Raw genomic sequence first — 50,177 nt, forward strand, 5'->3', positions numbered from 1 at the left:
GCGCAGCTTTATTTCCTGGAGAAAAGATCAGCTACTGACTGAAGTTTCAATGTTGCTAAAGGGAGTAGGAAGTGAATTCCACATACGTTATACGTGATTGCTTACATGGCAATACTCACCTTTTTGTTCATTAAATATAGGGCATGGGTTTGTTAAAACGCTCAACCTTAACCATGCTTGGAGCAACTGAGTAGCCGATACTCATTGGGCAACGATTAAGATTTTTACAGGAGTAACAAGGATGGTTGAATCTAATGCTGTCATTACCGGCACCTTTCTCGTGTATCTGATTGGCATGATGGCCATTGGTTACTACGCCTACAAACGCACCGCCAACTCGGCCGACTACTTTTTGGGGGGCCGCTCGCTGGGGCCCTGGCCCGCAGCCATCTCTGCCGGAGCATCAGACATGAGTGGCTGGTTGCTGCTGGGACTGCCCGGTTTTGCCTATGCCGCCGGTCTTCAGTCACTCTGGCTGGCCGGCGGCCTGCTGCTGGGTACCTGGGCCAACTGGTTGTTCTGTGCCAAGCGGCTGCGCACCTATACCCTGGAAGTCAATGACGCCATCACTATTCCCGAGTACCTGTCGCGCCGTTTCGAAGACAACTCCAAGCTGCTGCAGATTATTTCCGCGCTGGTCATCTTGTTGTTCTTCTTATTCTACACCAGCTCCGGCCTGGTCGCCGGGGGCAAGCTGTTTGAAACCGTATTCGGTCTGGATTATCAGATTGCCGTGATACTTGGCACTTTGTGCATAGTGTCTTACACCATGTTTGGCGGATTTCTGGCGGTATCCTGGACCGACCTGGTACAGGGCTTGATGATGGCCGCCGCGCTGTTGATAGTGCCCATTGCGGCGATGCAAGGCGGTTTTGGCCAGCTGGAAAGCGACCTGAATAACCTGAACCCCGAGCTGCTGAGCCTGTGGCACGACATGGATGGCGAGCCGCTGTCTGTGATTGCCATTGTCTCGCTGGCCGCCTGGGGGCTGGGCTATTTTGGGCAACCTCATATACTCGCGCGCTTCAACGCGACCCGTAGTAACAAAGACATTACCACAGCCCGTCGTATCGCCGTCACCTGGAGCTTTCTGTCAATGGCTGGCGCCGTGATGGTTGGGTTGGTCGGGCTGCTCTATGTGCAGAACAACCTGGGGGGTGAGCTGGCCGATGCGGAAACCATCTTCATGGTGCTGGTCAACGCCGTGTTTCATCCCGTGATTGCAGGGATTCTGCTGGCCGCTATTCTGGCCGCCATCATGAGTACGGCCGATTCCCAGTTGCTGGTGTCATCTTCTGCGCTGGCCGAAGATTTCTACAAGCAGATGTTTCCCAACACCAGCGCCAGAAGCCTGGTCAACATAGGCCGTTTTGCGGTGGTAGCGCTGTCGTTGGTGGCGTTGATGCTGGCGATGAATCCGGACAGTACCGTGCTGGGGCTGGTGTCTTATGCCTGGGCCGGCTTTGGTGCCGCCTTTGGCCCCACTCTGTTGCTCAGCCTGTACTGGCGCAACATGAACCGCAACGGCGCCCTGGCCGGGGTACTGGTCGGCGGTATTACCGTGGTGGTCTGGAAACAACTGACCGGTGGCATCTTCGATCTTTATGAAATAGTACCCGGTTTTCTTTTCGCCACCCTCGCCATTGTTGTGCTGAGCAAGCTGACCGGCGGTGCCAAGCCCTCGGTCACCCAAACCTTCGATCACTATCGCAACAGTCTGGATACTCTGAAGTAATCGCAAAGCAGCCCGGTGCTTCCGGGCTGCTTGCTTCTCATCAACCACACTTTCGCCTGTTCATTCTACAAGAGCCGATGCCATGCCTCAGTCTTCTCTTTACCTTGGCAGTAATCATCAAGGCCAACCAATCACGCTTGCGCTATCCATGGCTAATCGGCACGGGCTGATTGCCGGCGCCACCGGCACCGGAAAAACCGTGACACTGCAGCGGATGGCCGAATGTTTTTCTCGTGCCGGAACGCCGGTTTTCATGGCCGATATCAAGGGCGATCTGTCGGGGCTCGCCGCAGCGGCAGCACCCGGTGGCAAAATCTCCCGGCGGTTGGAGCAACTCGCGCTAACAGACTATCGACCACAGCCAGTGCCCACCCTGTTTTGGGATCTGTTTGGCGAGCGGGGCCATCCGGTGCGCACCACCATCTCGGAACTGGGCCCCTTGCTGTTGGCCAACATACTGGATCTCAACGACACGCAAACCGGCATTCTCTACGCCTGTTTTCGTATTGCCGATGATGAAGGCCTGTTACTGCTCGATCTCAAGGATCTGCGCGCCCTGCTGAGCTGGGTGGCCGATAATGCCAAGACCCTGAGCAAGCAATACGGCAGCTTGCCCAGCAACAGCCTGGGAGCCATTCAGCGGCGACTGATGGTGCTGGAGCAGCAAGGCACAGCGCACTTTTTGGGTGAACCGGCGCTCAATTTACGCGATATGATGCAAAAAGACTTTTCCGGCCAGGGCGTGGTCAGCATTCTCGACGCCACCCGACTGATGCAGACGCCCAGATTGTATTCCACTTTTCTGCTGTGGCTACTGAGTGAGCTGTTCGAGACCTTACCGGAAGTTGGCGATCCAGCCCAACCGGTATTGGTGTTCTTTTTTGATGAAGCACATCTGCTGTTCGACTCTGCTCCCAGGGCCTTGCTGGAAAAAATAGAACAACTGGTACGGCTGATCCGCTCCAAGGGAGTAGGTATTTATTTTATCAGTCAGAATCCGCTGGATATTCCCGACAACGTACTGGGGCAACTCGGTAACCGGGTACAACACGCACTGCGTGCCTTTACTCCCCGTGATGAACAGGCCGTCAGGGCCGCGGCACGTACCTTTCGCGCCAACCCGAGCATTGATACCCAAGACGCCATCACTCAACTGGGCGTGGGCGAAGCCCTGGTATCGGTACTGGATGAGCAGGGCAGCCCCACTCAGGTGGAAATCACTCTGATCTGCCCTCCCGAGTCCCGTATAGGCCCACTAAGCACAGAGGAAAAAGCCGCCCGCCTGCACGCCTCGCCTCTGGCGGGGCGCTATGATGCCTTGCTGGACAGAGATTCGGCCTTCGAGATGCTGGCTCGTCGAGTGGCCGAGCCGGCTCCGGCGCCAGCCGCCACTGCTGCCCCCAAAACCAGCCGTCAACGAGACTCGCTGCTGGAAAGCGTGGCCAAAAGTACGCTGCGCAGCATCGGCAGTCAGCTGGGCAGACGACTCGCTCGCGGCCTACTCGGCTCACTGCTGGGTGGACGTTGAGTGTCTTGGGTTGAACTCGTGCGTCAGAACCTGCTGCGCAGGTTTTCGCGGCTAAAGCACGCGTCTACAGTGGTGCTGTATGTTGGTCGCGGTGCTACAGATATAAAAAAAAGCCGCGGTGGCGGCTTTTTTTGAACTTGGTGCTGGGCGCTTGGTGCTGCCTGTTCCTTACATCTGCGATTGCAGGTAGTTAGGTAGACCAATACGGTTGATAAGACCCAGCTGTTGCTCCAGCCAGTAGGTGTGATCGTTTTCGGTGTCGGCCAGCAACACTTGCAGGATCTCACGGGTTTGGTAATCGCGCACCTGCTCGCACAGAGCCATCACGTTACGCAGATCGTCAATCACCTTGTATTCCAGATCCAGGTCGCTTTTGAGCATGGATGGTACGTCTTTGCCGATGTTCAGCGGTACCCGGGTGACCATGTCGGGGGTGCCCCCCAGGAACAGAATGCGTTCAATCAGCTGGGAAGCATGACCCTTTTCATCTTCAAATTCGTGATCGATGCGCTCGAACAGCTTCTTGAATCCCCAATCGTCGTACATGCGAGAGTGGATAAAGTATTGATCCATGGCGCTCAGTTCACCGGCCAGCAGCTCGTTTAACGCCGCTATTACCTTTGCATTGCCTTTCATGTTTGGCTCCCCTTACATTTGCGACTGTTGATAATTCTCGAGACCGATGCTGGTGATCAGGTCTAATTGGGTATCAATCCAGTCGAGATGGGCTTCTTCATATTCTTCAATATCACTTAACAGCTCGCGAGAAACATATTCCTGCACCGATTCGCAGTAAGCGATAGCATCTTTTAATACCTGCAACTGCTCTTCTACCTGCAGCTTGTCACATTGCAGCATTTCTTCGGTGTTTTCACCGATGCGCAGGCGATTAAGGTGCTGCAGATTGGGCAGTCCTTCCAGAAACAGGACGCGTTCGATGATCTTGTCGGCCTGTTTCATGTCTTTTATGGATTTTTTGTATTCGCGCTCGTCCAACTGATTCAGCCCCCAGTTTTTAAACATGCGGGCGTGCAAAAAATACTGATTGATGGAGGTGAGCTCTATGCTCAGCACCTGATTCAGGTACTCAATGACTTTTTTATCGCCTTTCATAACGTCCTCCTCTGAATAATGGCCATAAGCATAGCCGCAAATCACTTTTTTTACAAACCGAAATCAAACATAAGTTATTGATTTTACTTGGTTAACGTAGTCGCAATGAGAATGAATTGAATTAGTAAGTGCAGCTATCTGCCATAAGCTTTCGGCGTTCAACTAAACAGAAACAAAACCGTGGCGCTGTGCACCACATAGTTGCTACAGCAACGCCGAGGCCAACATACAGCTCGAATGTAGTAGCTGCTTTAGCTGCTAAATCCGGCAACGCCGGATCTGATGCACAGGTACCCCCCGGCCACCAAATATTGTGCGCAGGTTCAGGTAATACGGTGAAATATGAAACATTGGAGCACAAATGCCGCTTTGCGGCATTGCGCAGCGGTCGCAGCGCCTACAGCAGGCCTCTACAGAAAAGCCGCGGAATCCGCGGCTTTGTTTCTATCATTTAATCCAGATGGGATTGGAGTAGGCTCGGTTGCCTTGCTTGTCTTCCACTACCCACTGCATCCAGGTGCGCTTGGGGGGAACGGGTACGCCGGTTCTGAACCACTTGGCGCCGTTGATTTTCCAACCTGCGACTTGTTTGCCGTCCAACCAGACTTCGGCTTTGGCCAAACCAATATCGGAGCGAAACTCTACTTCGGTTTTGTTATAGGGCGTGGCTTCACCACCAAAGTTGGTGGTAATGGGATAGACCTCGGGGCCAAAACTGACAAAGCTGTGACCAAGGGCAGCGGCACGCGCGAAGTCGGCGGTAATACGCCCCTTGGGGGTATAGGCGTATATTTTACCACTGTTTTGCCTGGCATCTTTCAACATGGGACCGGCGTTCAAGTAAACCCGCTCACCTCTGCTCCAGCGCTGACGCATCACCGACAGGTAATTTTCAAAGTTGCCGCTGACAGGTTTAAGATCAAACAACCCCAGTTCGGCCTGTGGGCTGGCGGTGGTATACAGCTGGGTGTCGGAATGCAGGCGCCCCAGTGACCCGGCGCTCAGCCAGGCGGTAAACTCGTTGTCTTTACCCGAATAGGAGCGGCGCAGATCGTCGGTTTCATATAACGTGCTGAGGTTGTTCTGCAACTGGCCCGAGGTCCAATGGCTGTGCACCATGCGGGTCATGTCATTATAGCTGGGCACGTCCTGATTAATGGGCTGGTTACGCTCCAGTCGATAACCGGCAAACAGGGTGTCTGTTACCGGATCCAACACCTTGGTCGTGAGCTTGATACCCGGATAATCTTTATTGACCTGATAACGGCTTAACAGACGGTGTCCGTTCCAGCTGCGGGTAAGCTCAATCACCAGTTCGTCGGCGGTTTGCGTAACAATCTCGATTTTCTCCAGAGTGACTTTTCCTTCACCAGGGACAAAATCCACCGACTTGATCAAATCTTTGCCAAATACGCCGTCTTCCATCATTGCCAGATCCACCAGCTCGCCTTGCGACAGGGCAAAGGCGAAATACGGTGTGGTGACGGTAATATCATCCGCCCCCTTGGCATTGCCGCCCGTGATATGGGTGGGACCATGCGCCACTTCAATTTTGGCGGGAATTTGTGCGGTGTTGGACGAACAAGCAGACAACACCACTGCGGCCAGCAAGCTAAGGCCCGTTTTATAAAAGCGCATGTTAAAAACCCTGATTAAAAAGACGACGTTGATACCAGAATTCTGACAGGTATTAACCAGAACTCAAGCTTAGCCGAAAACGGCAATGTTGAATTTTTAATGCTTAATGTTGGATGAAGGGCCGAAGGACCAAAGCAACGCCGCGCGGCCAACATACCGCACGAATGTAGAAGCTGCTTTAGCTGCTAAATCCGGCAACACCGGCTCTGACGACAAAAAAAGCATTACAAATTCCACACTGTGCTTTGCACGACGAATTGAGTCGTTAATGCTCAATTTTCAGTCAAATAAATGGCTATGACGCAACAATGTCTCTCGATTGCTATCCTATTAGCATCCGCTGTTAGCGCCGTTTACTGACAAGTATGCAAGGAGAAACAACTCATGCGTCACTGGTTTCAGTTTCCACTTCGCGAAGGCAAGACCTCTCGCCAGGCTCATTGCGATTTGCCCGAAGGCACAGTTGAACGAGAGATTGGCAAAGAAGGTTTTTTTGGCCCGGCTACCCATATGTATCACCGCCATGCTCCTACCGGCTGGAGCGACTGGGAAGGGCCGCTACGACCACGAGCATTCGATACCAACTTACTCAAGCCGCCAGGGAATAGCCCCTGGGATGCCAGCCCCCTGCTGCACAATGCCGATGTGAAAGTACGCATCTGGAAAGCGCAACAATCCATGGATCATCTGGTACGCAATGGCGATGGGGATGAATGCCTGTTTATTCACCAGGGCAGTGGTCACCTGTATTGCGATTATGGGCACATGAGTTTTCGCGATGGCGACTATATTATTCTGCCTCGCTCAACCAGCTGGCGGCTGGAGCTGGATGAGCCCGTGACCATATTGATGATTGAAGCCACCGATGGATCTTACATGAATGCAGAGCGTGGCTTGGTGGGCCCGCATGCGGTATTTGATCCGGCCATTATTGAATATCCGCACATCGATGACGCGTTCAAGAGTCAGCAGCAGCCTGGCAGCTGGCGGGTGATGCTCAAGGCACGCGAGCAAATGAACTGCATTACTTTCCCGTTTAATCCACTGGATGCTCAAGGCTGGACCGGTAACCTGACGGTCTTAAAGCTGAACTGGCGTGATATTCGGCCACTGATGAGTCATCGTTACCACTTGCCCCCTTCTGCCCATACCACCTTTGTGGCTAATGGCTTTGTGATCTGCAGCTTCGTGCCGCGGCCAATAGAGTCGGATCCCGGCGCACTCAAGGTGCCCTTCTATCACAATAACAACGACTTCGATGAAGTGATTTTTTATCACAAAGGCAACTTTTTCAGCCGCGATAACATAGAAGCCGGCATGATTACCCTGCACCCTTGTGGCTTTACCCATGGCCCTCACCCCAAGGCCTTTGCCGCCGGAGCCAGCAATAAACGACGTGAAACCGATGAAGTGGCAGTGATGATAGATAGCCGCCGCCCACTGGAAATAGCCGAGCTGCCGGAGGGGGTAGAAAACACCGATTATGTCCATTCCTGGCAGGTAAAAGACTAACGTAATGGCAACGAGTGTCAGTTTAGGGAGAATAAAATGAAATTAGCGTCTTTAAAGCAGGGTCGCGATGGACAGCTGCTGGTGGTGTCCCGGGATTTAAGCCGCGCGGTCAAGGCCTGGGATGTTGCCCCTACTCTGCAGGCGGCACTGGATAACTGGGCCGAAACCGAACCGGCATTACAAAGGTTATACCGGCAGCTTAACGACGGACATTGCGCCAACAGCCTTGCCTTTAATGCCGAAGACTGCGCCTCTCCGTTACCCCGAGCCTATCAATGGGCCGACGGCAGTGCCTATGTGAATCACGTCGAACTGGTCCGCAAGGCCAGAGGCGCTGACATGCCCGCCAGCTTTTGGACCGAACCTTTAATGTATCAGGGCATGTCAGACGGCTTTATTGGCCCCCGCGACGATATCCTTCTGGCGGATGAAAGCTGGGGCATCGACTTTGAAGGTGAGATTGCCATTATCACCGACGATGTGCCCATGGGCACCACGGCCGCTCAGGCCGAACCCCACATCAAACTGCTGATGCTGGTAAACGATGTCTCGCTGCGCAATTTGATTCCGGGCGAGCTGGGCAAGGGCTTCGGTTTTTTTCAGTCCAAGCCGGCGTCTGCTTTTTCGCCAGTGGCCATTACTCCCGACGAGCTGGGTGACGCCTGGCAAGACTGCAAGGTGCATCACCGCCTGCGGGTGCATTTGAATGATGCATTGTTTGGTGAGCCCGATGCCGGTACCGATATGACCTTTAACTTTGCCGAATTGCTGGCACATGTCAGCTTCAACCGCGCCCTGTGTGCGGGATCCATTATCGGCTCGGGAACCGTGTCCAACCTTGATCGCAGCACCGGCTCCTGCTGCCTGGCCGAGCGACGCATGCTGGAGATGCTTGCCGATGGCCAGGCCAGCACCCCTTTCATGAAGTTTGGCGATCGGGTGCGCATCGAGATGCTCAACACCGAGGGCGAGTCACTTTTTGGTGCCATCGATCAACGAGTGATGCGCTATACAGCAAAAAAGGAGGCATGATGAAACTGTATGATTATGCCCGCTCGAGTGCCGCGTATCGGGTGCGTATTGCCCTTAATTTGAAACAGCTGGCCTATAGGGTGATTCCCATCTCCTTGCTGGATGGCATGCAACAAAGCGCAGAATATCGGGCCCTGAATTCGACCGGCCTGGTGCCCAGCCTGGATATTGACGAACAAGGGAACGGCGAAGGTATTATTGGTCAGTCGCTGGCCATTATCGAGTATCTGGACGAACGCTATCCCGAACCGCCCCTGCTGCCTGATACTCCTTTCGCTCGTGCTCGCACTCGGGCATTGGCGCTGCAAATAGCCTGCGATATTCACCCACTCAATAACCTGAGAGTACTCAAGTATTTAACCGGCGAGCTGGGGGTGAGTGAAGAGCAAAAAACGATCTGGTATCATCACTGGCTAACACAGGGGCTGACCCCGTTGGAGCAACAGCTAAGCACTGGCGACACCCCGTTTTGCTGTGGCAACACACCGGGCCTGGCAGATATTTGTTTGATCCCGCAACTGTACAACGCCCACAGATTCACGCTGGATATGACGCCCTACCCCAGACTGATTGCCATCGAGAAAACCTGTAACCAACTTGACGCCTTTCGAATAGCCATGCCTTAATATTCAGCAGCGCCTGCAGCTACTGCCAAAACCATCTATGCAGGCACGGGGTTGGCTGTGCAATCGCCTTGCGGCAACACAAAAACGATCGACGCGTCATCACGGTCGATTAGATAAAAAATATGGCGATTGAATGGGCAGCGTTAGTTTTTGAGGAAGCGACCTTGAGCGAGTTCGCGTTCGCGTTGGCATTCGGCTAGATAAATGGCAGCAACAATGGCGGTGTCAGTGTGGTAGTCATCAATTACCTTGGAAACCATCAGCTCCAGTGTTTTGTCATTTTTGGCCATGCGAAATTTACGCAACCAATACAACTTGTCGGTTAATTCACCTTCAAGAGGTTGTTTGTCGATCATCAAAAGATAGAAATCCAAATAGGTAATTTAAAAAAGGAGCCGCTCGGCCCCTTAAGTATTAACGACTTCTTGGCACAAAGCCAATGACATCATATACATTTTTAAGTGTCTGCGCAGCTTTCTCCCGGGCCTTGTCGGCGCCCAGCGTCAGAATTCTTCCCAGCTCGGCTTCATCGGCTCGCAACTCGTGAAAACGGGCCTGGATAGGCTCGAGCATGGTGAGCACCGCATCCGCCGTTTCGGTTTTAAGATGTCCGTACATTTTGCCTTCAAAATGCTGCTCCAGCTCTTTGATGCTGCGGCCACTGGCACCAGACATCAGGGTAAGCAGATTGGATACACCCGGTTTGTTTTCAACATCAAAGCGCACGACCGGTGGATCTTCAGAATCGGTCATGGCACGCTTGAGCTTCTTGCCAATCACTTTAGGATCTTCCAGCAGGCCGATAAAGTTATTCACGTTATCGTCCGACTTGGACATTTTCTTGGTCGGCTCTTGCAGACTCATGATGCGCGCGCCGTCGGCCGGTATAAAGGGCTCGGGCACGGTAAACACCTCGCCGTACAGCTGGTTAAAGCGATACGCCACGTCTCGAGATAATTCCAGATGCTGTTTTTGATCGTTGCCCACAGGTACCTGGCTGGTTTGATACAGCAAAATATCGGCGGCCATCAATGCCGGGTAGGTAAAGAGACCGGCGTTGATGTTTTCGGCATAGCGGCTGGACTTGTCTTTGAACTGGGTCATGCGTGACAGTTCGCCAAACTGGGTATAACAGTTCAAAATCCAGGCCAGTTCGGCATGCTCTGGCACGTGAGACTGAATGAAAATAGTGCTGTCGGCCGGATTCAGGCCAATGGCCATATACAAGGCCGCGGCGTCTAGGCAGGCGGCACGCAACGCCTTGGGATCCTGGCGCACGGTAATGGCGTGCATGTCGACGATACAATACAGGCAGTCGTAATCCTGCTGCATTTTAACCCATTGGCGCAGCGCGCCCATGTAGTTGCCGATAGTCAGCTGCCCGGAAGGCTGGGCGCCGCTGAATACAATTGGTTTGGCCGATGCGTTGGCCTGTTGTTCAACCATTAAGGTGTTCCTTGTGTTCATTTGGTAGCAGTAGCTCAAGCAGGCTGCTTATATCACTCATTACCCAGTCTGGCTGGCTGTCGGCAATATCTTTACCATAGTTATAGCCATAGGTCAGGCCGACTGCGGCCATGCCGGCAGCCTTGGCGGATAGCACGTCATTTTCGGAATCGCCCACCATAATGCTGTGCTCGGGGCTAATATTGAGCGTTTCGCACACATGCAATAATGGAGCCGGGTGAGGTTTTTTCTCTGCCAGACTATCGCCACCCAATACCTGGGAAAAATACTCCTCCAGACCGGTTGCCGCCAAAATAGCCGGTACAAAACGAGACGGCTTGTTGGTCACCAGGGCCAGCGTCTTGCCTGCCTGGTGCAACCGGCGAAGCGTGTCCGAGACTCCCGGGTAGAGCAGAATTTCATGACTGGCGACGTCTTCGTAGGCGGCGTCGAACAGCAGGCGCGCGGCCTCTTGCTCGGCCGCAACGGGAGCTTGCCCCAGGGCATGGGTCAAGGCTCTTTGCACCAGCATGTCGGCACCGTTACCCACCCAGTGGCGCACCGATTGTTCTTCTACCGATGAATGGCCCGACTCAATCAGCATCTGGTTAACGGCCTGCCATAGTTGGGGCATACTGTCGATAAGGGTGCCGTCCAGATCAAACTGAACCAGTTCAATCTGACTCAGGTCGCCGTTATACATTGGCGTTGGCCAACTCGCTGCGCATTTGGTCGATCACCGCTTTGTAATCGGGCTGATTGAAGATGGCGGAGCCTGCCACAAACATATCGGCACCGGCTTCGGCAATGGCGCGAATATTGTCGACCTTGACGCCTCCATCAATTTCCAGACGGATATGACGGCCGCTGTTGTCTATACGGCGGCGGGCTTCACGCAACTTGTCGAGCGTACCATCAATGAAAGACTGACCACCAAAGCCCGGATTCACCGACATCAACAAGATGACATCAACCTTGTCCATCACATAATCGAGATAGCTCAGCGGCGTGGCGGGGTTGAATACCAGACCGGCCTGACAGCCTTGCTCTTTGATCAGGCTAAGGGTGCGATCCACATGGTCGGAGGCTTCCGGATGAAAGGTGATAATGGAAGCACCGGCGTCGGCAAACTGCGGTACCAGGCTGTCTACCGGTTTCACCATCAGGTGAACATCTATGGGCGCCTGAATGCCGTAGTCGCGCAGGGCCTTGCATACCATGGGGCCTATGGTCAGGTTGGGGACATAATGGTTATCCATTACGTCAAAGTGCACTACGTCGGCTCCCGCCTGTAGCACTCTGTCTACTTCTTCGCCCAGTCGGGCAAAGTCGGCAGACAAAATAGAGGGGGCAATCAGGTAGTCGGTCATGGGGGTTCCCTTAAGCGCAAAAAACCGTTCAATTCTACCTCAGCCCACGACGATTCTCTATAACGCAGTCACTTGGCATTGATAGTATTCATTGACTTAGCGCTTAACGCTGATCGCTTTGTTTCCCATTGTGCTTTACTTGGTTGAATTGAACTGGGCAATCTGGGGGCAATATGAACTGGAAACACAGGCTACAGGCGGTGGCGGCGGCCTTGTTCGGTGTACAGTCGCAAAAGAACCGGCAGTTACAGTTCAGCGGCAGCCCCTGGCCCTACTTGCTGATCGGCGTGGTGGCCATCGTATTGTTTGTGCTTATTTTACTGCAAGTGGTGCGACTGGCGCTGATGTAACCGGGCAAGGTTCATGAAGGCTGGCTTCGGTAAAGAGGGCCAGCAGCTCATCGACTTTCTTGCGATTGTGGGCATTGCGGCTAATGGTGCGCTTCACGGATACCACTTCCAGATCAGCACCGCGATACAGTTCGCGGGTGAGCGGAATATCATGATTGCTGACCAGCACCGGCACACCAGTGGCGGCGGTTTCGCGGGCCAGACGGGCGAGAATGGCCTGGTCGTCCAGGGTAAACCCGTTGGCGGCATAGGTGGTAAAGCTGGCGGTGGTCGACAGGGGCGCATAAGGCGGATCGCAGTAGAAAACCTGATCGGGCCTGGCCTGGGCAAAAACCTGATCGTAACCCTGACAGACAAAGGTGGCTTTTTGCGCTTTTTCGGCAAAAAACCACAGCTCGCGCTCAGGAAAATACGGTTTTTTATAGGCACCAAAGGGAACGTTGAAACCACCACTTTTGTTATAACGACACAGACCGTTATAGCCATGCCGGTTCAGATACAAAAACAGCAGGGCGCGCCGAAAGCGATCTCGCTCCTGATTAAACGCCACTCTGTGGTCGTAGTAGGCGGCTTTATCGTTATTGGCTGGAGTAAAAAAGCCAGCGGCCTCACGAATAAAGCGATCAGGCTTGGTTTTAAGTATCTGATAAAGATGGATCAGATCGGCATTAATGTCGGCAAGCAGGTAAGACTCGAAATTGGAATTCAAGAATACCGATCCCGCGCCCATAAAAGGTTCGACCAACTCACGACCTTCGGGCAAACGCTGATTAATACTCTCTACCAGGCCGTATTTACCACCGGCCCATTTTAAAAATGCTCGAGTTTTAGTCATTGTGGTCATTAAAGCCGAACCGATAAAGGGCGCGCATTGTAACCGTAAGCCGGTGTCATGGCTATGGTTTGGCTTCTTTTTGCACCTGAGAAAACGGCTTGGGCCAAGGCTTGGCGGCTTGCAAGTCCGACGCCAGCCCACTGATGGCACTGCGTGCCTGGCCTGCCGACAAGTAATCACCCTGCACCAGTACAAACCAGGGCTGCCCATTAATACTGCGCGGGTAAACCCAGGCTGGACTCAAATTATGCTCGGCGATCAGCGACTCCAGTACCGCCTTGTTGCGGCCGGCCATCAGCTGCAAGGTGTAACGCTGTGATGACTTTTGCATCAGACTGTCTAGCGTTCCCCCGCTCGCCTTGGCCGTGGTTGCCGGCTGAGCAGCAGCCGGTTTGGACGGCTCTACTTTGGCGGCAGGTGCTTGCGGCTGTGCTTGCTGGGATTGCAACTCGCGTTGCATCAGCTGAGTGACAACGTCATCTTCTATCACCACCCGCTCTTTATCACTGTCATCCGGCGTCTGGGTGTCGCTTGCGGTAATGACTGGCGTGTCGGGCAAGGTTTCCGACGGCCATGCCTGCACTACAGTATCAGTATCGCCCACGTCAGCCAAAACATCAGAGTTTACCCCTGACGTTGTTGCCTCCTGGGGTACCGGTGGCGGTAGCATGGTCAGCTCCTGATTAAGCGGCTGGGTCAACTCGGCATCTGATTCGTCGGGACCACCGACCAGACTGACGATGACAATGAGTAACAGCAACAGGATTAGCACAGTGACCAGTATTTTTACTGACTTTTGTTCTAACAGCTGGCGATAACCTTGTGTATTCATCTGTGGCTCCATTGTGTCGATCACCTCACCAGGATATTGAATCTTCTGGCTGGCATCCAAAGAGGGCTGAAATTTAAGCGCTTGCCATAAGTCCTGCTTGTCTGCCTGGGTTAACGGCGGCACTTCCACTTCCAGCAGCGCGGCCAGCATAACATCATCCAGTTGCTGGCGGACCTCCTCTGCCCATTCAGCGCTACCCAACAGCAGCATAAAAGGACGAATGGCAGCAGGCAAGGCGCTATACAACTGCACCAGCTCCTGCAGCAAAATATCGGTTAACCAGGCGCTATTGTCCACCACCAGCAAGCGTTTATGTAAACTGCCAGGCAGCAATCGAGCCATGGACTCGGCGAGGGAATCTTCGGCATCAAAAATGGCATTGGGAAACCAGTGACTCAACAAGGCATCCCGAAAGTCGGTATGGCTGTCGAGCGCCTTGGCATCGAGCACGACAGGCAGCATCAGTGTCGATTGCTCAACCAGTTGGTTGGCCAAATGAGATTTGCCAGCACCTTGCGGGCCGGTAAGAAGAATAAAATCGGTATCAAGGCGGGAAAGGTGCAGCAGCCGCGCCAGCAGCTGCTGCTGAGAAGAAAAAGGCAGGTTTACCGCTTGGGTCACGGGGTGGATTCCGACACCACCTGAGCCAGCTGTTGTTCGGTCACATTACTGACGACCTGAGCGCGGCCAATCCCCATGGGCAAGACCAGACGCAACTGACCCGCCAATACTTTTTTATCGCGCATCATGTGCGGCAAGTATTGACTCAACGCCATGGAACCCGGACCCTGCACCGGCAAATGCGCCTTGACCAGCAAGCTTTCGACGCGAGAAACATCGGCATCCGACATCTCGCCACGCAACCTGGCCATGTAGCAGGCTTGCACTGTGCCCACGGCAACGGCTTCACCGTGCAACCAGTTGCCGTAACCCATTTCAGCTTCTATGGCATGGCCAAAGGTGTGACCCAGATTAAGCAAGGCGCGCACGCCGTGTTCTCGCTCATCACTGGCCACCATGTCGGCTTTAATTTCGCAGCAACGACGAATGGCATAGCTCAGGGCGTCGGTGTCCAACTGTTGCAAGCGCGACAGGTTCTGTTCCAGCCAGCTGAAAAAGTCCGCGTCCCAGATGATGCCGTATTTAATGACTTCAGCCAGGCCGGCAGCAAACTCACGTTCGGGCAGGGTTTGCAAACACAGGGTGTCTATCAGCACCAGTTGTGGCTGATAAAACGCCCCTATCATGTTTTTACCCAGGGGATGGTTCACCGCGGTTTTACCGCCCACCGATGAGTCAACCTGCGCCAGCAAGGTGGTCGGCACCTGAATAAAAGGTACGCCACGCTGATAACAGGCCGCTGCAAAGCCGGTAAGATCACCAATAACGCCGCCACCCAAGGCAATGAGGGTGGTGTCGCGGCCATGATTACCCGCCAGCAAAGTACCCATGACCTGATTAAAGGTATCCAGGTTTTTAAACTGCTCGCCATCGGGTAGCACCAAAGACTCAACCTGCAGCGGCGCCAGAGCAGCCAGCAGCGTATTGAGATACAAAGGAGCGACCACCTCGTTGGTGACCACCAGAACCTTGCTGCCTTTCACCGCGTCACGTAGCAGTTCACCCTGCATCAGCAGTTGTTCGGCAATAATAATGGGGTAGCTGCGCTCACCCAGACTCACGGTTAACCTTTCCATGGATCTCCTGTCCGTTACAGGCCGATCAACTCGGCTATTTGATTAGCCACCAGCTTGGCGCCTTGCTCGTCGGTACGTACTACATAGTCGGCAATTTCCTGGTACAGCGCGTTACGCTCGGCTGCCAACCGTTGCAGCACATCTTCGGGTGCCTCTTCGGTTTGCAGCAGCGGGCGACGCTTGTCTTTCTGTACCCGGGCCAGTTGCTTCTCTACTGGCGTTTCCAAATACACGACGATACCGCGAGCAGACAGGCGGTTGCGGCTTTCTTTGCTCTTGATGGAACCACCGCCGGTAGCCAACACTATGCCCTGCAATTCGCTCAGGTCGTTGATTACCTTTTCTTCGCGTTGGCGGAAGCCTTCTTCGCCTTCGACATCAAATACCCAGCTGATATCGGCACCGGTACGGCGCTCGATCTCATGATCGGAGTCATAAAACTCCATATGCAGTTGCTGCGCTAGGTATTTACCAATGGTGCTCTTGCCCGCACCCATAGGCCCTACAAGGAAGATATTGCGTTTCTCAGCCATGTTACACGAAATTCTCACAAACAAATGCGCCCCACGAACACCGCAGGGTCGACGATGAACCTAACCTTAACTTTCTGAAATTGGACACCGGATTATCGCAACTGAGCAGGTCGCTGGCAAGGACAACCCCCGCAAAGGGGTCAAAGAAGCCTTGAGCGAGACTTTATCCGCTAGTTTGCTTCGCGTCCGCCTTCCCGTTTTCGGTCTGTTTGATGTCGACTTGGCCACCGTGATGACGGCACCAAGGATATTGGAAATTAAAATACTGTGGTGCACAATACGGGGGGCGGCGCAGATAATCAACTCGCGCTTGCTATTGTTGTTCCGCCGCAGGCCAAATCCTCCCCCGTAACGGAAAAACCTGCCGACGTAAAAAACGGACCTTTCCCCGGTTTTTATGACGGTTCTAGTACAGTTGCAGCGCGGCAGTATGGGTTTGTTCGCATCCCCGTTCATGCATCCACTGCTTTGTCAGCGTGACCTGTTGCGCAGTAATGGCACTCACGTTCAGTTTTTTTATTTTCTGCTCCAGTTCCAGTTCAAATTGCTGCCCAACCGTGACCAGCAGCGCCTCGCCGCCCGCAACCTGGAGTAGTGCCGACGCTTTGCCTGCGTGATGATGGCCCCCGATAAAGGTCGCACGCAACGATAATGCCGGCAACACAGCCCCCCAGAGCCGCGTGGATATATCCTGATCACAATCCGCTGCCAGCGACGATGGAGCCCGGGATATATCTGGCGAGACCAGAACGCCGTTTTCAACGGGGATGAACGGACTGCGCTGCAGACTGGCTTGATACGGCAACGGTCGATAGGGAACCCGCGGCGCTAACGACTCGGGCGCAGTGCCAGGCCTGGCCGTGACCTCGGCGATATAGTCTTCAATCGGCTCGCGCTTGTCACAAGCCATCATCAGATTCAACGCTATCAGTAGCGGCCCAAAACGAACAAGGAACAGCAAACGGCGTAAGCTCATGGCTCTGTGAATACCTCCTCTGTCTGATAGACGTAGGTTTTGGCTAACAACTCCATATTCAGCCCCTGTGATGTTGCCAAAGTATCGGGAAGAGCAAGCTCGACACTATCAATAATCACAATATCCGGCAGCGCCGAGAGCTGAGCGATAAAGTGGCCAAGTTGATGATAGGTTCCCTGCGCCTGGATACGCATCGGCAACTCGGTGGCAAAGGCTAACGGCTGCTCCGTCTGCCATTGAAAACCTGCCAGCTTCAATTGGTTACGCTCTGCCAATGCGCTGATGTCATTAAGTATTCGTGCCGTCTCTCGTTTGCTGGGCAAGTGCGTTAACAGTGTTTGCAGCTGCTGATGCAATTGCTCAGTCTGGTAATGATAGGCAGGGAGGTTGGCCGCCATTCGAGCTTTTTGCATGAGGGTACGTTTTAGTTCCCCCTCTTGCTGCTGGCTTTGCTGCCACCGAGACCAGTCATCGACCAGAAACACATATCCCCCGGCCAGACACAAGATTCCCGACACCAAAACAAACAGTATGCTTTTGGCCGCAGCAGGCCATTGCTCGACCTGTTCGAATTCCAGTTCATGAAAAGACCAGCTCATGGCTTCCCCTCTTCCCGTTGTAACCGAGCAGGCGTTAGCAGCCCTGCCCTCTCGCGCAAGGTTAATTGCAATGAAAACTGGCTTGTCGGCGGCAAGCTCGGATCAGTGACCGCCATTGCCTGCAGTTGCGGTTGCATCAGCCAGCCACTGTGCTCTATTTGTTGCACCATGAGCGCCAGTGATTCGTAGGCCGTCGCCTGCCCCTTGATATTCAGGTTTTGCTCTGCCAGATGAAGATGATGTAAATACACATCGGAGGGGACCCAGGCAGGTAGCTGATTGAATAACTTCACGATCAGGGGCCGTCTGTGCTGAACCTCTTCAATCAAGTTTATCCTGGCCTGCAGGTGACTCCGTTGTCGGCGAACACGTTCGATGCTGAGCAAGGTTTGGTCTAGCTGGGCGCTGGCCTGCTTTAACTGCAGGTTACGTTGTTGCTGGGTGTGATATTGCAGCTTGATAAAGCCATGTATGCCTGTGATGACCAACAGGGTGAGGCCGCAAATCAGGCCCACTTGACGAATAAACCGCTTCTTTTGTGTGGCCTGGAGGTGTTCGCGCCAAGGCAGCAGGTTTATATTGGACATGGTGAAAAACTCCGCAAGGCCAGCCCCAGCGCCGTACCGTAAACGGCTGCGTCTGGATAATCACCGGAATTGCCCCCGAATACTGCACTGAAATCAGGCTGAAGCACTGTCATGTTTAATGTGTCGCTCAAAATAGGCACCAACTCCGGCAGCTGGCTGCCGCCGCCACAAACACACAGCAGTGCCGGAGCCGGATGCCCGGAGCTGCTGCAAAAAAGCTGCAGATTGCTTTGTATATGACGAGCGATACGGTGAATATGCTCCGAGTGACCGGCCACCGTCGATAGCGGGTCAATAACCAGGTGCTGCAAACGGGTATGAATGACTTCGTTATCTGCCATCACCATAAAAGTGAGGCCCTGGGCACCGATGTCGACTACCGCCAACAGATGAGGAGCGTCCGGCGGTGACGCTATGGTCACAAGGTGAGGCTGGGCAACCAGCAAAGCGGATATCGCCCTCGCCAGGGCATGACTGCCGATATCAACCACCCGGGTTTGCCACCCCGCCTGCTGCAAGGCATCGACCCGTGAATTGATATTGTCGGTACGGGCGGCACTGAGCAGCACCTTGTTTCGTTCCGGGTGCTGCTCGCTGGGACCCAGCACTTCAAAATCCAGGCTGATTTCATCCAAAGGAAAAGGAAGGTGCTGTGCCGCCTCCTGATCGATATGAAGCGCTAATACATCTGCCGTCAACGAGGCGGGGACCTGGATGATTTTGCTGGTCACACTGCTACCGGTAACGGCAGTAGCTACATTGTGATAGCTGCAATCCAGCAAGCGACGCAGCTGTTTCAACGCCGAGACCACGGGCGGTATATCTTGCAACTGGTGATCAAGGATACTGCCTGCAGGGGTGGCAACGCTGGCCATGGCGGCCAGTCGACAAGCATGAGGAAGCCCGGTTAATGCCAGCGCCTTGATGCTGTGACTGCCAAAATCAACACCTATCATACAGTGGGCATGACTGCGCCTTTTAAAGCTCAACATACGCATCCGTGTTTATTGTGATGAGTCTTGATGAGAATAGACCCTTTACAACAAACTGGGGCCGAAGCCGTCGTTTAAAAATAAAGCGCTCGAATTACGGTCTGGACACAGGATATACTTGCCCTTCATTCAGTAAAAAATGATTTTGGGTTAACGCTTCATGCTTAAATGGCTAATTCGTCTATTTCTATTCGGTCTGTTTCTGGCCATCAGCGGCGTTGTAGCCGTGTTTGTGCTGTACCAGCAGGTAAAACCCGAGCTACCCGATGTGTCCGAACTTAAAGACATTCGTCTGGAAACACCGATGCGGGTATTTAGCCAGGATGGCGAACTGATCTCGCAATATGGCGAGCAACGCCGTACTCCGCTTGCGGTTTCACAAATGCCTCCCATGTTGATTGATGCTTTTCTGGCTACCGAAGATGCCCGGTTTTACGAGCATCCCGGCATAGATCCTATCGGCATTAGCCGCGCTGCCATTGTCTGGTTTACCACAGGCGAAAAACGCCAGGGGGCCAGTACCATTACTCAACAGGTAGCCAGAAATTTCTTCTTGACCCGCGAGAAAACCATTATCCGCAAGATCAAGGAAATATTCATTGCCCTGCATATTGAATCCTTGCTCACTAAAGATGAAATCTTGTCCCTGTATCTTAACAAGATCCCACTGGGCCACCGCTCCCATGGCGTAGGCGCGGCGGCACAGGTGTATTACGGCAAGGAAGTCAAAGACCTGACCCTGGCAGAAATGGCGATGATTGCCGGTCTGCCGCAAGGTCCTTCAGTGCTTAACCCCATCAGCAATCCAAAACGCGCCGCCGAACGCCGAGCCGTGGTATTGGGTCGTATGCTGGAGACCGGCAAAATCAGTCGCGATCAATACAAGCACGCCATGGCAGAGCCGGTGGCCGCCCGCTATCACGGGGCAGAAATCACCCTGAGCGCGCCCTACCTGGCAGAAATGGCGCACCAGTTTGCACTGACCATGTTTGGTGACGAGGCTTATACCAAAGGGTTGAAGGTCTACACCACGGTACAGTCTGACGAACAGCAAGCCGCCAATGCCGCTCTGGTTGATGGCTTGCTGGCCTATGACTTGCGCCATGGCTATCGTGGCCCGGCAGACCAGTTGTGGAAGGACGGCTCCCCCTGGGGCCAGCAACAAATTGAAGAACACCTGGCTCAGCAACCCAGCTATTGGCCGCTGGAGCCGGCCGTGGTGACGAGCGTGGCCGAGCGCAGTGCCTCCCTGATCATCAAAGGCGTGGGCGAAGTGCAGCTTGAATGGGACGGGCTCAAGTGGGCACGCCGTTATATTGCGGATAACCGTCAGGGTAATGCCCTGCGCAAGGCCTCCGAAGCCGTAAGTCCGGGCGACCAAATTTGGGTTCGCCCTCAGGGCGAGCAGTGGATGCTGGCACAAGTGCCCGAAATCAACGGCGCCCTGGTAGCCCTGGATCCCGACAATGGTGCCGTAACGGCTCTGGTGGGCGGCTTCAATTTCAGTCTTAACAAGTTCAACCGTGTGCAGCAGGCCCAGCGACAGATGGGATCCAACATCAAGCCCTTTATCTATTCTGCGGCACTGGACAATGGCTTTACGCTGGCCAGCATGGTGAATGATGCGCCCATCAATCACTGGGATGCCGGTAGCGGCAGTAGCTGGAAACCCCGCAACTCACCCAATGTGTATGATGGCCCGATTCGGGTACGCGAAGCGTTAGCGCGTTCCAAAAACGTGGTGTCTATTCGATTGCTGCGCGATACCGGCATTCCCATTGCCATGCAGCGACTCAATGACCTGGGATTTGATACCCATGATATTCCGGCAACCGACAGCCTGGCACTGGGCTCGCCTTCTGCCACCCCACTGCAGATGGCAACCGGCTATGCGGCCTTTGCCAATGGTGGCAAAAAAGTCACGCCTTTTGTGGTACAGCGCATAGAAGACAGCAACGGGATGATATTGTATGAAGCCAATCCCGAGATCACCCCTGTGCTCAGCGAAGAAACCTCTTTTTTAATCAGCCAGGCCTTGAACTCGGCGATCTGGGGCGGCACCAGCAATGGTCGCCGCTGGAATGGGACTGGCTGGCGAGCGGGCCGTGCGCTGAACCGGCGCGATATCGCCGGCAAGACCGGTACCACCAACGATTCTCGTGACGCCTGGTTTTCTGGTTTTAACCCGAACCGAGTGGCAACCGCCTGGGTAGGGTTTGATGATTTTGGCCGGCCTTTGGGTCGCACCGCGTACAACCCCAACCTGGGTCGCAATCAGGTGGCCGGCGGCGAGTTTGGTGGTAGCACGGCCCTGCCCATCTGGTCTGATTACATGAAAGTGGCGCTGCAGGATTTTCCCGAGCAAAGACGCCCCTTGCCCGAAAATTTAACCACTACCACTATTGATACCAGCAGCGGCCTGCTTAGCCGCGGCAAGGGCATGACGGAATACTTTGTTAAAGGCACCGAGCCCAAGCGCTATACCTCGCCCAGCACGCAACAACAATTTGGCGGCGTAAGTGTGACCGATGAGCTGTTTTAAAGAACGTGAGGCGTGAATTGTAAAGGGTGAAGCGTAACACACCAATATTTGCAGATGTGGTTGTTACTCTTCACGCTTTACTCCCACTGTTACAAATTACTAACCGTTTAACGCTGACCGCTCATGGTTATATTTTTGATCACCTTCGCCATTTCGTTGAAGCAAGGCCGGCGCACCGAATGTGTCCGGTGCAACAGCGTGATGGCGCGGCTGGGCTCGGGATCAACTACCTGGATATAACTCACACCCGCGTCTTTTTGATGCGGGGAGACGGCAAGCTTTGGCATCAAGGTTAATCCAGAGCCTGCCGCAACCATGTTACGCAGGGTTTCCAGACTGGTGGCCTTGAAATGCTGATCTTCACCAATTCCCGCGGCAAAACAAAATCCCATGGCCTGATCTCTCAGGCAATGGCCATCTTCCAGCATTAACAGCTTTTCTCCTTTTAACTCGCTCAAGGTCACCTGCTTGCGCCTTGCCCAGGCATGATCACTGGGCAGGGCCAGTATCATGGGCTCGTTGTAGAGCGGTAAAGAACCAAAACCCTCCATTTCATCCAGCTGGGCCAGGATCAGACAATCCAGCTCTCCATCTGCCAACTGTTTTAGCAGAGTATGGGTTTGTGCCTCGTATAAATAAAGCTGCAGCTCGGGAAAATGCTGCTTGAGCAGCGGAATAATGTGCGGCAACAGATAAGGGCCCACCGTTGGGATCAAGCCAATATGCAGCTCGCCCGACATGGGCTCGGTAAAGGTGCGGGCAATATCACGTAGTTCTTTGGTTTCGGCCAAGATACGTTTTGCCTGTGCGGTAATGGCATTGCCCGCGGGTGTAAACAAGACAGAGCGTGAAGTGCGCTCTATCAGCAACACCCCCAACTCTTCTTCCAGCTTTCGTACCTGACCACTGAGCGTGGGCTGACTGACAAAACATTTTTCTGCCGCCTTGCGAAAGTGCCGCTCTTGAGAAAGCGCCACCAAATACTCCAAATCCCGTAAATTCACATGAATTCCTTAATCAATACGATGGGACAAGAGATAAACCGTCAGGTGTTACATCCGAATCTACCGGTGTGGGCCACTTCACGTTCTCTCTTTCCCCTCACTGTCTGGCTGAATCAGTCCCCTACTCCGCATTCCATGCAGTGATCTTCAATGGCCGCGCCTAATTCTAACTGGGCGTTAAGATCACGCAATGCGGTTCTCAGGCCTTCTTCCACTACCGGGTGATAAAATGGCATGGTCAACATTTGGGCCACCGTCATTTCACTTTGATGGGCCCAGGCCAGCAAATGAGCTAGATGCTCCGCTTCTGGCGCTATCATTTCCGCTCCCAGAAAACGCCCGGTCACCGGCTCACCATAGACACGCAACAAGCCTTGATTACGGCGCATAACCCGGCTTCGGCCCTGATCTTCAAAGCTCACCTGGCCGATGGCAAAACATACTCTGAATTCAGGATCCTGCTTAGACCGCTGCTGTAACTCCCGATAGCTGTCACCCACCATGGCAATTTGCGGCCCGGTAAATACGATAGATAAGGTGCTGTGCATGAGTCCGGGTTTGATGTCGGGAAAGCGGGCAGCATTCTCACCGGCGATTCGCCCCTGATCGTGCGCTTCATGCAACAGAGGCAACTGGTTGCTGGCATCGCCGGCTACAAAGATATGCCCCAGACTACTTTGCAGGGTGGCCTCATCCACTAGCGGCACCCCCTTGTCATTGGTGTTGATGTTCAGCCTCTCCAGCCCGAGTTGGTCAACATTGGGCCGACGACCGGTCGCGGCAATCACGTAATCCACCAGAATACGCTGGGTCACCCCTTCGCCATCGAGAAAATCAATTTCTACCTGATCGGCATTTCGCTCCATGCGTTGTACGTTGGCGTCGGCATCCAAAAAGAATTCCTGCTCGAACAGCTGTCTGGCATAGACCATAACCTCAGGATCGCTAAAGGGTCCAAGCTTGCCTCCTCTGCCAAACATCCAGACCTTGACGCCCAGTCGATGCAAGGCCTGTCCCAGTTCCAACCCGATAACTCCGGGGCCAAACAAGGCTACCGACTTGGGCAGATCATCCCAGCTGAATACGTCATCATTGATCACCAGTCGGTCACCCAGCTTTTGCCAATCGTCAGGAACATTGGCTCGCGAGCCGGTGGCAATCACAATGGTATCGGCTTTAATTTCAGTATGATCATCAACCAGCAAGGTGTGTTCATCTTTAAAGCGCGCATAACCGGTGATCCTGCTCGCGTCGGGTATGGTGTCGATAGATTCTATAACCAGGCTGACAAAACGGTCGCGCTCGGCTTTAAGTCGTTTCATCACCGCCTTGCCATCTATGGTCAGTCCGGCTGGGGTTATACCAAAGCCGGGAGCCTGGCGCACCTGATGTGCACTGTCGGCGGCGGCAATCAATAACTTGGACGGCATGCACCCTACCCGGGCGCAGGTCGTCCCCAGGGGACCTACTTCAATCAGCACCACCTTCTTGTCTTGCTTGCTGGCGGTGTGCCACGCCGCCAATCCTGCGGTGCCACTGCCGATAATGGCCACATCGGTTTCTATTTGTTTGCGCATAGCTCCCCCATGAAGTTGTTTCTATCGCTCTACGGTAGACCAAAAAGACCCTTCCGACAGCAAGAACACATCACGAAACAGTTCAGACGCTGAAAAGCATATAAAAACACAACGCCGGCATGGGCCGGCGCTGTGTGATGAACAAGGGCAAAGACAGTGGTAATTATGCCAAATATTCGGCCAGCTCTTCGCTACCACCAATGTGACGACCATCGATGAAGATCTGAGGCACGGTACTGCGACCCGATACCGCTTTCAGGGTTTTGCTGGTTGCGCCCAAGCCTAATACCACCTCTTCGAAGCCCATGTTTTTATCCTGCAACATTTGCTTGGCGCGAACACAGAAAGGACAACCCGGCTTGCTGAACACGGTAATGGCCGATGGTTTGGCCGCTTGCGGATTGATATAGGCCAGCATGGTATCGGCGTCTGACACTTCAAAGGGGTCACCGGGCTTGTTGGGCTCGATAAACATCTTGTCGATAATGCCGTCTTTTACCAGCATGGAATAACGCCATGAGCGTTTGCCAAAGCCCAGGTCTTGTTTGTCGACCAGCATCCCCATGCCATCGGTGAATTCGCCATTACCGTCAGGCAGTACATGGATGTGTTCGGCTTCCTGATCGGCGAGCCAGGCGTTCATCACAAAAGTGTCGTTAACGCTTAAACACACGATATCGTCCACACCATTTTCGGCCAATACCGGGGCCAGTTCGTTATAACGTGGCAAGTGGGTAGAAGAACAGGTGGGGGTAAAGGCACCCGGCAGCGAAAAGACCACTACGGTTTTACCTTTAAAGATCTCGTCTGTGCCGATATCGACCCACTGCTCACCCTGACGGGTTCTGAAAGTAACCTGAGGAACAGCCTGGCCAGTTTTATCTTGTAACATAAAGTAATCCCTTGTTGAGTGCTCTGTTTTAATAGACTCAGTATGCCCCGACTCGTTCTGTTAGTTAAGCCGTTTACATCTATCATATTGATAGCTTTAACCTATCACAACCACCAAACAAAAATCACAGTTCCCATATTTTCCTGGCATATGAAATATCGGAGTAAAAATATCGCCCTGCGATATTGCACAGCGGTCGCAGTGCCTACAAATGGTGTTATTTGTAATTTTGCGCAATAAACCAAAACCGAGCTCCTGACGTTCGTCAGGAGCTCGGCAGAGGAACAGCATCTCAATATCAAACGATTGATTATGAGCTTTACGCTGGACGCTTGGCGCGATGCGCTAGATGTAACAAAACTCGGGAACCTTGGCCATGGCGGCTTCGACCACCTCCGGGCCCGCGCCGGCTTTATGGGCGTTTTCACTTAAATGACGACGCCAGGCACGGGCACCGGGCAGGCCCTGAAAAATACCCAGAGTATGACGAGTTACATTACCCAGATACGAGCCCTGACTGAGTTGCTGCTCGATATAAGGCAGCAGCAGACGGATCACATCATGTCGACTCGGTACCGGATGCTGATCACCAAACAGTTCTGCATCCACCGCGGCCAGCATATAGGGGTTTTGATAGGCCTCGCGCCCCACCATAACGCCATCGAGTTGGCTCAGATGCAGCCTGGCATCGTCCAGGGTTTTAATGCCGCCGTTTACGGCTATGGTCAACTGCGGATAATCACGCTTGAGCTGATAAACACGCTCATAATCCAGCGGCGGAATTTCGCGATTTTCTTTTGGGCTTAACCCCTTGAGCCAGGCCTTGCGGGCATGCACGATTAACGCGTCGACTCCCACCTCAACCAGACCGTTGATTAACGTGCAGAGAAACTCATAACTGTCTTGCTCATCAATTCCAATACGGGTTTTCACCGTTACCGGAATCGACACCGCCGCTTTCATGGCCGCGATGCTGTCCGCTACTCGCTGCGGTTCGGCCATCAAGCAGGCGCCAAACATGCCGTTTTGCACTCTGTCCGACGGACAACCGACGTTGAGATTGATTTCATTGTAACCGCGTTGCTCGGCCAGCACCGCGCAGGCAGCCAGCGCCTGAGGATCACTGCCCCCCAGCTGCAACACCAATGGCTGCTCTTGCTCGCTAAAGCCCAGATAATCACCCTTACCGTACAAAATAGCGCCCGTCGTCACCATTTCGGTATATAGCTGAGCATGACGGCTCATCAACCGATGAAAATAACGGCAATGGCGGTCAGTCCAATCGAGCATGGGGGCGACAGAAAAGCGGGCACTGGGGTAATGATTCATATAAACGAAGACTTTTTGAACACAAGGATGGGCATTATACCCAAGCAGGCTCACACACCCAAGCTTGTTTAGATGACGCTAAATACGGCTGTGATAAGATGCACCCAGTAACCACCAAGGGTCATCGTCGTTTATGTCTGTTCAACACCTGCTTGAGCGTGCCGATTTGCTGTGCAAACAGCGCGGTGTGCGTTTTACTCCTACTCGCCGTAATGTATTTACGCTGATTGCCGGATATCAGGGTGCGGTAAGCGCTTACGATCTGCTGGACAGGCTAAAGGAGCTGGAACCCAATGCCAAGCCACCGACGGTTTACCGGGCTTTGGATTTTTTGCTGGCTCAGGGTTTTATACACAAGGTAGAGTCGTTAAACGCCTTTTTATTTTGCGAGCATTTTGACGAGCATCATCCCATGCAGCTGTTGATCTGCAACCAATGTGGCCTGGTCATTGAACTGCATGATGAGGCCATCAACAATGCCTTTGAACGCCAGGCGCAGCAGAATGGGTTTGTGATCACCAATCAGTCGATTGAAGCCCATGGCCGCTGCCGACAGTGCGAAAGCGCTGCGCCTCGGTAACGGTATTGTATTGCACTACAACGCCGCTGCCGACATATGGCACGAATGCAGTCGCGTGCTTCAGCCGCGAAATCCTGCGCAGCAGGATCGGGGGCACAAAATAAAAGACACAGCCCCCTTATGCAACACTGCGCGCAGCGCTAGTCGACATATTCCAATCGTGGCCGTGCCGTTAAGCGGGTCACCAGCTCATAGGCGATGGTGCCCACGTGGCGAGCCACCTCTTCTGCCGCCAGGCCGTCTCCCCATAACACCACTTCATCGCCCACCTGCTCGGTGGCATCCGGCCCCAAATCCACGGTTGCCATGTCCATGGCGACCCGCCCCACCAAAGGCACGCGGCGGCCATTAACCAGCACGGGTGTGCCAGGCGGAGCCATACGCGGATAACCGTCACCATAGCCCACGGCAATCACGCCGATACGGGTATCTCTCGGGCTTATCCAGGAGCCTGCGTAACCCACGGGCTCGCCAGCTTTGTGCTCGCGCACCGCAATCAGGCTACTGGTAAAATTCATGGCCGGGCGAAGACCAAAGTCACTCCCTTGCTGATCGCCAAAGGGAGTAATGCCATACAACATGATACCGGGACGAATATAATCCCCATGGGCTTCGGGAAAGGCGATAACGCCGGCAGAATTACACAAGGCAGTATGTTTGACCTTGCCGGTGGTGGCCTGCTGAAAACGGCGAATGGCCGCCAGCGTAACGTCCCGTTGCTCGGGCTCGTCGGCGCGGGCAAAATGCGTCAGGGCATTCACCGGCTGTACCACCTGCGATATCTCGCTTAAGCGGGCAAAGACTTGCTCGGCCTGCTCCGGGCTAAAGCCGATACGATGCATGCCCGAGTCTATTTTCATCCAGATGGTCACCGGAGCCGGCAATGGTGTGTTCTCGAGCATCGCCAACTGAGCAAACTCGTGAATACAAAGATGGAAATTGTTTAATGCGGCAAATTCAAGCTGGGCGGCATTCAGAAAGCCCGAGAGCAGCAAAATGGGCTGACCAATACCGCCAGCACGCAGCTTTTGTGCTTCTTCAAAACGAGCTACGGCAAACATGTCTGCCGTGTCTTTAAGTGCTGCGGCCACCGCAAGATCACCGTGTCCGTATGCATTTGCTTTAACGACTGCGATGGCCCTGGCCGACGGTGCCAACCGTTTAGCCTGCTGCAAGTTATGCTGCACGGCGGCCAGACTGATGCGAGCAATTGCCCCATGTGCATCCATCTTTGCTCCTTAATATTCATCATCAAATGCGGGGCCGGCGTAGTTGTCGAAGCGGGAAAATTGCCCCTGAAACGTCAGCCGCACCCTGCCTATAGGTCCGTTTCGTTGCTTGCCTATGATGATTTCGGCGATGCCTTTTTCGGGGCTGTCGTCGTGATAAACCTCGTCTCGATAGATAAACATAATCAAGTCGGCATCTTGCTCGATAGAGCCTGATTCACGCAGATCCGAGTTAACAGGACGTTTGTCGGCTCGCTGCTCCAGACTTCGGTTAAGCTGAGACAATGCCACTACCGGCACTTCCAGCTCTTTGGCCAACGACTTGAGCGAGCGAGAAATTTCGGCAATTTCCAGCGTTCGGTTATCTGACAGGCTAGGCACCGTCATCAACTGCAGATAATCAATCATGATCATGCTGATGCCACCGTGCTCCCGTGCAATACGCCGCGCGCGGGCACGAACCTCGGTCGGCGTCAGGCCGGAGGAGTCATCAATATACAACTGACCTTTTTCCAGCAACATGCCCATGGTTGAAGACAATCGGGCCCAATCTTCATCATCCAGCTGCCCGGTACGAATGCGGGTTTGGTCGATTCGTCCCAGAGAAGCAAGCATCCGCATAATAATCTGCTCAGATGGCATTTCCAAGGAGAATATTAGCACTGGCTTGTCACTTGTTAGTGCAGCGTGCTCGCAAAGGTTCATTGCAAAAGTCGTTTTACCCATAGAAGGTCGTGCTGCCACTATAATCAGGTCCGAAGACTGGAAGCCCGCAGTTTTTTTATCCAGATCCGAGTAACCTGAAGAGACTCCGGTTATGCCTTGATGCGGATTTTTATATAAATCTTCTATGCGATCTATGGTCTTTTCGAGCAATACCCTCAGGGGTTGCGGGCCTTCATTGGCGTTGGTTCGGCTTTCGGCAATCTTGAAGACCTTGGTTTCTGCCAGGTCGATCAGATCACCGGCATTGCGCCCCTGGGGATCAAAACCCGACTCGGCGATGTCATTGGCTACCGCGATCATTTCCCTGACCAGGGCGCGCTCGCGAACGATGTCGGCATAGGCGCCAATGTTGGCGGCACTGGGGGTGTTTTTGGCAATTTCTACCAAATAGGAAAAACCGCCTACCGTGTCCAGTGCTTCATGACGCTCCAGCTCTTCTTGCACCGTAATCAGGTCGATCGGATTGTTGAGCTGTGCCAGTCGCTGCATAGCCTGAAAGATCAACCTATGTGGCCGGCTGTAAAAATCGGGTTCAGCCACTTTTTCCGCCACCCGGTCCCAGGCGTTGTTATCCAGCAGCAAACCACCCAACACAGATTGCTCCGCTTCAAAGGAATGAGGTGGCATTTTCAGCTGGGCCACAGCCTGATCAACCTTGGTAACGGTTTTTTCGCTCATCGGGGGTTCTCTCTGGTTTAGCAAACAACAATTGCCTGAAGGTACTCGGGGCTTATCAGTGTACCTTAAGCATAAGAGGGCATTGTACATGCGATAGCCCGCTCACACATCTGGATCTGAGATCTCCAAGCACTCTAAAAATCAGCCGAAGGCAGGACTCGGCACGGCAATACTGCCTATTTCTTCATCGTCTGTTGACATAAAATGTCCCTGCTTTAGGATGTGCTAGTCTGTCATCCAAGGAAGCTAACATGCGCAAACTTCTTACTCTGTTTACTCTTATTTTTGCGATTGGCGTTACCGCCACCGCTTTTGATGCCGAAGCTCGAAAAATGGGCGGCGGCCGCTCCATGGGCAAGTCTTATAAAACGGCTCCGGCTCAACCCGCCAAGCAGCAAACTGCAGGCCAAAACACTGCCGGCCAAACTCAAACACCGAAAAAATCCGGTGGCCTTATGGGTGGCTTGCTGGGCGGTCTGTTGGCCGGTGGCTTGATTGCCGCCCTGATGGGCTCAGGCGCGTTTGAAGGTTTCCAGATCATGGACTTTCTAATGATTGCCGGCCTTGCCTTTGTTGCCTTTAAAATTTTTGGCGCGCTGCGTAAAGGCAAGGCTCAGGCGCAACCCCCTTTGACTGCCTACAGTGGACCACAGCAGTTTGAAGCGCCCAAGGAGCAGCCGTTGACCTCGTCTTCTCCTACTGCGGTTGCCAGCGGTTTTGCTGCCAGCGACGTGCCTTTTAATCTGCCCCCCAATTTTGACATGCAGGCGTTTTTACAGGGCTCTCGCGAACATTATCGCACCCTGCAGGAAGCATGGAACAAAGACGATCTGGAAAAGATCCGCGAATATGTCACCCCTGAGCTGTTTGCCGACTTGAGCAAGGAGCGCGCCACCTTGAGCGGCGAGCAACATACAGAAGTGATGTTTGTTGATGCCGAACTGGTACGCGCCGATCACACCTCTTATCACGCTCAAGTCAGCCTGAAGTTCAGCGGTCGTTATCGCGACAGCCAGGAAGGTGTCGAGCAGGATATTAAAGAGGTATGGCACCTGGAGCGCGATTTGACCAAGGAAAATGCACCCTGGTTGATCGTTGGCTTGGAAGACGAAGCATCAGCTTAAGTTAGCTATATGATTCTACAAGGCGCCTGAGGGCGCCTTTTTTTGTGTCTGAATTTTATGGTGAATAGTGAATTAAACTTATCCTTACACCCAGCCTCACCACTACCAACATATTGCACAAATGTAGTCGCGTGCTTTAGCCGCAAAATCCTGCGCAGCAGGATCTGGCGCACAAGCAATATTGCACAGCTAAAGCAGTGCCTGCAAAGCCATAATTCCAATATTTGATATTCGCGTAGTTATTGATTTTTAGTTTTGTTACACAAAACCGGCCGGCTAAAGCGGCCTCTACAAGGAAAAACTATTCACGTATTCCAAACGCAAAAAAGCCTGCACAAGGCAGGCTTTTCAATATGGCGCATCCTGGAGGATTCGAACCTCCGACCGCTCGGTTCGTAGCCGAGTACTCTATCCAGCTGAGCTAAGGATGCATTATTAACTTGTTATATATTACTTAGTATACTTTAAATTCAGATGGCGCATCCGGGAGGATTCGAACCTCCGACCGCTCGGTTCGTAGCCGAGTACTCTATCCAGCTGAGCTACGGATGCTTTTCTGAACCTTTATTGCTCTTTTCACAGACGTTTGCTACTAACGCCGCCTTGCTTAAATGGCGCATCCTGGAGGATTCGAACCTCCGACCGCTCGGTTCGTAGCCGAGTACTCTATCCAGCTGAGCTAAGGATGCTTAATATGGCGGTGAAGGAGGGATTCGAACCCTCGATGCGGGTATAAGCCGCATACTCCCTTAGCAGGGGAGCGCCTTCAGCCTCTCGGCCACCTCACCGTGTTGTTGGGGCGTATATTACCGTCAGCCGAAAATAAGTCAAACCCTTTTCTTGCCTGATTTGTTCGTTTGCACAGTCTTTGAACAGTGTGCGATAAAAGCCATCAACACGAACAAAAAACACCCCAATATAACTTAAAACTGCTCGTCTTCTGCGTGGCCCTTTTCGGCCTGTATACGCATATAGATCTCTTCACGGTGCACTGATACTTCTTTTGGTGCATTTACACCAATGCGCACCTGATTACCCTTTACACCCAATACCGTTACGGTGACTTCGTCACCTATCATCAGGGTTTCCCCTACTCGTCTTGTCAAAATCAGCATCTTGCTGCTCCTGTATCCGCTATGTCATGGTCAATAATGTTATTTATTATCCGCTAAAGGCGTGTAAAAACCTAGCCTTTCCCCTGTTAACAAATGGGGGAGCCTGTCCCGAAAATCAAGAGGCCTGTCGATGACAGGCCTCTCTTATCACTTTAGCAGTCTATTTTGAATCCGGTGAATACTATAGACGCTCGGCCAGCCATGGCGTGACCGACGCCAGTGCCGCTGGCAGCTGTGCGGGCTCACTCCCGCCGGCCTGAGCCATGTCGGGGCGCCCACCGCCCTTGCCGCCAACCTGCTGGGCAACCAGATTAACCAATTCGCCCGCTTTCACCTTGGAGGTCAGATCCTTGGTCACGCCGGCAATCAGGCTTACCTTGCCATCATTGACCGTGGCCAGCACCACTATGCCCGACTGCAGCTTGCCTTTGAGGTCATCCAGGGAGCCGCGAAGCGATTTGCCGTCTACGCCATCCAGATCGGCAATCAGCACCTTGGTGCCATTAATGTCGGTCACCTGCTCCAGCAAGGCGGTACCGGCCTGTGCCGTCAGTTTGGCTTTCAGCTGCTCGATTTCTTTTTCCAGCTGGCGACTGCGGTCAAGTGTTTGCTTCACCTTGTCTGCCACCGAGAACAAATCGCCTTTTACCAGACCCGCGGTTTGTGCCAGTTCTTGATTCAACTGATGCAAATAAGCCAGCGCCGCATCACCGGTGACTGCCTCTATACGGCGAACACCGGCGGCAATGCCGCTTTCCGAGACTATCTTGAACAGGCCAATGTCACCGGTACGCTGCACGTGGGTACCGCCACACAATTCGGTAGACGCATCCCCCATGGAAACCACGCGAACTTCGTCATCGTACTTTTCACCGAACAAGGCCATGGCACCGGCACCCTTGGCGGCATCCAGATCCATTAATTGGGTAGAGACCGCATGGTTGGCACGAATATCCTTGTTGACCATGTCTTCGATTTCACGCAGCTCGGCCGCATTCATGGCCTCCAGGTGCGAAAAGTCGAAGCGCAGGCGATCCGGGCCCACCAGGGAACCTTTCTGCGTCACATGCTCACCCAGCAGTGTGCGCAGACTGGCATGCATCAAGTGCGTCACCGAGTGGTTGAGTGCAATCGCCTGGCGACGATAGCTGTCTACCGCAGCGGTAACCGACTCGCCCACTTCCAGGGTGCCCAGCTCCAGAGAGCCCAGGTGCAAGACACCATTACCGGCTTTCTGGGTGTCTTTGACGACAAACAGCCCTTCTTCCAGCTTGATCACACCGGTGTCACCCACCTGGCCGCCAGACTCACCGTAGAAAGGGGTTTTATCCAGTACGATGGCCCCTTCTTCACCGGCAATCAGCGCCGGTACCGATTCGCCATCTTTAAAGATGGCCGTCACTTTGGCAGGTTCGGCCAGATGCTCGTAACCGGTAAAATCGGTGCTGCCTTCTACTTTTATCGCCTTGGTGTAATCCACGCCAAAGTTGGAGGCTTCCTTGGCACGGGTACGCTGCTGCTGCATCAGGTCTTCAAAGCCGGCTTCATCTATGCTCAGTTCGCGATCTCGCAGCACGTCGGCGGTCAAGTCGGCAGGAAAACCATAGGTGTCGTACAGTTTGAATACCACTTCACCCGGCAATATCTTGGCATCACCCAGCTCGCTGATGGCGTCTTCCAACAGCTGCAAGCCACGACCCAGGGTGCGGGCAAACTGCTCTTCTTCCAGTCGCAGCACTTTTTCGATAATGGCGCGCTGGGTGTTCAATTCCGGGTACGCGTCCGACATCTGCTCGCACAGAGCACCGACCAGGGTGTAGAAGAAGGATTGCTCGGCCCCCAGCTTGCGACCGTGGCGCACCGCGCGACGAATGATACGGCGCAGTACATAGCCACGGCCTTCGTTGGACGGCATCACGCCATCGGCAATCAGAAAGGAGCAAGAGCGGATATGGTCGGCAATCACGCGCAGCGACTTGTTATCCAGATCGTCGGTGCCCACGGCCTGCGCCGCCGCTTTGATCAGAGCCTGAAACAGGTCGATTTCATAGTTGGAGTGTACGCCCTGTAAAATAGTAGCAATGCGCTCCAGGCCCATGCCGGTATCAACCGACGGCTTGGGCAGCGGCTCCATAGTACCGTCGGCCTGACGGTTGAACTGCATGAATACCAGATTCCAGATCTCGATATAGCGATCACCATCTTCTTCCGGGCTGCCGGGAGGGCCACCCCAGATGTGTTCGCCATGATCGTAGAAAATCTCGGTACAAGGGCCGCAAGGGCCGGTATCGCCCATGGTCCAGAAGTTATCGGACGCATATTGTGCGCCCTTGTTGTCGCCAATACGCACGATGCGATCTTCAGGCACACCCACTTCTTTGGACCAGATACCAAAGGCTTCATCGTCGGTGGCGTAAACCGTGACCCACAACTTGTCTTTGGGCAGCTTGACCACCTCGGTCAAAAACTCCCAGGCAAAGCGAATGGCGTCTTGCTTGAAGTAATCACCAAAGCTGAAGTTACCCAGCATTTCAAAAAAGGTGTGGTGGCGTGCGGTGTAGCCCACGTTTTCCAGATCGTTGTGCTTGCCGCCGGCGCGCACACAGCGCTGCGAGCTGGTGGCACGGTTATAGGCGCGCTGCTCAAGGCCCAAAAACAGATCCTTGAACTGGTTCATGCCGGCATTGGTAAACAGCAGGGTGGGATCATTGTGGGGCACCAACGAGCTGGAGCCCACTACCTGGTGGCCTTGCTGGCGAAAATACTCGAGAAACGCGTTGCGTAACTCAGATGTGGTCATCTGCATGGATAATCCTGTTCAATTACTGGGTTCATAGGCGTTAACCCAGCTAATTTAAAAGGTATCCGGGCTAATGTAAAACGCAGGCTGACTTTCGCGCACGCTTTATAGAGGTTATTCGGGGAAAATCTTAATCCTGTTCGGCTTCCAGCGCATAGCGGATCTGGTCGGAATTAAAGCCGCGGCTTTGCAAGTAGCGCATTCGCTTGGCTTTTTCTTTGATATCCGGGATGTCCCGGTTTCTGAATCGAGACTGATAACACACTAGAGCCAGCTCAAACCAGTCGGGGTCTTCTTCGGCCAGTGCCTGTTCTATGTAAGCCTCGTTTACGCCTTTGCGTTTTAACTCCATGCGAATGCGTAATGGGCCGTGCTTTTTAAAAATATGCTGGCGCACCTGCACTACGGCAAAACGATGGTCAGACAGCCATTGCTGCTGTTCCAGCTTATCAAGTGCCTGTTCAATCAGCTCAACATCAAACTGACGCTGCCTCAGCTTTTGCGAGAGTTCGAGCCGGCTGTGATCACGGCGCGACAACAGTCCTAATGCGCAGTGCCACAGGGCTTGGGGTGTGAGTTTGGGATCATTCATAACGCATGAAAACGGTCGTAGTCGTTAGTTTAATGTGGGTTTAAGACTCATAAAAAAGGCCGGTAAACCCGGCCTTTTTGTTAGAAGTCTTCTTTTTCGTCAACCGGCTCAACAGCACCCAGCGCACCCGGTGCATCGTCTGGCTTGACCTTTTCTTCACCAGGCTTCAGCAGCAACAAGTCGCGCAGCTTGCCTTCTATCTCATCAGAGATGTGTTTATTCTCTAACAGGTATTTAATGGAGTTGGCTTTGCCCTGGCCAATTTTCTCACCCTGGTAGCTGTACCAGGCACCGGCTTTATCAACAAACTTATGCTTCACACCAAGCTCAACCAGTTCGCCTTCTTTAGAGATACCGGCACCATAAATGATCTGGAACTCGGCCTGCTTGAACGGCGGTGCCACCTTGTTTTTTACCACCTTGACGCGGGTTTCGTTACCCACTACTTCGTCGCCTTCTTTAATGGCACCAATACGACGAATACCAGGCAATTGGCGGCCTTGATGTTACCGGTCAGCTTGCGCAGCGCCTGAGACATCAAGCGAGCCTGCAGACCTACGTGTGAATCCCCCATCTCGCCTTCAATTTCGGCGCGGGGCGTCAAGGCGGCCACCGAGTCAACAATGATCACGTCAACCGCACCTGAGCGGACCAGCATGTCGCAGATTTCCAGCGCCTGCTCACCGGTATCCGGCTGAGAAACCAGTAAATCGTCAACATTGACGCCCAACTTGCCCGCATATTGCGGATCCAGCGCATGTTCGGCATCCACAAAGGCGCAGACTTTGCCCGCTTTCTGCGCTTCGGCAATAACTAGGACCATAAATTTCAACAATACGACCGGTAGGCAAGCCGCCAATGCCCAATGCGATATCCAGTGATAAAGAGCCGGTGGAGATAGACTCGATATTCAACGCCTTGTTGTCACCCAGTCGCATGATAGAGCCTTTACCAAACTGTTTTTCAATTTGGCCAAGGGCCGCGGCCAAGGCTTTTTCTTTGTTTTGATCCATGAATGCTCCGCTGATTAAGCTAATGCGTCGAAAATATAGGGTTGAGTATACTGGTTATTCGTACAGTATCAAGTTCACATCACATAACTATGTTGTATCACTCGGGTCAGGATACCAAGAGCGACAAGCAATCTTCCAGTGCCGCCACTATGGTTTGCTGGCGCACCGCCAGACGATCGCCGGATAACTGCAATCGTCGAGTATGCATTTTATCTTCGGCGGCCAAATAACAGGCCAACCAGACAGTCCCCACGGGTTTCTCCGGGCTGCCACCGTCGGGGCCCGCCACACCGCTGACCGCCACCCCCAGGCTATCGCCATTTTGCGCACAGGCCCCCTTTGCCATGGCCATCACCACCGCCTCGCTGACCGCGCCGTCCCGGTCAATCACACCGGCATCCACGCCCAGCATCTCGCTTTTGGCGGCGTTGGAATAGGTCACAAAGCCCCGTTCAAACCAGGCCGAGCTGCCCGCAATGTCGGTAATGGCGCAGGCAATACCGCCACCGGTACAGGACTCGGCGGTGGTTACCGTCAACCCCCGACTCATCAAGGCATTTCCCAATTGCCGTGCCAATGGTTGTGTCTGTTCCACTTCAGACTCCTCTGCTTATGGATCCTCGCTATCAAGCGCGGATATTAACGCGCTATGCGGCTGCCAGGCCACCCGTTATGCCCTGCCACAATACCACCAGGGCCGAAATGGCAGAAATAAATAGAATGGCGGGCCGGGCGCTGTCTTTTTGAAATACCCGCTCCAGGCGACGCGACAGCCAGAAACCCACTATCACTCCGGGGATCATCTTCAGGATCAGCACACCATCCAGCAGCTCAGAGCCGCCATTCAACCACAACATGCTGATCGACAAGGGGGTGCCAATCAAAAAGAAAGCCGCGATTTCATTACGTGCCGTCAATCGGGACTCATGCTGATATAACAAGGCGATAGGCGGCCCCCCAACAGAGGTAGCTGTGCCCAGAATACCCGACAGAAAACCGGCCACCGTCAGGCTGTAACCATTGAGTGCCACCGAATAACGACGCACACTTAGCCACACCGCCAGTAACAGGGCGCCACCAAAAAACAAGCTCAGCTGCCAGGGCGCTATGCTCACCAGCAACAAGGCGCCACACCAGGATCCCGGTAGCCGCGCCACTATGGCGGGCAGCACACGGCGCCAGTTAAGGGTATGACGTTGTTTGAGCACCACCACTACCGACAGCATCCACCCCAGTACCAGCACGGGGCCCGGCATATAGGCGGGATCAATCAGATACAGCAAGGGTGCGGCCAGCAGACCAAAGCCGATGCCCACCCAGGCCTGCACCACTATGCTGCAGGTAACAATCAGCAGCGCCAGCAAATCGATCGGGGTATACAGCATGCCGTTATCCTGCGTAAAAAGCGGCTATTCTAGCACGTACTAACGGCACCAAACCGAAGACATGACTCACCGCCCGAAAGACGGTCAAAGGAGACGCCGAAATTTGTATATTGCACGAATATAGTCGCGCGCTTTAGCCGCGAAATCCTGCTTCAAATAAAAAGGCACCCATCAACAAAGAAAGGTGCCTGTCTTAAATATGAGTGCCTGGTGTTGCTATCTGCTTCCTGCCCCGCTGCGAGAGCGCTCGCTGTTTTCCACCAGAATACCGGCCCCCAGGCGATTGATGTCGCTCCAGAGTGCATCATCAATCTCGATGCCATTATCGATAATGTATTCCTTGTTGTCGGCCAGATCCTCCGGGCTCATGTAGCGCGCATTGCGGTTACCCTTGGAGTTCTGCAGCGACCCGGCCAGGTCTACCCGCGAGCTGCAGACGATAGTCAGCGCCTGGGGCTCATCAGGATTGGTCACCAGTGTGGTGGCCGCCTCGCTGAAACTGGGATAACGCTCCCCCGCCTTGATGGCCGCCGCATACTCTTTCACGGTGTTACTGCCATTTTGCCAATAGGCGGTGACGCTGATGCCCCGCCGCCCGCAGTCGGTCAGCGCCTTGAGCGCAAACATGCGGTTATGGCAGTTATGCACGGTAATGGTGGCGATACCGCTTTCCAGCGCCTTGGCATGGGCCAGATCAACCGACGAGGCGATGCAGTTCAGTGCGCTGCGGCCGTTACTGTCGATAATGGCCGAGGTGCTGTCTTCATACACCACTGTGCTCAGCGGTTTTTCCTTATCCAGATTGATATAAGGCAGCGCCCGCTTCAGCTCTTCGAGCCCGTTAAGGCCATGCTTTTCCAGCCATAACACCATGTTGGCCGCATCTTCGTAGTTACCAACGAAGTAACCGGAGGCTTCAAAACAACGGCGCAACGCCGCTTTCAGTTCATTCATCGACACTTGCATCAGTCATGTCCTCCTGATGTGGGGGCCAGCGGCATAAACCAGTCGTCGTTGTAGATATTGCCGATATCTTCCAGCAAGGGGGCGCCCTGATACATGGTATTGCGCACCCACAGCCTGGAGCGTGGATCGAACTTGCTGACGCCAAAAAACGACAACTTGCAACGCAGCAGGTGCATGGGCAGTACGTCTTTGGCCAGCAGATTGGCCTGTATATCACCGTACACACAGCGGTCCATGCTTTGAATGCGCCGCACTATGCCGCGCAGCTTGGGTCTGGCCACCATAAAGCGGGCCGTGGTGTGCTCGGGATTGTCTTTAATGTACTCGCATAATATCTGGTAGCATTTATATACCGCGTAGCCCACACCCAGTGGCATTTGCTTGTCTCGTCCCTGATCCAGCGCACACTGGCCCAGCCTGGGCTCCATTTTGTCTTCCGAGCGATACCAGAAGATGTCTCGTGAACCGACGGCATTAAAGTCTATTTTCAGTGCCCAGTCGTAACGACGTTCAATCACTTCCTTGAGCGTTTGCAACGGCATCAGCGGGTCCAGGTCGAGAAACTCTTCCACACAGTAATAGTCATCCAGGCCATCTACCAGCTGCGGATACAGCTCCAGCAGTATCGACACCAGCAGCTCTTGCCCCTGCAGCGAACAGTGCTGCTCGCTCCAGGTCAGCAAGTTGTTCCAGTCATGCAACGAGGCACCGGCTTGTTCGCGCAACGCCGAAATGTCTTCAATTACCCGTATATTATTATCGGATTGCCAGGGGTCTTCGGTGAGAGTTTCAGCCATATGCTGGCTGCTACGCGCCAATAGCATATCCAGCTGCTGGCGTATTCTGTCGTCGATAAAGCCCAGGCTGCGCACCAGGGCCAGTGCCAGCTCGCGTAATTCTATCCAGCGGTTGATCAGCATGGGGTGGTTAATCAGATAGGGTGCCATGCCCAGCCCCGTGGAGTTACCAATGCCGAAGTAGCGTTTGATGTCGGGCTGCATGGGGTTATATTGCTGCGGGTTACGCTGCCTGGCAATGTGCTCCACCTGCAGCAAGCTGAAGTTTCTCAGCATAAAGCAGGCAAACATTTCCGCGGCAAAGGGGCGGGCAAAGTCGGGATAGCGACTGCTGACTTTATCCCAGTCGGCCATGCCCAGCTTGCCGCTGCCGTAGACGGCGGTGGTGCGATACAGATAACCGACCTTGGCGATCTGGGCCACATCGGGCTGCTCGCCTTTGGCCAGCTGCTCCACCACATAATCGAAGTTGCGCGCGCTGCGATTGGCACGAGACAGCACGAATACCCGTGAGTCTACCCGACCCGCTTCCTGCAGTGGCACATTCTGGCGTAAAAATGCCAGGTATTCGTCTTCGACGTGTCCTTCTACCAGCGCCATGGTGAGATCCCACTTGCTGGCAATAACGCGGTCGTTACGCTCCTCGGGGCTCAGGTAATCGGAAAAAATAACGAAACTGAACAGCCCCTGCGCGGTATTGATTTCATAAATCACGGTGCCATAGCCGTCGGCACACAAATTCAGGCGCGCGGTATGTATTTGCCAGCGTTCCAGCATGATGCGGCGCACCAGTATGCGCATAAAACTCAGCCGACTCTGATGCATGGCGCCCAAGCGCTCCAGGCTCATCACCTGGTTAACGGGTCGCAGTGGCAATGCATTTGGCCCCCGCAGCGAGGCTTTAATCGCAGCTAACCTCATCATGTTTCTACCCTCGATTAATGCTAGATGTCCTTATTGCGCTATTGTTCGAACCATAGCCCGACATAACACAGGGTCAGAAAGAGCAAATAATGCCCGGTGACTCTCCGGGTGAATGACTCCGCTTTCTGCCTCATGCGCTGCATCATGGTGTAAACCAACAAACCCAGACAAGTTAAATGGTTATATCGATTGATAAGAAAAGTTTATCAGATTGCTAACAGGTCGCATCGATACTGATGTCCATGTAAATAACTGACTTCAAGGTTAGGAAGTTATTTAACAAAGTGGGAGGTGGCGCAGGTTAACAAGCAATAATGCCTGCCGATGGGGAGTCGGCAGGCGATGGGACTTACTGAGGTGGATTGGCCAGAATAAAATCCACCAGCGCCTGGGCCGGCGGGGTCAGGGATTTGTTGTTCAGTCGAATGATACCGATACGTCGGGTGATCACCGGGGTGTGCAGGGGAATAAAGGTAAGAGTTGAATTGCCTTTTGGAAAAGCATACCAGGGCAGCGTGGTCACACCAAAGCCCGCCTCCAGCATGGCCACCAATGAAATCATGTTGGAGACATAGTATTGCGAGTGAGCCAACAGTGACTCAGCTTCACTCCCCTCCAGTAAACGAGAAGTACCATTACTGATCAGTCGATATTGCTGCAACGCCTGCCAATGCAGTTCGCTGTAGCTGGCCAGAGGATGATCATGGGGGCACACCACGCCTAATGTATCTTCCCATACCGGCGTAAAGTGCTTTTCGCTCTCTCCTTGCTCATCAAACAGGCTGGCGATGCCAAAATCCACCTGCTGATTTTCTACCATTTTCAGTACCGCCCCCGAGTTATCATCAAACACACTCACGTGCAGCTTGCGATCCCCGATAAAGTTCAGCAGCAGCTCGGGTAGAAAACGGCTGGCAATGGACGGCACCGACGCGATTCGCAAATGTCCGGTCTTGTGTTCGGCCAGCAAGGTCATGTCTTCGGCGATGCGATCATGATGGGCGAGCAATTCTTTCGCCTTGGGCAAAAAGTGTTTGCCAAAGGGGGTGAGCTCGGTTTTGGCGGTACGGCTGTTACGCTTCTCGAACAGCGCCTCACCGAGTTTGTTTTCCAGATCACGAATCGACAGCGAAATGGCAGGCTGGGTGCGATGCGCCTTTTCGGCAGCCAGGTGAAAGCCTTTAAGTTCGGCAACCCACACGAAGTGGCGCAGTTGAGCGACTTTGAATTCCGGCAACATGATAAGACTTCCTTATCAGACGATATCATTAATTAATTTTTATTATTAAAACACAGCTCCTATGATGACTCCAATCAAGTAAAGGAGAACACTCATGTCTGATTCAGTATTTCGTAATTACATTGCCGGTGAATGGGTTGAAGGTTCAAGCTCGATTGCCAACGTCAGCCCTTCCGATCTCAGCGATGTGATAGGTCACTATGCCCAGGCTGATGCCGCCCAGACCAAAGCCGCCATTGCCGCCGCCGTCAGCGGCCAGCTGGAATGGCAGAAAAGCGGCCTGGAGCAGCGTTACGCCGTACTGATGGCGGTTGGTGACGAGCTGATTGCCCGCAAAGACGAACTGGGTCGGATCCTCGCTCGTGAAGAAGGCAAGACCCTGGCCGAAGGCGCCGGTGAAGTCTACCGCTCCGGCCAGTTCTTCCACTACTATGCCGCCGAAGTACTGCGCCAGATGGGCGAAACCGCCGACTCGGTACGCGCCGGCGTCGAAATCGAAACCCGCCGCGAGCCGGTGGGTGTAGTCGGTATCATCACCCCCTGGAACTTCCCGACAGCCACCGGCGCCTGGAAAATCGCCCCGGCGCTGGCCTTCGGCAACGCCGTGGTGTGGAAGCCGGCCAATCAGGTGCCTGCTTCTGCCTGGGCGCTAACCGAGATCATTTCGCGCCAGAACCTGCCCGCCGGTACTTTCAACCTGGTGATGGGCCCGGGTGCCGAGGTGGGTGATGTGCTGATTAACTCTCGCGATATCAATGCCCTGACCTTTACCGGCTCGCTGGAAACCGGTCGTAAGGTGGCCATGGCCACTGCCGGCAACCTGGTGAAATGCCAGCTGGAAATGGGCAGCAAGAACGCTCTGGTGGTGCTGGATGATGCGGATCTGGACAACGCGGTTGAATGTGCCGTGGGCGGCGCCTACGGCGGCACCGGACAGAAGTGTACCGCCTCTTCCCGCTTGATCGTAACCGAAGGTATTCACGATCGTTTTGTTGAAGCCGTGATTGAGCGCATGAAAAAGCTGGTGGTCGGTAATCCGCTGAAGGAAGGCGTGCACATCGGGGCCGTGGCCGATGCCCGCCAGATGGAGTCCAACCTCAAGTATCTGGAACTGGCCAAGAGCGAAGGCGGCAAGCTGGTCTACGGCGGCGAAGTGATCACCGAAGACACCGAAGGCTATTACATGCAGCCGGCGCTGTTTACCGGCACCACCAACGACATGACCATCAACCGGGAAGAAGCCTTCGCGCCCATCGCCTGCGTCATCAAGGTGAAGGACTACGCCGAAGCACTGGCGACCCTGAACGACACCAACTTCGGCCTGACCGGCGGCATCTGCACCGAGTCGCTGAAATACGCCACCGACTTCAAACGCAACGCCAAAACCGGCTGTGTCATGGTGAACCTGCCGACCGCCGGCACCGATTACCACGTGCCGTTTGGTGGCCGTAAAGACTCCAGCTTCGGCCCTCGTGAACAGGGCACCTACGCCAAAGAGTTTTACACCGTCGTGAAAACCACCTACATCCGCGCCTAACGGAGACAGGATCATGAGCCAAGCATTGCACAACGAGATGGTCGTGATCGACGGGCTTCAGTATTCCAACTGGAACCGGGAGATTTTCGAGCAACTGCACCAAGGGGGCGTCACCATGGTGCACGCCACCATCGTCTACCATGAACAGATCCGCGAAACCCTGATGCGTATCAGCGAATGGAATCGTCAGTTCGAGCTGCATGGTGATCTCATCATGCCGGTACGCAGCAGCGATGATATTCGCCGCGCCAAGGCCGAAGGCAAAGTGGGCATCATGTTTGGAGCGCAAAACTGCTCCCCCATCGAAGACGACATCGGCATGGTCGAGGTGATGCGCAATCTGAACCTGATGATCATGCAGCTGACCTACAACAACCAAAGCCTGCTGGCCTGCGGTTGCTACGAGGCAGTCGACAGCGGCGTCACCCGCTTTGGCCGCCAGGTGATCAAGGAAATGAACCGGGTGGGCATGGTAGTGGACATGAGCCACAGCGCCGAGCGCAGCACCCTGGAGGCCATCGATATTTCCGAGCGCCCCATTGTGATCTCGCACGCCAACCCGCTGAGCTTTCACGAGGCCAAGCGCAACAAGTCGGATACCGTGCTCAAGGCACTGGCCGAATCCGGTGGCTTGCTGGGCTTTAGCGCCTATCCCTTCCACCTTAAAAACGGCCCCGACTGCACCCTGGAAGACTACTGCGACATGATTGCCCGCACCGCGGATCTGATGGGCGTGGACAGGCTGGGCATAGGCACCGACTTGTGCCAGAACCAGCCGCTGTCGGTGCTGGAGTGGATGCGCAATGGTCGCTGGTCCAAATCCATGGATTACGGCGAAGGCTCCAAGTCCAATGCCGACTGGCCGCGCCCGCTGTCCTGGTTTCGCGACAGCCGCGACTTTCCCAACCTCACCCAGGGCCTGCTGGCTCGGGGCTTCAGCCAGCAAGAGACGGCAAAAATCATGGGCCAGAACTGGCTCAACTTCCTGGATAACGCCCTGCAGCCACACACTGCTGCTCAATAAGGATAACGGGGAGCCCCCACTCCCCGCGTAGTGTTCAACGATGGAGACGAACATGAGCAATAAAACAGAGGCAACCCTGGCCATGGACAACGATAAGGATATCAATGCCAGTCCCGGCTTTTTTACCGGGCTCGATATTCCCGTATTTCTGCTCAGTGGCGGCGCCCTGCTGCTGTTTGTGGCCATGGCTTTATATGATATCGATCTGGTGTCGGCCTGGGTTAACAAGGCCTTTGCCGTGTCGACCCGCTTGTTTGGTGCCTATTGGCAGGTACTCTTGTTACTGACCTTCATCATAGGACTGGTGATGGCCGTGGGCCGGGGTGGCCATGTTCGCCTGGGTAACCTGAGCAAGCCCGAGATGTCTACCTTTCAGTGGATGTCGATCATCATGTGTACTTTGCTGGCGGGAGGCGGCGTGTTCTGGGCGGCCGCCGAGCCTTTGGCGCACTTTATCTCGCCACCCCCCATGTATGCGGGTGAAACCGAGCCCATGAACATGGCGCTTAACGCCATGGCACAAAGCTTCATGCACTGGGGCTTTCTGGCCTGGGCCATCCTTGGCAGCCTGACCGGCATCGTATTCATGCATCTGCATTACGACAAGGGACTGCCACTAAAACCGCGCACCTTGCTGTATCCGGTGTTCGGCGATCGCGTCATGAAGGGCTGGTTTGGCTCTATAGTGGATGCCTGCTGCGTACTGGCGGTGGTTGCCGGCACCGTGGGCCCCATCGGCTTTCTGGGTCTGCAGGTCAGCTTTGGGCTGGAAAAGCTGTTCGGTATTCCCGATATTTACAGCACTCAGGTGACGATTCTGGTCGGGCTGATCTGTATCTATACTCTGTCGGCCGTGAGTGGCGTCACCCGTGGCATCCAGATTTTGAGTAACATCAACGTGATGCTGGCCGCCTTTCTGATGTTGTTTATCTTTCTGTTTGGCCCGACCGCCTTTATCGTCAATACCTACCTGCACGCCTTTGGCCTCTACCTCAATAACTTTATCCCCATGGCGACCTTTCGCGCCGATCCGGCCTGGCTGGACTGGTGGACGGTGTTTTTCTGGGGCTGGTTCCTGGGTTATGGCCCCTTGATGGCGATGTTTGTGGCGCGTATTTCTCGCGGCCGCACCGTGCGTCAGGTGATCATGCTGATTTCCATCATAGCGCCCATTATCACCTGCTTCTGGTTCACCGTCATGGGCGGCAGCGGTTTGGCGTTCGAAATCGCCACCCCCGGCAGCGTCTCCGGCCCCTTCACCGGTTTCAACCTGCCGGCGGCATTACTGGCCATTACCGAGCAACTGCCCCTTGGTTACATTATCTCGATACTGTTCCTGATCCTGACCACCATCTTCGTGGCCACCACAGGAGATTCCATGACCTTTGCGGTATCCATGGTGATGACCGGCACCGACCATCCTCACGCCGGAGTACGCGTATTCTGGGGCGTGATGATGGGCGTGATAGCGGCCATTCTGATCTCCATCGGCTCGGGTGGCATAACCGCCCTGCAGTCCTTCATCGTGGTCACGGCAGTACCGGTATCGCTGGTGTTGCTGCCCACCCTGTGGACGGCACCGCAAATCATTAAAAAAATGGCAGCGGAACAGGGGCTTTAAGCCGGTGCCATCCAGTTTGAGCGGCAGCAGCCGCTCTTTTTTTCTGTATTGAATAAAGGAATACATCATGAAAACTGCCGTAAAGACCAACCTTTTCGCCTCCAAGGCACCGCTGGAATGGGCCGTGATGGCCAATGGACAATTCTATACCGCGCAAATCCCCATCGATGGCGAAGGCAAGGTCGTCGACGGTGGCATCGAGGCCCAGGCGCGCCAGACTATGGACAACTTCAAGCACACAGTAGAAGCGGCAGGCCTGACCATGGCGGATGTGACCCAGGTACTGATCTACGTGACTGCCCGCGACCAGCTGCCGGTGTTCAACAAGGTGTATGCAGAATATTTCGACGCCCCCTACCCCAACCGCGCCGCCATGATAGTGGTGGGGCTGGCCCGGGAAGAAATGCTCTGCGAAATCGTCGCCTACGCCGCCCAGCCCTGATCCCCTTTTATTACTGGGCGACACAAAATGTCGCCTTGTTTTGTACTCTGATGACTCCACCGCTAACCAGGAGCATCCCATGCCCATACAGCCGCCTATTGCTGATTTTCTGCGCAAGAAAAAACCGTCGGTCAGTACCGCTTTGCCGGTTCATCCGCCGCTGCCGCTGTTATGGGCCTTGCGCCTGCTGGTAATGGGCGGAGCCGCACAAGTGGCCCTCACCAAGCGCCGGCATGAACTGGATGAATTATTGCAAACCCTGGCTCCGGATATCGAGGTAAGCGAGTTATCGCCCACCGCCGTCATGTCACTGCTCAAAACAGTGCTGGCCAAACAAGAGAGCCTGCAAGTTTCCATCCCCGCCCCTCTGTGCAACAACCTGGCTCAACTGGCGACCAGCCTGGGTCTGAGCGCAGTGGAACTAGATATACTGGCTTTTTTAATCTTGCTGGAACAAGACAATGTGCTGACACAAACCGTGGGCATGTTTCATCAACCCTGGATGGGTATTCAGCAATTGGTGAGCCTACTGGCTTTCGCCCTGCCTTATACCCGCCGCCAGGTGGCACACGCCCTGGCACCCGATATGCCCTTGCTGGCCTGCGGCTTGGTGCAAACCGAACGCCACGGTAATGGGCTGGAGCTAATGCGGGGCCTGGACGACATCATGTTGTATGAACAAGATGGGCCGCACACCTTGCTGACCGCCTTTTCCATCCGCAATCAGACGCCCAGCTTGACCCTGAATGACTTTGTGCACCTGCAGCCTTTTATCGATCGTTTGTTGCGTTATCTGTATCGCTCGGCTCGTCAGCCACAACCGGGAGTGAACGTGTTGATCTATGGCGCTCCCGGCACCGGTAAAACCGAGCTCACCCGCGCACTGAGTGCTCAATTGCAGTGGTGCCTGCATGAAGTCAAGTTTGCCAACAATCAGGGCGAAGCACTCAACGGCCGCGAACGTTTTGCCCGTTACCAGTTATGCCAGCAGGTATTGCGTAATGATGCTCACAGCCTGGTGTTATTTGATGAGGTAGAAGACGTCTTTAACGAACGCATCAGCGAAGGCCAAAAGGCCTGGGTGAATCAACTACTGGAAAACAATCCGCGCCCGACGTTTTGGCTCAGTAATGATGTCTCGAATATGGACTCCGCCTTTATTCGCCGTTTCGACCTGGTGCTGGCCATGCCCGAACTCACGGCCGACGTACGGCTGAGCATCGCCAGGCGATTGCTCGATAAATTGAATGTCAGCGAGCCCTGGCTACAACAGCTGGCACAGCAATCACAATTGGAGCCGGCGCATGTGGCGCGAGCCGCCAAAGTGGTGAAAAAACTGGGTTATCGTAAAGCAGAAAAAGTAGAGGCCGCCATGGAAGACTTGCTAGCTAATCTGTATCAGGCGCTGGGTTATCGTTGGCAACGTCTGAATCAGCCACGAACATCGTCATTATTTAATCCGGCGCTGTGTGCCACCGATACCCCATTAACGACCATGATCAACGGCCTGCAGCGCAGTGGCATGGGGCGTTTGTGCTTGTTTGGCCCACCGGGCACGGGTAAAACGGCACTGGCCGCCCATTTGGCCGCCACCCTGGATAAACCACTGATCACCAAAAAAGCCTCGGATCTGCTGGACGCTTACGTCGGAGGCACCGAAAAGAAACTGGCTGCGGCGTTTGCCGAGGCTAAAACCAGCAACGGCATACTGTTGGTAGACGAAGCCGACAGTCTGCTGGCCAATCGGGCCGGTGCGGTGCGCAACTGGGAAGTAAGCCAGGTGAACGAATTACTGGTTCAAATGGAACAATTTAACGGTATTCTAGTGATGGCGACCAATTTTATGACCCATCTGGATATGGCGGCCTTGCGGCGTTTTGATTTTAAAATTCGCTTCACTTACTTCAATGCCGAACAAGCCTGGATGTATTTTAATACCGTATTGGGCCTGGCCATCAAAGGCGGTTTTTACGAGCAGGACGTCGCCCATTTACACCCGGCGGTGAGTCAACTCACCCAGCTTACCCCTGGGGATTTTGCCGCCGTGGCTCGCCGCCACCAGGTGATGGGCGAAACCATCAGCCCAAACAGCTTGTTGGCGGGGCTACAGCAAGAGCATAGCCTTAAAACCGCCGACCAAAGCAAACCCATCGGCTTTTTGGCCAACACATAACGCAAAGAGGCCCCATGGCGACGCAACGCGATACCCTGTTTCGATATTTGGCAATGCTGCAGCTTATTCCGCGCGCGCCTCATTATAAAGCCACCACCACACTACAAGACTTGCTGGCCGAGCGCGGTTTTAACATTGAACTGCGCTCAATACAGCGTGATCTCGAGAGGATGTCCTCGCATTTTCCGCTGCTGTGCAATAAAGACGAACGCCCTTATCGCTGGTCATTTGATCCCGGTTTCAAAAGCAACTTGCCCGCATTGGATACCGCCACCGCCTTGACGCTGGTGCTGGCCGAAGAATATTTGAAAGGTTTGCTGCCACAAATTGCCATCGACAAGCTCAACCCGCAGTTTGATGGCGCGCGCAGGTTTCTCGATGCCCTGCAAGAAAACGGTTATGCCAGCTGGGCGCGACAAGTGCGCGCCATTCCCAATGGCAAGGCATTGCTGCCGGCCGCCATCGATCCGCCGGTATGGCAAGGAGTAAGCGACGCGCTGCTCGAACGCAGTGCGATTGATGTGCAATATTTAAGCCGCCAACAAGGAGAAGTTAAAACCTTTACCTTGCACCCCCAAGGGTTGGTGGTGCGCCACAGCGTCAGTTATCTGGTGGCAACGGTCAATGATTATGACGACATTCGCCAGTTTGCCCTGCACCGTATTCGCCAGCTTTCGCCCAGCAAAGCGGTGTTTAGGCCTCAACCGGAATTCAGCGTAGAAGCCTATATTGCCAAGGGTGCCTTTGGCTATCCGCTGGATCAGCAACAAGTCGAACTGCTGGCTAAAATAGACTCAAATATAGCCTGGCTATTGGCCGAAACTCCCATCAGTAGCCAGCAGCATCTTTCTGCACCCGATCAGGACGGCTGGGTCACCTTGACCGCCACCGTGCCCAACGATCAGCAAACCCAATGGTGGATCATGGGTTTTGGCGCCCGCATTCAAGTGCTGGCCCCCAGCAGCTGGCGCGAGGCGATTACCGAACAAGCCAAACAGATGCTGGCGATGTATGAGCCAGCGCCGAGCTAGATAATGACTAAAGAGCCTTTTTGCCACGGAATCCACGGAAGAACACGGAAAAATAGAGGTCAGATCTGAATAAATAGTAAAGGGTGAAGAGGGCAAACAACAACGACGCCGGAATTGGCACCTACTTTTGTAGCCCCGCGCTTCAGCTGCGGGTCTTGCGAAGCAAGATGAATTTAAAAACATTCCCGTCTCAACGCCGACCGGGTTTTATCTTTAGAACTAAATCTTCTGCTCCGCAGAACCAACAACTGAAGCGTTGGGCTACAAAACGGTGTTTATCTTTAACGTAAAACGTATCACGCCAGGCTCTATTTAGGCTGGGCTTAAACGCATCCCTTTACCCATAAGTCCTTGAATGAGTATCATCAATGCCACTGAACAACAGGTGTAGCGACGAGTGACATGACGAATTGGGTTGAGCAGGAGTTTGCCACC

44 protein-coding genes, 4 tRNA genes and 1 pseudogene are annotated in these 50,177 nt (G+C 54.0%); 15 read left to right on the plus strand and 34 right to left on the minus strand.

Annotation, left to right across the window (positions count from 1 at the left end; all coding sequences use genetic code 11):
* The first annotated feature begins 241 nt into the window (after positions 1-241).
* Together putP and IEW52_RS12740 are read left to right on the plus strand one after the other, a co-directional pair.
* Positions 242-1,735: a sodium/proline symporter PutP gene (gene putP, locus IEW52_RS12735; RefSeq protein WP_188630462.1), complete on the plus strand. Its 1,494-nt coding sequence runs from the start codon at positions 242-244 to the stop codon at positions 1,733-1,735.
* Between the two features lie 82 nt (positions 1,736-1,817).
* Entirely contained in the window at positions 1,818-3,263 is a 1,446-nt protein-coding gene (locus tag IEW52_RS12740) for a helicase HerA-like domain-containing protein (protein WP_188630463.1), read from the plus strand.
* Between the two features lie 168 nt (positions 3,264-3,431).
* Here IEW52_RS12740 and bfr (IEW52_RS12745) read toward each other — a convergent pair whose 3' ends face one another.
* From bfr (IEW52_RS12745) to IEW52_RS12755, 3 genes are all read right to left on the minus strand, one after another.
* Positions 3,432-3,899, minus strand: coding sequence for a bacterioferritin (gene bfr / locus IEW52_RS12745; RefSeq protein WP_188630464.1), 468 nt, complete (start codon positions 3,897-3,899; stop codon positions 3,432-3,434).
* Between the two features lie 12 nt (positions 3,900-3,911).
* Complete coding sequence (bfr, locus tag IEW52_RS12750; protein WP_188630465.1) at positions 3,912-4,376, minus strand: bacterioferritin; 465 nt, start codon at positions 4,374-4,376, stop codon at positions 3,912-3,914.
* Between the two features lie 447 nt (positions 4,377-4,823).
* Complete coding sequence (locus IEW52_RS12755) at positions 4,824-6,014, minus strand: CehA/McbA family metallohydrolase domain-containing protein (protein WP_188630466.1); 1,191 nt, start codon at positions 6,012-6,014, stop codon at positions 4,824-4,826.
* A gap of 384 nt (positions 6,015-6,398) precedes the next feature.
* Here IEW52_RS12755 and IEW52_RS12760 point away from each other — a divergent pair, with 384 nt between their 5' ends.
* From IEW52_RS12760 to maiA, 3 genes are read left to right on the plus strand one after another with little or no spacing between them, the layout of a single operon-like run.
* The gene (locus tag IEW52_RS12760; RefSeq protein ID WP_188630467.1) at positions 6,399-7,526 is read left to right on the plus strand and encodes a homogentisate 1,2-dioxygenase; all 1,128 of its coding nucleotides are present in this window, start codon (positions 6,399-6,401) and stop codon (positions 7,524-7,526) included.
* Positions 7,527-7,562: 36 nt separating this feature from the next.
* Complete coding sequence (locus IEW52_RS12765; RefSeq protein ID WP_188630468.1) at positions 7,563-8,558, plus strand: fumarylacetoacetate hydrolase family protein; 996 nt, start codon at positions 7,563-7,565, stop codon at positions 8,556-8,558.
* A complete protein-coding gene (gene maiA / locus IEW52_RS12770) occupies positions 8,555-9,184 on the plus strand; it encodes a maleylacetoacetate isomerase (RefSeq protein ID WP_229667946.1) in 630 nt (209 codons plus the stop codon). The genes IEW52_RS12765 and maiA overlap by 4 nt, the downstream gene beginning before the upstream one ends.
* 143 nt (positions 9,185-9,327) lie before the next feature.
* On the opposite strand, the gene IEW52_RS12775 is transcribed toward maiA, so the two are convergent.
* From IEW52_RS12775 to rpe, 4 genes are read right to left on the minus strand one after another with little or no spacing between them, the layout of a single operon-like run.
* A complete protein-coding gene (locus IEW52_RS12775; RefSeq protein WP_188630469.1) occupies positions 9,328-9,540 on the minus strand; it encodes a hypothetical protein in 213 nt (70 codons plus the stop codon).
* 58 nt (positions 9,541-9,598) lie between these two features.
* Positions 9,599-10,630: a tryptophan--tRNA ligase gene (gene trpS, locus IEW52_RS12780; protein ID WP_188630470.1), complete on the minus strand. Its 1,032-nt coding sequence runs from the start codon at positions 10,628-10,630 to the stop codon at positions 9,599-9,601.
* Positions 10,623-11,333, minus strand: coding sequence for a phosphoglycolate phosphatase (locus tag IEW52_RS12785; protein ID WP_188630471.1), 711 nt, complete (start codon positions 11,331-11,333; stop codon positions 10,623-10,625). The genes trpS and IEW52_RS12785 overlap by 8 nt, the downstream gene beginning before the upstream one ends.
* Complete coding sequence (gene rpe / locus IEW52_RS12790) at positions 11,326-12,000, minus strand: ribulose-phosphate 3-epimerase (protein ID WP_188630472.1); 675 nt, start codon at positions 11,998-12,000, stop codon at positions 11,326-11,328. Before rpe ends, IEW52_RS12785 begins: the two co-directional genes overlap by 8 nt.
* Positions 12,001-12,173: 173 nt before the next feature.
* On the opposite strand from rpe, the gene IEW52_RS12795 reads away from it, so the two are divergent.
* The gene (locus IEW52_RS12795; RefSeq protein WP_188630473.1) at positions 12,174-12,350 is read left to right on the plus strand and encodes a DUF2970 domain-containing protein; all 177 of its coding nucleotides are present in this window, start codon (positions 12,174-12,176) and stop codon (positions 12,348-12,350) included.
* Here IEW52_RS12795 and IEW52_RS12800 read toward each other — a convergent pair.
* From IEW52_RS12800 to pilM, 8 genes are all read right to left on the minus strand, one after another.
* Positions 12,313-13,185 (minus strand): Dam family site-specific DNA-(adenine-N6)-methyltransferase, encoded by an 873-nt coding sequence (locus IEW52_RS12800; RefSeq protein WP_188630474.1) that lies wholly within the window; start codon positions 13,183-13,185, stop codon positions 12,313-12,315. The two genes, IEW52_RS12795 and IEW52_RS12800, sit on opposite strands and share 38 nt — an antisense overlap.
* Positions 13,186-13,246: 61 nt before the next feature.
* Positions 13,247-14,638 (minus strand): AAA family ATPase, encoded by a 1,392-nt coding sequence (locus IEW52_RS12805; RefSeq protein ID WP_229667947.1) that lies wholly within the window; start codon positions 14,636-14,638, stop codon positions 13,247-13,249.
* Positions 14,635-15,714, minus strand: coding sequence for a 3-dehydroquinate synthase (gene aroB / locus IEW52_RS12810; RefSeq protein ID WP_188630475.1), 1,080 nt, complete (start codon positions 15,712-15,714; stop codon positions 14,635-14,637). Before aroB ends, IEW52_RS12805 begins: the two co-directional genes overlap by 4 nt.
* Before the next feature lie 14 nt (positions 15,715-15,728).
* Entirely contained in the window at positions 15,729-16,247 is a 519-nt protein-coding gene (gene aroK / locus IEW52_RS12815) for a shikimate kinase AroK (protein WP_188630476.1), read from the minus strand.
* A 406-nt stretch (positions 16,248-16,653) separates the two neighbouring features.
* Positions 16,654-17,223, minus strand: a complete 570-nt coding sequence (locus tag IEW52_RS12820; RefSeq protein WP_188630477.1) for a hypothetical protein — start codon at positions 17,221-17,223, stop codon at positions 16,654-16,656.
* Positions 17,220-17,822 carry a type IV pilus inner membrane component PilO gene (locus IEW52_RS12825; RefSeq protein ID WP_188630478.1) on the minus strand — a complete coding sequence of 201 codons (603 nt, stop codon included), beginning with the start codon at positions 17,820-17,822 and terminating at the stop codon, positions 17,220-17,222. Before IEW52_RS12825 ends, IEW52_RS12820 begins: the two co-directional genes overlap by 4 nt.
* Positions 17,819-18,409 (minus strand): PilN domain-containing protein, encoded by a 591-nt coding sequence (locus IEW52_RS12830; RefSeq protein ID WP_188630479.1) that lies wholly within the window; start codon positions 18,407-18,409, stop codon positions 17,819-17,821. Before IEW52_RS12830 ends, IEW52_RS12825 begins: the two co-directional genes overlap by 4 nt.
* Positions 18,397-19,401 carry a type IV pilus biogenesis protein PilM gene (pilM, locus tag IEW52_RS12835; RefSeq protein WP_188630480.1) on the minus strand — a complete coding sequence of 335 codons (1,005 nt, stop codon included), beginning with the start codon at positions 19,399-19,401 and terminating at the stop codon, positions 18,397-18,399. The genes IEW52_RS12830 and pilM overlap by 13 nt, the downstream gene beginning before the upstream one ends.
* Before the next feature lie 160 nt (positions 19,402-19,561).
* Between pilM and IEW52_RS12840 the strand changes: the two genes are divergently transcribed.
* Positions 19,562-21,943, plus strand: a complete 2,382-nt coding sequence (locus tag IEW52_RS12840) for a penicillin-binding protein 1A (RefSeq protein WP_188630481.1) — start codon at positions 19,562-19,564, stop codon at positions 21,941-21,943.
* Positions 21,944-22,050: 107 nt separating this feature from the next.
* Here IEW52_RS12840 and oxyR read toward each other — a convergent pair whose 3' ends face one another.
* From oxyR to dusA, 4 genes are all read right to left on the minus strand, one after another.
* Positions 22,051-22,947, minus strand: coding sequence for a DNA-binding transcriptional regulator OxyR (oxyR, locus tag IEW52_RS12845; RefSeq protein ID WP_188630482.1), 897 nt, complete (start codon positions 22,945-22,947; stop codon positions 22,051-22,053).
* Between the two features lie 113 nt (positions 22,948-23,060).
* The gene (locus tag IEW52_RS12850) at positions 23,061-24,524 is read right to left on the minus strand and encodes a dihydrolipoyl dehydrogenase (RefSeq protein WP_188630483.1); all 1,464 of its coding nucleotides are present in this window, start codon (positions 24,522-24,524) and stop codon (positions 23,061-23,063) included.
* Between the two features lie 163 nt (positions 24,525-24,687).
* Positions 24,688-25,416 carry a glutathione peroxidase gene (locus tag IEW52_RS12855; protein WP_188630484.1) on the minus strand — a complete coding sequence of 243 codons (729 nt, stop codon included), beginning with the start codon at positions 25,414-25,416 and terminating at the stop codon, positions 24,688-24,690.
* A gap of 345 nt (positions 25,417-25,761) precedes the next feature.
* Positions 25,762-26,745 (minus strand): tRNA dihydrouridine(20/20a) synthase DusA, encoded by a 984-nt coding sequence (gene dusA / locus IEW52_RS12860; protein ID WP_188630485.1) that lies wholly within the window; start codon positions 26,743-26,745, stop codon positions 25,762-25,764.
* A 133-nt stretch (positions 26,746-26,878) separates the two neighbouring features.
* On the opposite strand from dusA, the gene zur reads away from it, so the two are divergent.
* Complete coding sequence (zur, locus tag IEW52_RS12865; RefSeq protein ID WP_188630486.1) at positions 26,879-27,325, plus strand: zinc uptake transcriptional repressor Zur; 447 nt, start codon at positions 26,879-26,881, stop codon at positions 27,323-27,325.
* A gap of 140 nt (positions 27,326-27,465) precedes the next feature.
* On the opposite strand, the gene alr is transcribed toward zur, so the two are convergent.
* Positions 27,466-28,554 carry an alanine racemase gene (gene alr / locus IEW52_RS12870; RefSeq protein WP_188630487.1) on the minus strand — a complete coding sequence of 363 codons (1,089 nt, stop codon included), beginning with the start codon at positions 28,552-28,554 and terminating at the stop codon, positions 27,466-27,468.
* 9 nt (positions 28,555-28,563) lie between these two features.
* Positions 28,564-29,958: a replicative DNA helicase gene (gene dnaB, locus IEW52_RS12875; RefSeq protein ID WP_188630488.1), complete on the minus strand. Its 1,395-nt coding sequence runs from the start codon at positions 29,956-29,958 to the stop codon at positions 28,564-28,566.
* A gap of 251 nt (positions 29,959-30,209) precedes the next feature.
* Between dnaB and IEW52_RS12880 the strand changes: the two genes are divergently transcribed.
* Entirely contained in the window at positions 30,210-31,082 is an 873-nt protein-coding gene (locus IEW52_RS12880) for a Tim44 domain-containing protein (protein ID WP_188630489.1), read from the plus strand.
* 354 nt (positions 31,083-31,436) lie between these two features.
* On the opposite strand, the gene IEW52_RS12885 is transcribed toward IEW52_RS12880, so the two are convergent.
* From IEW52_RS12885 to IEW52_RS12945, 13 genes and pseudogenes are all read right to left on the minus strand, one after another.
* A tRNA-Arg gene (locus tag IEW52_RS12885) sits at positions 31,437-31,513 on the minus strand.
* A gap of 44 nt (positions 31,514-31,557) precedes the next feature.
* Positions 31,558-31,634 (minus strand) — tRNA-Arg (locus IEW52_RS12890).
* A gap of 60 nt (positions 31,635-31,694) precedes the next feature.
* Positions 31,695-31,771: transfer RNA gene (locus IEW52_RS12895), tRNA-Arg, on the minus strand.
* A gap of 6 nt (positions 31,772-31,777) precedes the next feature.
* A tRNA-Ser gene (locus IEW52_RS12900) sits at positions 31,778-31,870 on the minus strand.
* Between the two features lie 135 nt (positions 31,871-32,005).
* Positions 32,006-32,197 carry a carbon storage regulator CsrA gene (csrA, locus tag IEW52_RS12905; RefSeq protein WP_188630490.1) on the minus strand — a complete coding sequence of 64 codons (192 nt, stop codon included), beginning with the start codon at positions 32,195-32,197 and terminating at the stop codon, positions 32,006-32,008.
* Between the two features lie 181 nt (positions 32,198-32,378).
* The gene (alaS, locus tag IEW52_RS12910; RefSeq protein ID WP_188630491.1) at positions 32,379-35,003 is read right to left on the minus strand and encodes an alanine--tRNA ligase; all 2,625 of its coding nucleotides are present in this window, start codon (positions 35,001-35,003) and stop codon (positions 32,379-32,381) included.
* Positions 35,004-35,127: 124 nt separating this feature from the next.
* A complete protein-coding gene (locus tag IEW52_RS12915; protein WP_188630492.1) occupies positions 35,128-35,589 on the minus strand; it encodes a regulatory protein RecX in 462 nt (153 codons plus the stop codon).
* A gap of 80 nt (positions 35,590-35,669) precedes the next feature.
* Positions 35,670-36,602 (minus strand): annotated as a pseudogene (locus IEW52_RS12920) (recombinase RecA).
* Positions 36,603-36,708: 106 nt separating this feature from the next.
* Positions 36,709-37,197, minus strand: coding sequence for a CinA family protein (locus tag IEW52_RS12925; protein ID WP_188630493.1), 489 nt, complete (start codon positions 37,195-37,197; stop codon positions 36,709-36,711).
* A 52-nt stretch (positions 37,198-37,249) separates the two neighbouring features.
* Positions 37,250-37,987 carry a sulfite exporter TauE/SafE family protein gene (locus IEW52_RS12930; protein WP_188630494.1) on the minus strand — a complete coding sequence of 246 codons (738 nt, stop codon included), beginning with the start codon at positions 37,985-37,987 and terminating at the stop codon, positions 37,250-37,252.
* A 216-nt stretch (positions 37,988-38,203) separates the two neighbouring features.
* The gene (locus IEW52_RS12935) at positions 38,204-38,953 is read right to left on the minus strand and encodes a DUF3726 domain-containing protein (protein WP_188630495.1); all 750 of its coding nucleotides are present in this window, start codon (positions 38,951-38,953) and stop codon (positions 38,204-38,206) included.
* Entirely contained in the window at positions 38,953-40,674 is a 1,722-nt protein-coding gene (locus IEW52_RS12940) for a hypothetical protein (RefSeq protein WP_188630496.1), read from the minus strand. The genes IEW52_RS12935 and IEW52_RS12940 overlap by 1 nt, the downstream gene beginning before the upstream one ends.
* 349 nt (positions 40,675-41,023) lie before the next feature.
* Positions 41,024-41,914, minus strand: coding sequence for a LysR family transcriptional regulator (locus IEW52_RS12945; RefSeq protein WP_188630497.1), 891 nt, complete (start codon positions 41,912-41,914; stop codon positions 41,024-41,026).
* 94 nt (positions 41,915-42,008) lie between these two features.
* Here IEW52_RS12945 and IEW52_RS12950 point away from each other — a divergent pair, with 94 nt between their 5' ends.
* The 6 genes from IEW52_RS12950 (at position 42,009) to IEW52_RS12975 (ending at position 49,742) form a co-directional block, all read left to right on the plus strand.
* Positions 42,009-43,451 (plus strand): aldehyde dehydrogenase family protein, encoded by a 1,443-nt coding sequence (locus IEW52_RS12950; RefSeq protein WP_188630498.1) that lies wholly within the window; start codon positions 42,009-42,011, stop codon positions 43,449-43,451.
* A gap of 13 nt (positions 43,452-43,464) precedes the next feature.
* A complete protein-coding gene (locus IEW52_RS12955) occupies positions 43,465-44,475 on the plus strand; it encodes a dipeptidase (RefSeq protein WP_229667948.1) in 1,011 nt (336 codons plus the stop codon).
* A gap of 52 nt (positions 44,476-44,527) precedes the next feature.
* Complete coding sequence (locus IEW52_RS12960; RefSeq protein ID WP_188630499.1) at positions 44,528-46,096, plus strand: BCCT family transporter; 1,569 nt, start codon at positions 44,528-44,530, stop codon at positions 46,094-46,096.
* Positions 46,097-46,163: 67 nt separating this feature from the next.
* The gene (locus IEW52_RS12965; RefSeq protein WP_188630500.1) at positions 46,164-46,538 is read left to right on the plus strand and encodes a RidA family protein; all 375 of its coding nucleotides are present in this window, start codon (positions 46,164-46,166) and stop codon (positions 46,536-46,538) included.
* Positions 46,539-46,617: 79 nt separating this feature from the next.
* Entirely contained in the window at positions 46,618-48,711 is a 2,094-nt protein-coding gene (locus IEW52_RS12970; protein ID WP_188630501.1) for an AAA family ATPase, read from the plus strand.
* Between the two features lie 14 nt (positions 48,712-48,725).
* Positions 48,726-49,742: a helix-turn-helix transcriptional regulator gene (locus IEW52_RS12975; RefSeq protein WP_188630502.1), complete on the plus strand. Its 1,017-nt coding sequence runs from the start codon at positions 48,726-48,728 to the stop codon at positions 49,740-49,742.
* The last annotated feature ends 435 nt before the right edge of the window (positions 49,743-50,177 follow it).

This window comes from Oceanisphaera marina (assembly GCF_014643915.1).
Lineage (GTDB): Bacteria > Pseudomonadota > Gammaproteobacteria > Enterobacterales > Aeromonadaceae > Oceanimonas > Oceanimonas marina.

Bases quoted from the DNA above. Each gene is read 5' to 3' on its own strand.
- putP (WP_188630462.1), top strand. From the start codon at position 242: ATGGTTGAATCTAATGCTGTCATTACCGGCACCTTTCTCGTGTATCTG.
- IEW52_RS12740 (WP_188630463.1), top strand. From the start codon at position 1,818: ATGCCTCAGTCTTCTCTTTACCTTGGCAGTAATCATCAAGGCCAACCA.
- bfr (WP_188630464.1), bottom strand. From the start codon at position 3,899: ATGAAAGGCAATGCAAAGGTAATAGCGGCGTTAAACGAGCTGCTGGCC.
- bfr (WP_188630465.1), bottom strand. From the start codon at position 4,376: ATGAAAGGCGATAAAAAAGTCATTGAGTACCTGAATCAGGTGCTGAGC.
- IEW52_RS12755 (WP_188630466.1), bottom strand. From the start codon at position 6,014: ATGCGCTTTTATAAAACGGGCCTTAGCTTGCTGGCCGCAGTGGTGTTG.
- IEW52_RS12760 (WP_188630467.1), top strand. From the start codon at position 6,399: ATGCGTCACTGGTTTCAGTTTCCACTTCGCGAAGGCAAGACCTCTCGC.
- IEW52_RS12765 (WP_188630468.1), top strand. From the start codon at position 7,563: ATGAAATTAGCGTCTTTAAAGCAGGGTCGCGATGGACAGCTGCTGGTG.
- maiA (WP_229667946.1), top strand. From the start codon at position 8,555: ATGATGAAACTGTATGATTATGCCCGCTCGAGTGCCGCGTATCGGGTG.
- IEW52_RS12775 (WP_188630469.1), bottom strand. From the start codon at position 9,540: ATGATCGACAAACAACCTCTTGAAGGTGAATTAACCGACAAGTTGTAT.
- trpS (WP_188630470.1), bottom strand. From the start codon at position 10,630: ATGGTTGAACAACAGGCCAACGCATCGGCCAAACCAATTGTATTCAGC.
- IEW52_RS12785 (WP_188630471.1), bottom strand. From the start codon at position 11,333: ATGTATAACGGCGACCTGAGTCAGATTGAACTGGTTCAGTTTGATCTG.
- rpe (WP_188630472.1), bottom strand. From the start codon at position 12,000: ATGACCGACTACCTGATTGCCCCCTCTATTTTGTCTGCCGACTTTGCC.
- IEW52_RS12795 (WP_188630473.1), top strand. From the start codon at position 12,174: ATGAACTGGAAACACAGGCTACAGGCGGTGGCGGCGGCCTTGTTCGGT.
- IEW52_RS12800 (WP_188630474.1), bottom strand. From the start codon at position 13,185: ATGACTAAAACTCGAGCATTTTTAAAATGGGCCGGTGGTAAATACGGC.
- aroB (WP_188630475.1), bottom strand. From the start codon at position 15,714: ATGGAAAGGTTAACCGTGAGTCTGGGTGAGCGCAGCTACCCCATTATT.
- aroK (WP_188630476.1), bottom strand. From the start codon at position 16,247: ATGGCTGAGAAACGCAATATCTTCCTTGTAGGGCCTATGGGTGCGGGC.
- IEW52_RS12820 (WP_188630477.1), bottom strand. From the start codon at position 17,223: ATGAGCTTACGCCGTTTGCTGTTCCTTGTTCGTTTTGGGCCGCTACTG.
- IEW52_RS12825 (WP_188630478.1), bottom strand. From the start codon at position 17,822: ATGAGCTGGTCTTTTCATGAACTGGAATTCGAACAGGTCGAGCAATGG.
- IEW52_RS12830 (WP_188630479.1), bottom strand. From the start codon at position 18,409: ATGTCCAATATAAACCTGCTGCCTTGGCGCGAACACCTCCAGGCCACA.
- pilM (WP_188630480.1), bottom strand. From the start codon at position 19,401: ATGTTGAGCTTTAAAAGGCGCAGTCATGCCCACTGTATGATAGGTGTT.
- IEW52_RS12840 (WP_188630481.1), top strand. From the start codon at position 19,562: ATGCTTAAATGGCTAATTCGTCTATTTCTATTCGGTCTGTTTCTGGCC.
- IEW52_RS12850 (WP_188630483.1), bottom strand. From the start codon at position 24,524: ATGCGCAAACAAATAGAAACCGATGTGGCCATTATCGGCAGTGGCACC.
- IEW52_RS12855 (WP_188630484.1), bottom strand. From the start codon at position 25,416: ATGTTACAAGATAAAACTGGCCAGGCTGTTCCTCAGGTTACTTTCAGA.
- dusA (WP_188630485.1), bottom strand. From the start codon at position 26,745: ATGAATCATTACCCCAGTGCCCGCTTTTCTGTCGCCCCCATGCTCGAT.
- zur (WP_188630486.1), top strand. From the start codon at position 26,879: ATGTCTGTTCAACACCTGCTTGAGCGTGCCGATTTGCTGTGCAAACAG.
- alr (WP_188630487.1), bottom strand. From the start codon at position 28,554: ATGGATGCACATGGGGCAATTGCTCGCATCAGTCTGGCCGCCGTGCAG.
- dnaB (WP_188630488.1), bottom strand. From the start codon at position 29,958: ATGAGCGAAAAAACCGTTACCAAGGTTGATCAGGCTGTGGCCCAGCTG.
- IEW52_RS12880 (WP_188630489.1), top strand. From the start codon at position 30,210: ATGCGCAAACTTCTTACTCTGTTTACTCTTATTTTTGCGATTGGCGTT.
- csrA (WP_188630490.1), bottom strand. From the start codon at position 32,197: ATGCTGATTTTGACAAGACGAGTAGGGGAAACCCTGATGATAGGTGAC.
- alaS (WP_188630491.1), bottom strand. From the start codon at position 35,003: ATGCAGATGACCACATCTGAGTTACGCAACGCGTTTCTCGAGTATTTT.
- IEW52_RS12915 (WP_188630492.1), bottom strand. From the start codon at position 35,589: ATGAATGATCCCAAACTCACACCCCAAGCCCTGTGGCACTGCGCATTA.
- IEW52_RS12930 (WP_188630494.1), bottom strand. From the start codon at position 37,987: ATGCTGTATACCCCGATCGATTTGCTGGCGCTGCTGATTGTTACCTGC.
- IEW52_RS12935 (WP_188630495.1), bottom strand. From the start codon at position 38,953: ATGCAAGTGTCGATGAATGAACTGAAAGCGGCGTTGCGCCGTTGTTTT.
- IEW52_RS12940 (WP_188630496.1), bottom strand. From the start codon at position 40,674: ATGATGAGGTTAGCTGCGATTAAAGCCTCGCTGCGGGGGCCAAATGCA.
- IEW52_RS12945 (WP_188630497.1), bottom strand. From the start codon at position 41,914: ATGTTGCCGGAATTCAAAGTCGCTCAACTGCGCCACTTCGTGTGGGTT.
- IEW52_RS12950 (WP_188630498.1), top strand. From the start codon at position 42,009: ATGTCTGATTCAGTATTTCGTAATTACATTGCCGGTGAATGGGTTGAA.
- IEW52_RS12955 (WP_229667948.1), top strand. From the start codon at position 43,465: ATGAGCCAAGCATTGCACAACGAGATGGTCGTGATCGACGGGCTTCAG.
- IEW52_RS12960 (WP_188630499.1), top strand. From the start codon at position 44,528: ATGAGCAATAAAACAGAGGCAACCCTGGCCATGGACAACGATAAGGAT.
- IEW52_RS12965 (WP_188630500.1), top strand. From the start codon at position 46,164: ATGAAAACTGCCGTAAAGACCAACCTTTTCGCCTCCAAGGCACCGCTG.
- IEW52_RS12970 (WP_188630501.1), top strand. From the start codon at position 46,618: ATGCCCATACAGCCGCCTATTGCTGATTTTCTGCGCAAGAAAAAACCG.
- IEW52_RS12975 (WP_188630502.1), top strand. From the start codon at position 48,726: ATGGCGACGCAACGCGATACCCTGTTTCGATATTTGGCAATGCTGCAG.